This window comes from Streptomyces sp. NPDC049541 (assembly GCF_044465725.1).
Classification (GTDB): Bacteria; Actinomycetota; Actinomycetes; order Streptomycetales; family Streptomycetaceae; genus Streptomyces.
This window is the reverse complement of record NZ_JBITLY010000005.1, coordinates 590705-647031: the sequence shown is the minus strand read 5'-3', so window position 1 is coordinate 647031 and position 56327 is coordinate 590705. Positions and strand designations below refer to the sequence as shown.

51 protein-coding genes, 2 tRNA genes, 1 pseudogene and 1 riboswitch (2 of these 55 running past the window's edge) are annotated in these 56327 nt (G+C 70.2%); of the genes and pseudogenes, 28 read left to right on the top strand and 26 right to left on the bottom strand.

The features are described 5' to 3' along the window. Positions 1-1167, bottom strand: partial view of a family 2B encapsulin nanocompartment shell protein gene (locus ACIBW9_RS22305; RefSeq protein WP_398957526.1) — the 5' portion only. Its footprint begins 240 nt before the window's first position; only the first 1167 of its 1407 coding nucleotides appear in the window; the start codon lies at positions 1165-1167; the stop codon falls past the left edge of the window. A 293-nt stretch (positions 1168-1460) separates the two neighbouring features. On the opposite strand from ACIBW9_RS22305, the gene ACIBW9_RS22300 reads away from it, so the two are divergent. Both ACIBW9_RS22300 and ACIBW9_RS22295 read left to right on the top strand, forming a co-directional pair. After that, a complete protein-coding gene (locus tag ACIBW9_RS22300; protein ID WP_398957524.1) occupies positions 1461-2051 on the top strand; it encodes an N-acetylmuramoyl-L-alanine amidase in 591 nt (196 codons plus the stop codon). A 121-nt stretch (positions 2052-2172) separates the two neighbouring features. Next, a complete protein-coding gene (locus ACIBW9_RS22295) occupies positions 2173-3105 on the top strand; it encodes a 1-aminocyclopropane-1-carboxylate deaminase/D-cysteine desulfhydrase (protein ID WP_398957522.1) in 933 nt (310 codons plus the stop codon). On the opposite strand, the gene ACIBW9_RS22290 is transcribed toward ACIBW9_RS22295, so the two are convergent. Next, positions 3078-4682 carry a Na+/H+ antiporter gene (locus ACIBW9_RS22290; protein ID WP_398957520.1) on the bottom strand — a complete coding sequence of 535 codons (1605 nt, stop codon included), beginning with the start codon at positions 4680-4682 and terminating at the stop codon, positions 3078-3080. The genes ACIBW9_RS22295 and ACIBW9_RS22290 overlap by 28 nt on opposite strands. Before the next feature lie 62 nt (positions 4683-4744). Between ACIBW9_RS22290 and ACIBW9_RS22285 the strand changes: the two genes are divergently transcribed. The 3 genes from ACIBW9_RS22285 (at position 4745) to ACIBW9_RS22275 (ending at position 6821) form a co-directional block, all read left to right on the top strand. Beyond that, positions 4745-5005, top strand: coding sequence for a UBP-type zinc finger domain-containing protein (locus tag ACIBW9_RS22285; RefSeq protein WP_344405347.1), 261 nt, complete (start codon positions 4745-4747; stop codon positions 5003-5005). A gap of 269 nt (positions 5006-5274) precedes the next feature. Continuing rightward, positions 5275-5688 carry an anti-sigma regulatory factor gene (locus ACIBW9_RS22280; protein ID WP_004925829.1) on the top strand — a complete coding sequence of 138 codons (414 nt, stop codon included), beginning with the start codon at positions 5275-5277 and terminating at the stop codon, positions 5686-5688. Next, positions 5685-6821: an RNA polymerase sigma factor SigF gene (locus ACIBW9_RS22275; RefSeq protein ID WP_398957518.1), complete on the top strand. Its 1137-nt coding sequence runs from the start codon at positions 5685-5687 to the stop codon at positions 6819-6821. The genes ACIBW9_RS22280 and ACIBW9_RS22275 overlap by 4 nt, the downstream gene beginning before the upstream one ends. Before the next feature lie 75 nt (positions 6822-6896). Here ACIBW9_RS22275 and ACIBW9_RS22270 read toward each other — a convergent pair whose 3' ends face one another. Next, on the bottom strand, positions 6897-7346 hold the full coding sequence (locus tag ACIBW9_RS22270) for a hypothetical protein (RefSeq protein WP_398957516.1): 450 nt from the start codon (positions 7344-7346) through the stop codon (positions 6897-6899). Between the two features lie 169 nt (positions 7347-7515). Here ACIBW9_RS22270 and ACIBW9_RS22265 point away from each other — a divergent pair, with 169 nt between their 5' ends. After that, positions 7516-8484 (top strand): diacylglycerol/lipid kinase family protein, encoded by a 969-nt coding sequence (locus ACIBW9_RS22265; RefSeq protein WP_398957515.1) that lies wholly within the window; start codon positions 7516-7518, stop codon positions 8482-8484. Positions 8485-8803: 319 nt separating this feature from the next. Further along, complete coding sequence (locus tag ACIBW9_RS22260) at positions 8804-9061, top strand: WhiB family transcriptional regulator (protein WP_016639615.1); 258 nt, start codon at positions 8804-8806, stop codon at positions 9059-9061. Positions 9062-9267: 206 nt separating this feature from the next. Here the strand turns inward: ACIBW9_RS22260 and ACIBW9_RS22255 are convergent, their stop codons facing one another. Both ACIBW9_RS22255 and ACIBW9_RS22250 read right to left on the bottom strand, forming a co-directional pair. Continuing rightward, positions 9268-10734 (bottom strand): sensor histidine kinase, encoded by a 1467-nt coding sequence (locus ACIBW9_RS22255; RefSeq protein WP_398957661.1) that lies wholly within the window; start codon positions 10732-10734, stop codon positions 9268-9270. A gap of 387 nt (positions 10735-11121) precedes the next feature. Continuing rightward, the gene (locus tag ACIBW9_RS22250; RefSeq protein ID WP_398957513.1) at positions 11122-11754 is read right to left on the bottom strand and encodes a TetR/AcrR family transcriptional regulator; all 633 of its coding nucleotides are present in this window, start codon (positions 11752-11754) and stop codon (positions 11122-11124) included. Positions 11755-11851: 97 nt separating this feature from the next. Here ACIBW9_RS22250 and ACIBW9_RS22245 point away from each other — a divergent pair, with 97 nt between their 5' ends. Continuing rightward, positions 11852-12604: an SDR family oxidoreductase gene (locus tag ACIBW9_RS22245; protein ID WP_398957511.1), complete on the top strand. Its 753-nt coding sequence runs from the start codon at positions 11852-11854 to the stop codon at positions 12602-12604. Positions 12605-12643: 39 nt separating this feature from the next. Here the strand turns inward: ACIBW9_RS22245 and ACIBW9_RS22240 are convergent, their stop codons facing one another. Beyond that, positions 12644-13714, bottom strand: a complete 1071-nt coding sequence (locus ACIBW9_RS22240) for an SIS domain-containing protein (RefSeq protein WP_398957509.1) — start codon at positions 13712-13714, stop codon at positions 12644-12646. Positions 13715-13950: 236 nt separating this feature from the next. Here ACIBW9_RS22240 and nagB point away from each other — a divergent pair, with 236 nt between their 5' ends. Next, positions 13951-14736 (top strand): glucosamine-6-phosphate deaminase, encoded by a 786-nt coding sequence (gene nagB, locus ACIBW9_RS22235; protein ID WP_398957507.1) that lies wholly within the window; start codon positions 13951-13953, stop codon positions 14734-14736. Positions 14737-14884: 148 nt separating this feature from the next. Here nagB and ACIBW9_RS22230 read toward each other — a convergent pair whose 3' ends face one another. From ACIBW9_RS22230 to ACIBW9_RS22215, 4 genes are all read right to left on the bottom strand, one after another. Beyond that, complete coding sequence (locus ACIBW9_RS22230; protein WP_398957505.1) at positions 14885-16372, bottom strand: glycoside hydrolase family 3 protein; 1488 nt, start codon at positions 16370-16372, stop codon at positions 14885-14887. Between the two features lie 9 nt (positions 16373-16381). Continuing rightward, positions 16382-17245: a carbohydrate ABC transporter permease gene (locus tag ACIBW9_RS22225; RefSeq protein ID WP_398957503.1), complete on the bottom strand. Its 864-nt coding sequence runs from the start codon at positions 17243-17245 to the stop codon at positions 16382-16384. Then, entirely contained in the window at positions 17242-18231 is a 990-nt protein-coding gene (locus ACIBW9_RS22220; protein ID WP_398957501.1) for a carbohydrate ABC transporter permease, read from the bottom strand. The genes ACIBW9_RS22225 and ACIBW9_RS22220 overlap by 4 nt, the downstream gene beginning before the upstream one ends. A gap of 72 nt (positions 18232-18303) precedes the next feature. Next, positions 18304-19587: an extracellular solute-binding protein gene (locus tag ACIBW9_RS22215; RefSeq protein WP_398957499.1), complete on the bottom strand. Its 1284-nt coding sequence runs from the start codon at positions 19585-19587 to the stop codon at positions 18304-18306. 309 nt (positions 19588-19896) lie between these two features. On the opposite strand from ACIBW9_RS22215, the gene ACIBW9_RS22210 reads away from it, so the two are divergent. The 5 genes from ACIBW9_RS22210 to mctP all read left to right on the top strand — a co-directional run bounded on the left by ACIBW9_RS22210 (position 19897) and on the right by mctP (position 25080). Continuing rightward, positions 19897-20661 carry a GntR family transcriptional regulator gene (locus ACIBW9_RS22210; protein ID WP_351474538.1) on the top strand — a complete coding sequence of 255 codons (765 nt, stop codon included), beginning with the start codon at positions 19897-19899 and terminating at the stop codon, positions 20659-20661. Between the two features lie 87 nt (positions 20662-20748). Then, on the top strand, positions 20749-22893 hold the full coding sequence (locus ACIBW9_RS22205; protein WP_398957497.1) for a carbon starvation CstA family protein: 2145 nt from the start codon (positions 20749-20751) through the stop codon (positions 22891-22893). After that, positions 22859-23065: a YbdD/YjiX family protein gene (locus tag ACIBW9_RS22200; protein ID WP_398957495.1), complete on the top strand. Its 207-nt coding sequence runs from the start codon at positions 22859-22861 to the stop codon at positions 23063-23065. The genes ACIBW9_RS22205 and ACIBW9_RS22200 overlap by 35 nt, the downstream gene beginning before the upstream one ends. A 138-nt stretch (positions 23066-23203) precedes the next feature. Beyond that, a complete protein-coding gene (locus ACIBW9_RS22195) occupies positions 23204-23455 on the top strand; it encodes a DUF3311 domain-containing protein (RefSeq protein WP_398957493.1) in 252 nt (83 codons plus the stop codon). Then, positions 23452-25080 carry a monocarboxylate uptake permease MctP gene (gene mctP, locus ACIBW9_RS22190; RefSeq protein ID WP_398957491.1) on the top strand — a complete coding sequence of 543 codons (1629 nt, stop codon included), beginning with the start codon at positions 23452-23454 and terminating at the stop codon, positions 25078-25080. The genes ACIBW9_RS22195 and mctP overlap by 4 nt, the downstream gene beginning before the upstream one ends. A gap of 63 nt (positions 25081-25143) precedes the next feature. On the opposite strand, the gene ACIBW9_RS22185 is transcribed toward mctP, so the two are convergent. Next, positions 25144-28755, bottom strand: a complete 3612-nt coding sequence (locus tag ACIBW9_RS22185) for an NACHT domain-containing protein (RefSeq protein ID WP_398957489.1) — start codon at positions 28753-28755, stop codon at positions 25144-25146. Between the two features lie 147 nt (positions 28756-28902). Here ACIBW9_RS22185 and ACIBW9_RS22180 point away from each other — a divergent pair, with 147 nt between their 5' ends. From ACIBW9_RS22180 to ACIBW9_RS22155, 6 genes are all read left to right on the top strand, one after another. Then, entirely contained in the window at positions 28903-29409 is a 507-nt protein-coding gene (locus ACIBW9_RS22180) for a GNAT family N-acetyltransferase (RefSeq protein ID WP_398957487.1), read from the top strand. 87 nt (positions 29410-29496) lie between these two features. Beyond that, a riboswitch (cobalamin riboswitch) is annotated at positions 29497-29579 on the top strand. Positions 29580-29724: 145 nt separating this feature from the next. Continuing rightward, on the top strand, positions 29725-32079 hold the full coding sequence (locus ACIBW9_RS22175; RefSeq protein ID WP_398957485.1) for a ribonucleoside-diphosphate reductase subunit alpha: 2355 nt from the start codon (positions 29725-29727) through the stop codon (positions 32077-32079). Then, positions 32079-33146 carry a ribonucleotide-diphosphate reductase subunit beta gene (locus ACIBW9_RS22170; RefSeq protein ID WP_398957483.1) on the top strand — a complete coding sequence of 356 codons (1068 nt, stop codon included), beginning with the start codon at positions 32079-32081 and terminating at the stop codon, positions 33144-33146. Before ACIBW9_RS22175 ends, ACIBW9_RS22170 begins: the two co-directional genes overlap by 1 nt. 27 nt (positions 33147-33173) lie before the next feature. After that, positions 33174-33794: a nucleotidyltransferase family protein gene (locus tag ACIBW9_RS22165; protein ID WP_398957481.1), complete on the top strand. Its 621-nt coding sequence runs from the start codon at positions 33174-33176 to the stop codon at positions 33792-33794. A gap of 231 nt (positions 33795-34025) precedes the next feature. Continuing rightward, positions 34026-36071, top strand: coding sequence for a putative Ig domain-containing protein (locus ACIBW9_RS22160; protein ID WP_398957480.1), 2046 nt, complete (start codon positions 34026-34028; stop codon positions 36069-36071). 110 nt (positions 36072-36181) lie between these two features. Continuing rightward, positions 36182-36655 carry a hypothetical protein gene (locus tag ACIBW9_RS22155; protein ID WP_398957478.1) on the top strand — a complete coding sequence of 158 codons (474 nt, stop codon included), beginning with the start codon at positions 36182-36184 and terminating at the stop codon, positions 36653-36655. On the opposite strand, the gene ACIBW9_RS22150 is transcribed toward ACIBW9_RS22155, so the two are convergent. Beyond that, entirely contained in the window at positions 36622-36846 is a 225-nt protein-coding gene (locus ACIBW9_RS22150; RefSeq protein WP_398957476.1) for a hypothetical protein, read from the bottom strand. The two genes, ACIBW9_RS22155 and ACIBW9_RS22150, sit on opposite strands and share 34 nt — an antisense overlap. A gap of 93 nt (positions 36847-36939) precedes the next feature. Here ACIBW9_RS22150 and ACIBW9_RS22145 point away from each other — a divergent pair, with 93 nt between their 5' ends. Continuing rightward, the gene (locus tag ACIBW9_RS22145; RefSeq protein WP_398957474.1) at positions 36940-37905 is read left to right on the top strand and encodes a GlxA family transcriptional regulator; all 966 of its coding nucleotides are present in this window, start codon (positions 36940-36942) and stop codon (positions 37903-37905) included. A 14-nt stretch (positions 37906-37919) separates the two neighbouring features. On the opposite strand, the gene def is transcribed toward ACIBW9_RS22145, so the two are convergent. From def to ACIBW9_RS22105, 8 genes are all read right to left on the bottom strand, one after another. Then, complete coding sequence (def, locus tag ACIBW9_RS22140) at positions 37920-38570, bottom strand: peptide deformylase (protein WP_398957472.1); 651 nt, start codon at positions 38568-38570, stop codon at positions 37920-37922. A 144-nt stretch (positions 38571-38714) separates the two neighbouring features. Next, complete coding sequence (locus ACIBW9_RS22135; RefSeq protein ID WP_115906028.1) at positions 38715-39695, bottom strand: hypothetical protein; 981 nt, start codon at positions 39693-39695, stop codon at positions 38715-38717. Between the two features lie 107 nt (positions 39696-39802). Next, positions 39803-41044 carry an HD-GYP domain-containing protein gene (locus ACIBW9_RS22130; RefSeq protein ID WP_398957469.1) on the bottom strand — a complete coding sequence of 414 codons (1242 nt, stop codon included), beginning with the start codon at positions 41042-41044 and terminating at the stop codon, positions 39803-39805. A 309-nt stretch (positions 41045-41353) separates the two neighbouring features. Next, the gene (locus ACIBW9_RS22125) at positions 41354-42664 is read right to left on the bottom strand and encodes an HD-GYP domain-containing protein (RefSeq protein ID WP_398957467.1); all 1311 of its coding nucleotides are present in this window, start codon (positions 42662-42664) and stop codon (positions 41354-41356) included. 141 nt (positions 42665-42805) lie between these two features. Then, positions 42806-43108, bottom strand: coding sequence for a mycothiol system anti-sigma-R factor (rsrA, locus tag ACIBW9_RS22120; RefSeq protein WP_398957465.1), 303 nt, complete (start codon positions 43106-43108; stop codon positions 42806-42808). Further along, entirely contained in the window at positions 43105-43788 is a 684-nt protein-coding gene (gene sigR / locus ACIBW9_RS22115; RefSeq protein WP_398957463.1) for an RNA polymerase sigma factor SigR, read from the bottom strand. The genes rsrA and sigR overlap by 4 nt, the downstream gene beginning before the upstream one ends. 256 nt (positions 43789-44044) lie before the next feature. Continuing rightward, on the bottom strand, positions 44045-44689 hold the full coding sequence (locus ACIBW9_RS22110) for an alpha/beta family hydrolase (RefSeq protein ID WP_398957461.1): 645 nt from the start codon (positions 44687-44689) through the stop codon (positions 44045-44047). 1 nt (position 44690) lies between these two features. Beyond that, a complete protein-coding gene (locus ACIBW9_RS22105; protein ID WP_398957459.1) occupies positions 44691-45506 on the bottom strand; it encodes an SOS response-associated peptidase in 816 nt (271 codons plus the stop codon). Between the two features lie 50 nt (positions 45507-45556). Between ACIBW9_RS22105 and ACIBW9_RS22100 the strand changes: the two genes are divergently transcribed. From ACIBW9_RS22100 to ACIBW9_RS22085, 4 genes are all read left to right on the top strand, one after another. Further along, positions 45557-46279 (top strand): M50 family metallopeptidase, encoded by a 723-nt coding sequence (locus ACIBW9_RS22100; RefSeq protein WP_398957456.1) that lies wholly within the window; start codon positions 45557-45559, stop codon positions 46277-46279. 109 nt (positions 46280-46388) lie between these two features. Continuing rightward, positions 46389-47705: a 3-phosphoshikimate 1-carboxyvinyltransferase gene (gene aroA, locus ACIBW9_RS22095; protein ID WP_398957454.1), complete on the top strand. Its 1317-nt coding sequence runs from the start codon at positions 46389-46391 to the stop codon at positions 47703-47705. Between the two features lie 19 nt (positions 47706-47724). Beyond that, entirely contained in the window at positions 47725-48735 is a 1011-nt protein-coding gene (gene rsgA / locus ACIBW9_RS22090) for a ribosome small subunit-dependent GTPase A (protein ID WP_398957451.1), read from the top strand. A 76-nt stretch (positions 48736-48811) separates the two neighbouring features. Continuing rightward, complete coding sequence (locus ACIBW9_RS22085) at positions 48812-49135, top strand: multidrug efflux SMR transporter (protein ID WP_344405388.1); 324 nt, start codon at positions 48812-48814, stop codon at positions 49133-49135. A gap of 5 nt (positions 49136-49140) precedes the next feature. Here ACIBW9_RS22085 and ACIBW9_RS22080 read toward each other — a convergent pair. Further along, positions 49141-49368: pseudogene (locus ACIBW9_RS22080) on the bottom strand (transposase); the annotation flags it as partial. Positions 49369-49546: 178 nt separating this feature from the next. Then, positions 49547-50155 (bottom strand): TetR/AcrR family transcriptional regulator, encoded by a 609-nt coding sequence (locus ACIBW9_RS22075; RefSeq protein ID WP_398957448.1) that lies wholly within the window; start codon positions 50153-50155, stop codon positions 49547-49549. 189 nt (positions 50156-50344) lie between these two features. Here ACIBW9_RS22075 and hisN point away from each other — a divergent pair, with 189 nt between their 5' ends. From hisN to ACIBW9_RS22060, 3 genes are all read left to right on the top strand, one after another. Then, complete coding sequence (hisN, locus tag ACIBW9_RS22070; RefSeq protein WP_398957446.1) at positions 50345-51145, top strand: histidinol-phosphatase; 801 nt, start codon at positions 50345-50347, stop codon at positions 51143-51145. Positions 51146-51303: 158 nt separating this feature from the next. Beyond that, complete coding sequence (locus tag ACIBW9_RS22065; RefSeq protein ID WP_344405390.1) at positions 51304-51696, top strand: CBS domain-containing protein; 393 nt, start codon at positions 51304-51306, stop codon at positions 51694-51696. A 104-nt stretch (positions 51697-51800) separates the two neighbouring features. Continuing rightward, on the top strand, positions 51801-52217 hold the full coding sequence (locus tag ACIBW9_RS22060) for a Fur family transcriptional regulator (protein ID WP_115906041.1): 417 nt from the start codon (positions 51801-51803) through the stop codon (positions 52215-52217). Positions 52218-52311: 94 nt separating this feature from the next. Here the strand turns inward: ACIBW9_RS22060 and ACIBW9_RS22055 are convergent. The 4 genes from ACIBW9_RS22055 to ACIBW9_RS22040 form a co-directional block, all read right to left on the bottom strand. Beyond that, positions 52312-52385: transfer RNA gene (locus ACIBW9_RS22055), tRNA-Met, on the bottom strand. 156 nt (positions 52386-52541) lie between these two features. Beyond that, entirely contained in the window at positions 52542-54353 is a 1812-nt protein-coding gene (locus tag ACIBW9_RS22050; RefSeq protein WP_398957443.1) for a sel1 repeat family protein, read from the bottom strand. A gap of 204 nt (positions 54354-54557) precedes the next feature. Beyond that, positions 54558-54631, bottom strand: a tRNA-Met gene (locus ACIBW9_RS22045). Between the two features lie 41 nt (positions 54632-54672). Continuing rightward, positions 54673-56327: the 3' portion of a UPF0182 family protein gene (locus ACIBW9_RS22040; protein WP_398957659.1), read on the bottom strand. It continues 1282 nt past the right edge of the window; 1655 of the gene's 2937 nt are visible here — the last part of the coding sequence; the start codon falls outside the window, past its right edge; the stop codon is at positions 54673-54675.

Genomic DNA, 56327 nt, shown 5'->3' with positions numbered 1-56327 from the left:
GACCGGGATCTTGTTGCACGGGTAGATCGGCACACCGCGCCAGGTCGGGATGCGGTTGCCGGCCACCTCGATCGTCTCCGGGACGAGGCCACGCTTGTTGAGCTCACGGCCGATCGCGGAGATCGCGCGCGGGTGGGCGAGCAGCAGCTTGGTGCCGCGCCGCCGGCTGAGCAGCTCGTCCAGGTCGTCGGGGCTGGGCACGCCGTCGTGCGGCTGGAGCCGCTGGTCGTACTCGCAGTTGTGCAGCAGTCCGAACTCGCGGTTGTTGACCAGCTCGTGCTCCTGGCGCTCCTTCAACGCCTCCACGGTGAGCCTGAGTTGCTGCTCGGTCTGGTTCATGGGCTGGTTGTAGAGGTCGGCCACGCGCGAGTGGATGCGCAGCACGGTCTGGGCGATGCTCAGTTCGTACTCGCGGGGCCTGGCCTCGTAGTCCACGAAGGTGTGTGGGATGTCCGGCTCACCGCTGTGGCCGGCGGCGAGTTCGACGGCCTTCTCGCCGTACTTGTTGGTGCGCTGCTCCGGGATCGAGCGCAGCTGCTGGAGGTGTTCGCGCAGGGAGTCGCTGCGCTCCGCGACCAGTTCGACGTCCTGGCGGGTCAGGGTCAGCACCGTGCACGCGGTGTCCGCGCGGGCCGTGTACTCCCAGATGGCGTCCGGGTCGAGCAGCGCCGCGTCACCGAAGTAGGCGCCGTCGGCGAGCACCCCGAGGACCGCGTCGTCGCCGTACGGGCCCGTGCCGACCTTCTCGACCCTGCCGTGCGCCAGCAGATGGACCTCGTCGGTCCGGCTGCCGAACGAGGCGATCACACTGCCCGGCGCGAACTCCTGCTGCCGGCAGCGCTGGGCGAGCTCCGCGAGCACCTCCTCGTCCTCGTACGACCGCAGCGCGGGAAGTTCGCCCAGCTCCGCGGGGATGACCTCGACCCGGTCGCCGGTCTTCACGAACGTGATGCGGCCGTCCCCCACTGCATAGGTCAGTCGCCGGTTGACCCGGTACGTACCACCCTGGACGTTCACCCACGGCAGTGTTCGCAGCAGCCAGCGTGAGCTGATCTCCTGCATCTGGGGTGCCGACTTGGTCGTCGTGGCCAGGTTCCGCGCGGCGGCAGTGCCGAGGCTCTGCTGCGGCTTGCCCTGCTCCGAACGGACCTCTTCGCCTACCGACATATGAGAATTGCCCTCCCGCTCAACAGCGCGCGCCGATGTGCGCGGCTGCATCGATCTCCGCGGGCAAGCCTTCCATCACGGAACGCATCTGTGCTATTACCCGAAAGAGCGGGAATGGATCACGGCTGGCTGGGCACAAATGGGGTTCCTGTCGAACGGCGAGCGCCTGTGGAATGGCCGAATCCACTCCCTCACCCCGAACACGATGTGTGACGGTGTGGTTACTTTCGGTACAAGCTCCTTCACAGACGGTCGCGTCGGGTGGCCGTCGGCACGGTACGAAGGAGGCGGTCATGGCCTCACCCATGTCCGCGGGCAGTTTCCTCGACGGCCTCAGGGCGGAGGGCCTCACCGTCGTCGAGGTGGGCGACTGGGTACATCACAACCGCAACCACAAGGGACCGTGGGGTCCGGTGTACGGCGTGATGATCCACCACACCGTCACCAGCGGCAGCGCACACACCGTCGAGATCTGCCGGGACGGCTACGCCGGCCTGCCCGGCCCTCTCTGCCACGGCGTCATCACGAAGGACGGCACGGTCCACCTGGTCGGCTACGGACGCGCCAACCACGCCGGTCTCGGTGACGACGACGTGCTGCGTGCGGTGATCGCCGAGAAGGCGCTCCCGCCGGACAACGAGGCGAACACCGACGGCAACCGTCACTTCTACGGCTTCGAGTGCGAGAACCTCGGCGACGGCGAGGACCCCTGGCCCGAGGCCCAGTTGGACGCCATCGAGAAGGCCGCGGCGGCGGTGTGCCGGCACCACGGCTGGACGGAACGGTCGGTGATCGGCCACTTGGAGTGGCAGCCGGGGAAGGTGGATCCGCGGGGGTTCACCATGGCCTGGCTGAGAGGGCGCATCCACGAACGGCTGAAGTGAGGGCACTGGCAGTGGCGCGGACCGCTGGGGGCCTGCGCCCCCAGACCCCCGCTTCGGGCTGGAAGGCCTCGCCCTCGAACGCCGGACGGACCGAGTGGTGCCGACCGGCGACAATGGGGCCGTGAGCAGCCCCGACGACCTCGACCTCGCAGCACTGCACCCCCAGCTGCCCTCACCCCTGCAGGAGATCGAGGACAACCGTTTCGCTCAGCGCGGCCTCCGCCTCCTCCTCAAGCGAGACGACCTCATCCACCCGGAGCTCATCGGCAACAAGTGGCGCAAGCTGGTGCCCAATCTCGCCGCCGCGGCCGGCCGTACCGTCGTCACCTTCGGCGGCGCGTACTCCAACCATCTGCGCGCGACGGCAGCCGCGGGCCGGCTCCTCGGGCTGCCGACCGTGGGGGTGGTCCGCGGCCAGGAGCTGGCCGACCTGCCCCTCAACCCCTCCCTGGCCCGGTGCGCGGCCGACGGTATGCGGCTGCACTTCGTCGACAGGTCGACGTACCGACGCAAGACCGAAGACGATGTCCTCGCGCGCGTGCTGCGCACGGTCGGCGCGCAGGACGCGTATGTCGTCCCGGAGGGCGGCAGCAATGCCGAAGCCGTGCGCGGCTGCCGGGCCCTGGGCGAGGAGCTGCGCGGGCGGGTCGATGTCGTCGGCATCGCGTGCGGTACCGGCGGAACGCTGGCCGGGCTGGCCGCGGGCCTGGCACACGGTCAGCGCGCGCTCGGCGTTCCCGTCCTCAAGGGCGGCTTCCTCTCCGCCGACATACAGGAACTCCAGGAGCGCGCTTTCGGCGGCCGGTGCGGCGCATGGGCCCTCGACGACCGCTTCCACTTCGGCGGCTACGCGCGCGTGCCCGGCGAACTCGACGCCTTCGCCGAGGACTTCGAGGAGCGTCACGGGGTGCCGGTCGAGCGTCTGTATGTCGCCAAGTTGCTGTATGGACTTGTCACCCTGGCAGGCGAGGGCGCGTTCGCGCGCGGGACGACCGTCGCGGCCGTCGTCACCGGGCGGCCCTTTGTTCAGGAGCCTTCCACCGTCTCCCGGTAGGCCGCCGCCTCCTCCAGGTCCAGCCTGCGCAGCAGTGTGCGGAGCATCTCGTCGTCGATGTAGCGGCCGTCCCGCAGTCTCACGAACATCGCGCGCTCGGCGCCGATCATCTCCCGGGACAGCCGGCGGTAGGTGTCGTCGACGGATTCACCGGTGACCGGATTGGTCTGGCCGAGGCGTTCCCAGACGGCGTTGCGGCGGCGCTCCAGGACCTGCCGGAGACGGTCGGCGAGGGGTGGCGGCAGCGTGTTGCGCTCGTCGGTGAGGAGTTCGTCCAGGCGCTGCTCGGCGACCCGGGAGGCCTGCGCCTGGGCGTTGGCCTCGGCGAGGGTCTCGGCCTGTGCGTCCCGGCCGGGGAACCGCAGCAGACGGATCACGGGGGCCAGGGTCAGTCCCTGCACCACCAGGGTCCCGATGACCGTCGTGAAGGTCAGGAAGAGGATGAGGTTGCGCTGCGGGAACGGGCCGCCGCCGTGCACGGTGAGCGGGATCGAGAAGGCGATGGCGAGGGAGACGACGCCGCGCATCGCCGCCCAGGACGTGACGATCGGCCCTCTCCAGGTGGGGTTGTCCTCGCGTTCCCTGATCCGCGCGGACAGCATGCGCGGCACGAACGTCCCCGGATACACCCACACGAACCGGGTCACCACGACCACCAGGAAGACGGCGACCGCGTACCAGGCGGCGTCCACGCCCTTGTACTCGCCGAGGCCCTTGAGGACCACGGGCAGCTGCAGGCCGATGAGTGCGAACACCGCAGACTCCAGGACGAACGCGACCACCTTCCACACCGCCTCCTCCTGGAGACGGGTGGCGAAGTCGACCTCCCACGCGCGGTGTCCGAGGTAGAGGGCGACGACCACGACCGCGAGGACACCGGAGGCGTGCACCTGCTCGGCTACGGCGTAGGCGACGAACGGGATCAGCAGGGACATGGTGTTCTGCAGCAGCGCCTCCTTGACGTGCGTGCGCAGCCAGTGGATCGGGAGCATCAGCACCAGCCCGACCACCACGCCGCCGACCGCCGCCAGCAGGAACTCGCCGATCCCGCCGATCCAGGAGGCGCCCTCGCCGACGGCGGCCGCGACGGCCACCCGGTAGGCGGTGATCGCGGTCGCGTCGTTCAGCAGGGACTCGCCCTGAAGGATCGTGGTGATCCGGGAGGGCAGCCCCACCCGGCGGGCGACCGCCGCCGCGGCGACCGCGTCCGTCGGCGCCACCACCGCACCCAGCACCAGCGCCGCGGGCAGGGGCAGTCCGGGCACGACGAGATAGGCGACCCACCCGACGACGAAGGTCGCGAAGAGCACATAGCCGACCGACAGCAGCGCCACCGGCCGCATCGTCGCCCGCAGATCGAGGTACGAGCTCTCGACGGCCTCCTTGTGCAGCAGCGGGGGGAGCACCAGCGGCAGCACGATGTCCGGGTCGAGGGTGTAGTCGGGCACCCCGGGGACGTACGAGACGGCGAGCCCGACCGCGACGAGCAGCAGCGGGGCCGGCACGGGGGTGCGCCGGGCCGCCGCGGCGATCGCGGCGCTCCCCGCCACCAGCAACAGCAGTGGCATCACGTCCATCGTTCTCGCCCGCCCTCGTTTTTCCGCGCGGTCATCCGCACGCCCGTCGTAATCTGGCAATCATGAAACAGTGCACGCACGCCGACGCGCTGCCGGATCCGGAACCCGGTCCGGTGACCGAGACATGCCCGGAGTGTCTGGCAGCGGGCACACATCCGGTACAGCTGCGGCTGTGCCTCACCTGCGGCCACGTCGGCTGCTGCGACTCCTCGCCCGGCCGGCATGCGACGGAGCACCACAAGGACTCCGGCCACCCGATCATGCGCACATTCGAGCCCGGCGAGAACTGGCGTTGGTGCTTCGTCGACCACGTTCTCGTGTGACCCTGGACAGCCGGGGGACGACCCGGAATCCGGACGGTTCGACCGTCTGACGTCTGGGTACGTCAACCCGGCGCGCGTTCTTCCCAATTGGAGCCGCAGACCCCTAGACACGGAGCGTGTCCACAGTTTTACTGTGAGTGACGGCAAGGGGTTGGGGTCCCGGGGACGGGAAACTTGAGAGCGCGATAGCGTCACCGCTGAACACACATCGCGTTATCCCGGGGGGCGACCCTCGGCCCCGAGAAGCTTGTACCACCTTGGAGGTGAGGGTGTCCCAGATCGCAGGCGAGCCCGCGACCCAGGACTTCGTGGAAGTCCGGCTGCCGGCCGCGGGTGCCTACCTGTCGGTGCTGCGTACGGCGACTGCCGGCCTCGCGGCCCGTTTGGACTTCACCCTCGACGAGATCGAGGACCTTCGCATCGCGGTGGACGAGGCCTGCGCGATCCTGCTCCAGCAGGCCGTGCCCGGCTCGGTGCTGAGCTGCGTCTTCCGGCTCGTCGACGACTCGCTCGAGGTCACCGTCTCGGCTCCGACCACGGACGGCCACGCCCCCTCACGGGACACCTTCGCCTGGACCGTCCTGTCCGCACTCGCGGGCAAGGTCTCCTCCGCCGTGGACGAGGACAAAACCGTTTCGATCAGCCTCTACAAACAGCGCGGCGCGGGACCCGGGCCGGCGTGAGGACAGGGGACGGGCCGGTGCGTGACGAAGAGCGCGGCACACGAGAGCTGCCGGCCGAGGGCGCAGACGGGTCCCGACGCATCGGGGACCTCGTCGGCGGCGCCGACGGCATCGACGGCATCCCCGAACAGGCCCGGCCGCATCCGGAGGACGACGCCGACAGCGCAGCGGCGGCCGGCTTCCCGGACGACGGGCGGCGGGATCGGGAAGGTGCCGTGCAGAGCACGCCTCTGGACGGACGGAACGGGGTCACCCCGGTCCGAGCGGAGGCGAGGGCTCGGAGAAGGGCGACGGGCGGGACGATGAGCGAGCACGAGCGAAACGCCGAGGGCGACGGGCAGTCCGCGCCGAGCGTGCAGCAGGCCACGCAGCACGACGCACAGGACCGCAGCGGGGCGCGCGCGATGTTCATCGAGCTGCGCAGCCTGAAGGACGGCAGCCCGGAGTACGCGGAGCTGCGCAACAAGCTGGTCCGTATGCACCTGCCGCTCGTCGAGCATCTCGCGCGCCGCTTCCGCAACCGCGGCGAGCCACTGGACGACCTCACCCAGGTCGCCACCATCGGCCTGATCAAGTCCGTCGACCGCTTCGACCCGGAGCGCGGCGTCGAGTTCTCGACCTACGCCACCCCGACGGTCGTCGGCGAGATCAAGCGCCACTTCCGTGACAAGGGCTGGGCGGTGCGCGTGCCGCGTCGCCTGCAGGAGCTGCGCCTCGCGCTCACCACGGCGACCGCGGAGCTCTCCCAGCAGCACGGCCGCTCCCCCACGGTCCATGAGCTCGCCGAGAAGCTGGCGATCTCGGAGGAGGAGGTCCTGGAGGGCCTGGAGTCCGCCAACGCGTACTCCACTCTGTCCCTGGACGTCCCGGACACGGACGACGAGTCCCCGGCGGTGGCCGACACCCTGGGCGCCGAGGACGAGGCCCTGGAGGGCGTCGAGTACCGCGAGTCGCTCAAGCCGCTCCTCGAGGACCTGCCGCCCCGGGAGAAGCGGATCCTGCTGCTGCGTTTCTTCGGCAACATGACCCAGTCGCAGATCGCGCAGGAGGTCGGCATCTCGCAGATGCACGTGTCCCGCCTGCTGGCCCGCACCCTGGCCCAGCTGCGGGAGAAGCTCCTGGTGGAGGAGTAGGACACCGTCGCCCCACGGCGACACCGTCGCCCCACGGCGACACCGTCGCCCCACGGCGACCGCGGCGCCGTACGACTACTGCTTGCCGTCCTGCGCACGGCCCGGACCCTTGATCCCGAGGGCCTGGGTCGTCGCCGGATTGACCAGCAGCACCAGCGCGACGACGGACACGACGGCGAGCGCGATGCCCGCCGGGATCGCCACGCCGTCGGCCTGGAGCAGGGTGCAGGCCAGCAGCAGCGCCATGATCTGGGTGATCACCGTCGGGCCCCGGCTCCAGCTCTTCTGCTTGAGCAGGCCGCGCGCGCCCAGCAGCGGCAGCAGGGCGAGGACGACCAGTGTGATGCCGCCCATGACGGCGGACCGAGGGTCGGCCGGGGTACCCGCGAGGCCCGCCACGAGCATCCAGACGCCCACGACGGCCAGCGCGAGCCCCTCCAGCGCGGCGAGCCCCGCGGCATACGTCAGGCGGCGCGGGCGGGGGACGGTGTTTTCCTCGGTGGCGGGGGTCTGCTCACTGGTCACCCCTGAAGGGTAGCCCTGGGGATGTGCGCCACCACTGGCGAGCCCGGGGGACGCGGACCGCCAGGGCGAGGTTGCGACACGACCCCGTGGTGAGCCTCACGCACTCACCTCTTACCTGATCCCTACCTCGAACTGTGCCCGGTACTTCCCAGTAGGTACGCTGCAACCCATGCGTGCACTTCTCGTGGCCAATCCGGCAGCAACCACCACAAGCGCACGTACGCGCGATGTCCTGATCCATGCCCTGGCGAGCGAGATGAAGCTCGAGACGGTCACCACGGAGTACCGCGGGCACGCGCGCGACCTCGGCCGGCAGGCGGCGGAGAGCGACGACATCGACCTGGTCGTGGCCCTCGGCGGCGACGGCACGGTCAACGAGGTGGTCAACGGCCTGCTGCACGCGGGGCCCGCCCCGGAGGGCCTCCCCCGGCTCGCGGTGGTCCCCGGCGGCTCCACGAATGTCTTCGCCCGCGCCCTGGGCCTGCCCAACGACGCCGTCGAGGCGACCGGCGCGCTGCTGGACGCCCTGCGCGAGGGCAGCGAACGCACGGTCGGCATGGGCCTCGCCGAGGGCACGCCGGGCACCGAGGACGAGGCGGTGCCCTCCCGCTGGTTCACCTTCTGCGCGGGGCTCGGCTTCGACGCGGGCGTGGTGGGGCGGGTCGAGCAGCAGCGCGAGCAGGGGCGGAAATCCACCCACGCCCTGTATCTGCGGCAGGTCGCACGTCAGTTCCTGCAGGAACCCAACCGGCGGCACGGCTCGATCACTCTGGAGCGGCCCGGCGAGGAGCCGGTGACCGATCTGGTGCTGTCGATAATCTGCAACACGTCACCGTGGACGTATCTGGGCAATCGTCCGGTGTACGCGGCGCCTAAGGCCTCGTTCGATACCGGGCTCGACCTGCTGAGTCTCAGCCGTATGTCCACCGTCTCGGCTGCCCGGTATGCCACGCAGTTGCTCACTTCGTCCCCCGAGCGCGGCCCTCATGGCAAGCACGTGGTGTCCCTGCACGACCTGGACCGGTTCACCTTGCATTCGAAGGTGCCCCTGCCCCTCCAGATGGACGGCGACCACCTCGGGCTGCGTACGAGCGTGACGTTCACAGGCGTACGCCGTGCACTGCGTGTGATTGTGTGAGCAGAAAGGGCTGAAGTCCTTTCACTCGAACGTTTAGGCCAGGATCCACCCCATGGAAGTACGGCTGTGACCTAGTCGACACCGAGGAATCAAAAAAAACTTTCCGGAAGGGGTTGTATCCGCCGCTGAGGTTTGCGAGTCTCTACGTGGCGATCGGGACGGCCCGCAACACCGGCCTCCACAGATCACCGGAACCCCTCTTCAATTCACAGGACCTCGCCAGGGAACCTGGCGCTCGGCCCTTCACTTGTTGAGGGATTCGTGAAAGCGTTCACATTCACAAGCAACCTGCATGTAATACCAAGGAGAGGTAGCAGCCATGGACTGGCGTCACAACGCCGTTTGCCGCGAGGAAGACCCCGAGCTCTTCTTCCCCATCGGCAACACCGGTCCTGCGCTGCTGCAGATCGAGGAAGCCAAGGCCGTCTGCCGCCGCTGCCCCGTCATGGAGCAGTGCCTGCAGTGGGCGCTCGAGTCCGGCCAGGACTCCGGCGTCTGGGGTGGTCTCAGCGAGGACGAGCGTCGCGCCATGAAGCGCCGTGCCGCCCGCAACCGGGCCCGTCAGGCCTCCGCCTGACAACCCGCCCCGCAACAGCCTGAGCTTGGCGGCGCGTACAGCGAGTACGCATCTCCCGCCCCCGAGCCGCAGCGCGCAGTACCCCCGATGCGCAGCACAAGCTGGCAACGAGCATTTCAGCCCCGGACCTGGAACGGTCCGGGGCTTCTTGCTGTGGACGCTCCCGTCGTACGGGTCTGTCGTACGGCCGTACTCGGGTACCGGCGCTACTTGTTCGCCCGCACCGGCACGTCCAGGATCACCCGGGTCCCCCGCTCCGGCGCCGGGACCATGTCGAACGTGCCGCCCAACTCCCCCTCCACCAGGGTCCGCACGATCTGCAGCCCCAGGTTGCCGTCGGTGTGCGGGTCGAAGCCCGCGGGCAGGCCGACGCCGTCGTCCTGGACGGTGACCAGGAGGCGGGCCTCCTTTGTCGTCCCGCCGCGGACCGCGGAGACCTCGACCGTGCCGGTGTCGCCCTCGCGGAAGCCGTGTTCGAGCGCGTTCTGCAGGATCTCCGTCAGGACCATGGAGAGCGGGGTGGCCACCTCGGCGTCCAGGATGCCGAAGCGACCGCTGCGCCGGCCGGTGACCTTGCCCGGGGAGATCTCGGCCACCATGGCCAGCACCCGGTCGGCGATCTCGTCGAACTCCACGCGCTCGTCCAGGTTCTGGGAGAGCGTCTCATGCACGATCGCGATCGATCCGACGCGGCGGACGGCCTCTTCGAGGGCCTCCCGGCCGCGGTCGGACTCGATGCGCCGGGCCTGCAGGCGCAGCAGCGCGGCGACCGTCTGGAGGTTGTTCTTCACCCGGTGGTGGATCTCCCGGATGGTCGCGTCCTTGGTGATCAACTCGCGCTCGCGGCGGCGCAGTTCGGTGACGTCACGGAGCAGGACCAGCGAACCGATGCGGGTGCCCTTGGGCTTGAGCGGGATCGCGCGGAACTGGATGACCCCGTCCCTGGCCTCGATCTCGAACTCGCGGGGCGCCCAGCCGCTGGCCACCTTGGACAGCGCCTCGTCCACCGGGCCGCGGGTCGGGGCGAGTTCGGCGGTGGTCCTGCCGAGGTGCTGGCCGACGAGATCGGAGGCGAGGCCCATGCGGTGGTACGCCGACAGGGCGTTCGGGGAGGCGTACTGGACGAGGCCGTCCGCGTCGAGGCGGATCAGTCCGTCGCCGACGCGCGGCGCGGCGTCCATGTCCATCTGCTGGTTCGCGAAAGGGAAGGAGCCGGCCGCGATCATCTGCGCCAGGTCCGAGGCGCTCTGCAGATACGTCAGCTCGAGGCGGCTCGGGGTGCGCACGGTCAGGAGGTTGGTGTTGCGGGCGATGACGCCGAGGACACGCCCCTCCCGTCGTACGGGGATCGACTCGACCCGGACGGGGACCTCCTCGCGCCACTCGGGGTCGCCCTCGCGCACGATCCGGCCCTCGTCCAGCGCCGCGTCCAGCATGGGGCGGCGGCCGCGCGGGACGAGGTGGCCGACCATGTCGTCCTGGTAGGAGGTGGGGCCGGTGTTGGGGCGCATCTGGGCGACGGAGACATAGCGCGTGCCGTCGCGGGTGGGGACCCACAGGACGAGGTCGGCGAAGGAGAGGTCGGACAGCAGCTGCCACTCCGAGACCAGCAGATGGAGCCACTCGAGGTCGGAGTCGTCGAGGGCGGTGTGCTGGCGGACCAGTTCGTTCATGGAGGGCACGTGTGTGAGCGTACCTGGGGGTATGTGCTGGTCCTAAATACGACCGGAGGGCCGCACCGGCCCCGAGAACACCCGCGGGCCGCGGCGCCTGGGAGGGACCCTCAACCCTCCCGGCACCGCAGCCCGGAGCAATATCGGCCGCGGGGTGTGCGGTCCCGGATGGCCGAAGGATGAGGAGCCGGGGCAGTCAGGGCAGAGAGCTCCGGATCCTCCGTCCGCCTTCCTGTGCGGGGAAGACGGAAGTCTCATCAGTTCAATTGTGGACTAGACCACTAGCCGTGTCCATGCGTTGGAGCCTGTTCGTTGTTGTTATTTCCCGGACGGTCTCCAACGGGGCGGACGCCCTGGCGTCCACCACGCAGCCTAACCCGTGTGGGTTCATGTGCGGGGCCAGATGGACATGGCAATTTCCGCGAGCGCCTCCAACTCCTCACGACTCGCACCGTCGCGCGCCTGCTGGGACATGCCCTGGATGATCGCGCCCGTGTGGCGGGCGAGGGCGGCGGCATCGGTGCCGGGCGGCAGTTCCCCCGATGCGATGTCGGCCTTCATACGACTCTCGAAGGCGGCGATGTTGGCGTTGCGCCGCTCGCGCAGGGATGCCTCGACCTCGGGGCTCGTGCAGTTCGTGGCCGCGTGGATGACGAGGCAGCCGTGCGGTCGGCCGGGTGCCGTGTACTCGGCGGCGGCCTCCCGCAGCATCCGCTCCACGGCGGCGCGGGCGGTGGGCTCCTCGGCGAGGGCGCGGTCGGCGAAGGAGCCGTAGCGGGCGCCGTAGACGGTCACGACCTCGTCGAACAGCGCGCGCTTGTCCCCGAAGGCCGCGTACAGGCTCGGCGCGCCGATGCCCATGACGCGGGTCAGGTCGGAGACGGAGGTCGCCTCGTATCCGTGCTCCCAGAAAGCCATGACCGCCTTCTCCAGCGCGGTTTCCCGGTCGAAGGAACGGGGGCGGCCACGGGGCTTGGGTGCGGTCTGCGCGTTCGTCTTCGTGTCCTCGCTGCCCACCATGGAGTGAATTGTATAGGGGGCGCTAGAAAAATGTCCGCGGGCTGCTGTACGGTCTTTCTGTAGCGACCGCTAGATATTGCGCGAAGGGGGCGCCGGCATGGGCGTGCTTGCAGGCAGGACGGCACTCGTCACGGGGGCGAGCAGGGGGATCGGGCGCGGAATCGCCGAGCGGCTGGGGCGCGAGGGCGCACGGGTCGCGGTCCACTACGGGAGGAACGGGGCGGCTGCGAAGGAGACGGTGGCCGCGATCGAGGAGGCCGGCGGCTCGGCGTTCGCGATCGGCGTGGAGCTGGGACGGCCGGGGGACGTGGACGCCCTGTGGGAGGAGTTCGACCGGCACGCGGACGGGCTGGACATCCTCGTGAACAACGCCGGGATCGGGAAGTCGCGGTCGATCGAGGAGATAGCCGAGGAGGAGTACGACAAGCTTTTCGCGGTGAACGTGAAGGCGCCGTTCTTCCTCGTCCAACAGGGCGCGACGCGGCTGCGGGACGGAGGCCGCATCGTCAACATCTCGTCCGGGCTGGCCAGGAGCGCCGCCATGCCGGACAACATGGCCTACTCGATGACCAAGGGCGCGCTGGACGTTCTCTCCCGCGACCTGTCCAAGGTGCTGGGCCCCCGGGGCATCACCGTGAACTCGGTGGCACCGGGACTCATCGACACGGACAACACGTACGAGGTCCTGCACGGCAGCCCGGGCGCGTGGGAGTGGGGAGCCGGGCTCTCGGCGCTGGGTCGGGTGGGCGAGGCCGCCGATGTGGCCGAGGTGGTGGCGCTCCTGGTGTCGGACGCCGGCCGGTGGGTGACGGGGAGCTGGGTGGATGCGACAGGGGGTTCGCTGACGTAAGGGCTCCTACGAAGGGCGCAGCGGCCGCCGCAGACAGGCTCAGTGGGTCTCGGTCACCTTGGCCAGCGCGCGCGGTGCGTCCGGGTCCTGGCCGCGGGCGATGGTGATCTCGTGGGCCAGGAGCTGGAGCGGGATGATCTCCAGGATCGGCTGGACCTCCTCCGCAACGCCCTCGGTAGGCAGGACGAACCCGGCGGAGGCCTGCTCGACCTGGTCCCCGGGTCCGACGACGAACAGGTCGGCACCGCGGCCGCGCAGCCGGTCGAGGACGGGCTGCAGGGCCTCGCCGCCCTTGCCGTCGGTGACGACCGCGATGACCGGGGAGACGTTGTCGACCATGGCGAGAGGGCCGTGCAGCAGGTCGGCGCCGGAGTAGGAGAGGGCGGGGATGTAGCTGGTCTCCATGAGCTTGAGGGCGGCCTCCTTGGCCGTGGGGTAGCCGTAGCCGCGGGAGGTGATGACCATGCGTTCGGCGAAGCGGTAGCGGGCGGCGAGGGCGCGGACCTCGTCCTGCCGGGCCAGCAACTGCTCGGCGAGGTCCGGCAGCACCTTCGCGGGGGCGCCGTCGCCGCCGCGCAGGCCTTCGACGAAGAGATAGAGAGCGAGGAGGGAGGCCGTATAGGTCTTGGTCGCCGGGAGGGCCTTCTCCGGCCCGGCCATGATGTCCACGTGGTACTCGGAGACACCGGCCAGCGGTGAGCCGGGGTTGTTGGTCACGGCGAGGGTGATCGCGCCGGCCTCACGGGCGGCGCGGGTGGAGGCCACCAGGTCCGGGGAGCCGCCGGACTGGCTGACGGTGACGACGAGGACGTCGGTGAGGTCCGGGCGGGCGCCGTACGCGGTGGTGGTGGACATCGAGGTCAGGCCGCAGGGCAGGCCGAGGCGGATCTCCAGGAGGTACTTGGCGTAGAGGGCGGCGTTGTCGGAGGTGCCGCGGGCGGTCAGCAGGACGAAGCGGGGGTTGCGGGCCGCGATGTCCTGGGCCACCTGCCGGATGCCGGGGGCGCCCTCCTCCAGGAGGCGGCGCAGCACGGCGGGCTGCTCGGCCATCTCACGGGCCATGATCCGGCCCGGGACGTCGGTCCGGGGGTCCGGTGTCGCGGCGGTCATGGTGGGCTCCTTGCGGGTCGGTTGCGGAGTGCGGGGAAGTGCTGCGCGGGGCGGCGCCGCACCCATTCCACTCCCCCGCGGCGAATGGCGCCTGTCCTCCGTATGGAAAGACGATGACCCCACTCCACCTGGGCCACAAGGGGCAGCTCTGTTAGATTGGTCTAAACCACATAGCCCTTTTCGGGTGCCGGTTGAGCCCCCCTCTTCGGACCGTTTCTTCAGATCGGCAGGCCAGCGTGGAAGTTGTCATAGTTCCGGACGCCAAGTCGGGCGGCGAGCTCATCGCCGAGGCCATGGCGCAGCTCCTGAGGCGCAAGCCGGCGGCGCTGCTCGGCGTGGCCACCGGCTCCACCCCGCTGCCCGTCTACCAGGCGCTCGCGGCCAAGGTGCACGCCGGTGCCGTGGACGCCTCGCGGGCGCGGATCGCTCAGCTCGACGAGTATGTGGGGCTGCGGGCCGAGCATCCGGAGTCGTACCGTTCGGTGCTGGCGCGTGAGGTGCTGGAGCCGCTCGGGATCGGGATGGACGCGTTCATGGGGCCCGACGGGACGGCCGAGGACGTGCAGTTGGCGTGCGCCGCGTACGACAGGGCCTTGGCCGAGGCCGGCGGGGTGGATCTGCAGTTGCTCGGGATCGGGACCGACGGGCACATCGGGTTCAACGAGCCGTGCTCCTCGTTGGCCTCGCGGACCCGGATCAAGACGCTGACCGAGCAGACCCGGGTGGACAACGCGCGGTTCTTCGACGGGGACATCGGGCAGGTGCCGCATCACGTGATCACTCAGGGGATCGGGACGATCCTGGAGGCGCGGCATCTGGTGCTGCTGGCCACCGGGGAGGGGAAGGCCGACGCGGTCGCCGCCACGGTGGAGGGGCCGGTGGCCGCGGTGTGTCCTGCTTCGGCGCTGCAGTTGCATCCGCATGCGACGGTTGTCGTCGATGAGGAAGCGGCTTCCAAGCTGAAGTTTGCGGACTACTTCCGGTACACGTTTGCCAACAAGCCGGAGTGGCAGGGGATTTAGGCGGTTTCGTCTGCCGGGAGCTGTGATCTTCGGGTTGGTGCGTTGCTCGCCCACGCGGCGGAGCCGCATATCGATACAGCCCCGCGCCCCTCAGTACGTGCAGGCGCCGGTCCCTCGAAAGGGACCGGCGCCTGTTGTGCCATCGGGGCTATGCCCCCGCAATGACCTCCGCCGCCGCCCGGCCGCACACCCGGGCCGCCCCGTGCGTGGCGATGTGCAGGGCGCCTCGGGGAGTGGCCTGCGGGAGGCCCATCTCCACCACGATGGTGTCGGGGCGGGCCGACAGGAGGGTGTCCAGGGCGGAAGCCATCCAGGGGTGGCGGTGTTCGTCCCGGACCACGGCCACGATGCGGCGGGGGCCCGCCGCGGCCAGGGCGGTGCCGCCCGCGTCCTCGCCGGCGAAGCTGCCGGTCTCGGTGCCGGGCAGGAGGCGGAAGAGTTCCGCCGCGACGCCCCAGGGGGTCTCGTCGCCGACCGCGATGTTGGCGACGGGGGTGAGGGCGGCGACGTAGGGCGGTTCGGTCAGCGGGGTGAAGGGCTCCGCCGCGGTCGTCCTCAGGGCACGCCGGGCCGCGCGGATGCCCACTTCGCTGTCGGGGGTGCGTTCCGCGTCCGCTGCCGCCGCGGTCGCGGTCCAGCGGGCCAGCGCCCGGACCCGTTCCGCCGCTTCCGCCAGGCGTTCCTCGGGGAGTTCGCCGGCCCGGACCGCGGAGACCAGGGCGTCACGCAGGCGCCGTACCGTCTCGTCGTCGGCGAGGCCACCGCCCACGCAGATCGCGTCGGCGCCGGCGGCCACGGCGAGGACGCTGCCGCGCTCGATGCCGTACGTACCGGCGATGGCCTGCATCTCCATGCCGTCGGTGACGATGAGGCCGTCGTAGCCGAGTTCGCCGCGGAGCAGCTGGGTGAGCGCGCGCGGGGAGAGGGTCGCCGGCCGGTCCGGGTCCAGTGCGGGAATCAGGATGTGCGCGCTCATCACGGCCCGGGTGCCGGCCGCGATCGCCGCGCGGAACGGAGCCAGCTCGCGGGACTGGAGCACCGAGGTGTCCACGTCGATGCGCGGGAGCGCGTGGTGGGAGTCGACGGCCGTGTCGCCGTGGCCCGGGAAGTGCTTGGTGCAGGCGGCGACTCCGGCGGACTGCAGGCCGGTGACATAGGCGGCGGTGTGCCGGGCGACCAGGTCGGTGTCGGCGCCGAAGGAGCGGACGCCGATCACGGGGTTGGAGGGGTTGGAGTTCACATCGGCCGACGGGGCCCAGTTGAGGTTGACCCCGCAGGCGGCGAGGCGGCGGCCGAGTTCGGCGGCCACGTCCCGGGTCAGCTCGACGTCGTCGACCGCGCCCAGCGCGTTGTTGCCGGGGAAGGAGGAGCCGGTGCGGACCTCCAGGCGGGTGACGTCGCCGCCCTCCTCGTCGATGGCGACGAGGACGTCGTCTCGTTCGGCGCGCAACTGGGCGGTGAGGGCCGCGAGTTGTTCGGATGAGGCGATGTTGCGGCCGAAGAGGCCGACCGACGCGAGGCCTTCGCCCAGGCGGCGCAGCAGCCAGTCGGGCGCGGTGGTGCCGGTGAAGCCCGGCTGCAGGACCGTCAGGGCGTCGCGCGTGAGAGTGTCGGTACCGCTGGCGAATGTCGTCATCGGGTGGCGTTATCCCTTCACTGCGCCGGCGGTCAGGCCCGCGGCCATCTTGCGCTGGACGAGGAGGAACAGGGCGACGATCGGCACGGCCATCATCGTGGCCCCGGCCATCATCGGCGCGTATTCGGTGCCGTGCTTGGTGGTGAAGTTGCCGAGCCAGACGGTCGCGGTCTGGTGTTGCTGGCTGAGCAGCATCAGGGCGTAGAGGTATTCGTTCCAGGCCTGGATGAAGCCGTAGACCGAGGTCGCGACCATGCCGGGGGCCAGCAGCGGGAAGACGACCCGGATGAAGGCGCCCGTGCGGCTGCAGCCGTCGACCATCGCCGCCTCTTCCAGTTCCTTCGGGATGTTGACGATGAAGCCGCGCAGCGTCCACACCGTGAAGGGAAGGATGAAGGTCAGATAGGTGATGATCAGGCCCGAGAGCTTGTCGTACTGCTCCAGGTCGTTGAGGAGCAGAAAGATCGGAATGATCATGGCGACCAGCGGGACCATCTGGACCGCGAGGATGCCGACGATCACGATCTTGCGGCCGCGGAAGGCGAACCGGGAGATGGCGAGCGCCGCCAGCATGCCGACGACGATGCCGATCGCCACGACCGAGAGGGAGACGATCAGGCTGCGGCCGACCGGGCCCCAGAAGTCCGCGATGGCCAGCGCCCGGCGGAAGTTGTCGAGGGTGAAGCCGGTCGGGAACAGGCTCGGGTCGGGGTCGATGGTGTCCTTGGCCGGCTTGATGGCCGTGTTGAGCATCCAGTAGACGGGGAAGCCGGCGGTGAGGAAGACCAGGAGACCGAGGAGGTTCCAGCCGGCCTTCGTCTTCCGGGGCCGGCCCTCCGTGGTCGCGGGCCGCCCGGTGGTGATCGCGCTCATTCGACCTCTCCGATCTTCAGCATCTGGCGCATGTACACGGCGACCACGCCGAGCAGCAGCACCACGGTGATCAGGGCGATCGCGGAGCCCTGCGCATAGTCGTTGACCACGAAGGCACGGTCGTACGAGTAGGTGGTCAGCAGCTGGAACTCCTGCTCGGGATGGCCGTTGCGCATCACGAAGACCTGCGGGAAGACGCCCATGTCCCAGATGACCGACAGGGTCGTGAGCATCACGATGATCGGCTTGAGGATGGGCAGGGTGACGTACCGGAAGACGCCCCAGGCGCCCGCGCCGTCCAGGCGGGCCGCCTCCTCCAGTTCGGCGGGGACCTGGGTGAGGCCGGCGCTGAGGGTGATGACGACGAAGGGGACGGCCCCCCAGACCACCAGCAGCATGATCACGGCGAGGCCCTGGGGCCCGCTGGCGAACCAGTTGTGGCCGATGAGATCCACGCCGGGCAGCTTGCTGAGCAGGGCGTTGAGGATGCCGTAGTCGGCGTCGAACAGCCACTTGAAGACGGTGGTGGCGACGATGATCGGCATGCCCCAGCTCGCCACCAGCACGATGTTGACCAGCGTCTTCACCCAGCCGGAGACCCGCTGCAGGAGCAGGGCGATCAGCATGCCCAGCACCATCGTGAAGACGACCGAGCCGCCCGCGAAGAGGATCGTGCGGAGCACCACCTGCCAGAACTCGCCGTCGCCCAGCACTCCGGTGAAGTTGCTGAACCCGACCCAGTCGGCGGGCTGGAAGCCCCACAGCTGGGACTGCCCGAACTTCTGGAAGGACAGGGTGACCAGGCGGACCAGCGGATAGCCGAGGACCAGCGCCAGGATCAGCAGACAGGGGGCGAGCAGCAGCCACGGGGTGGCCGCGCCGCCCGAAGTCCGGGCTCTGCGTGGTTCCCTGGCGACCGGCGGCGGTGGCGGCGCCTGCCGCGGCGGCGGCACCTTGGCAGGGGTGGTCGTGTCTGCGGCACTCATCGCGCGCTCCTCAGCGGTCCCTCAGGTCGTACGGAGAGCGGGGTTCCGCCCGGGCGGAACCCCGCTTGCAGGTCACTTGGTGTTGATGACCTTGTCGATCGCGGCGTCCGCGTCCTTGGCGGCGGCCTCGACCGACTTCTTGCCGGTGCCGATGTCCTGCAGCATGGTCTGCAGGACCTGCGCCTTCTCGACCTGGCCCCAGCCGGGTGCCATCGGGACGAACCAGTTGGACTCGGCGGCGGTGGCCGGGACCGCCGTCGCGGGGTCGCTCTTCAGCGTCGCGAGGTCGGTCTTGTTGTTGGGCAGGTTGCCCTTGGCCATCAGGCCCTTCTGTCCGGCGGGGCCGGTGAACGCGTCGATCCACTCGGCGGCGAGCGCCTGTGCCTTGGACTTGACGGGGACGGCGAGGTCGGAGCCGCCGAGGAAGACCGGGAGGTTCTTGCCGGACGGACCCGGCATCACGAAGTTCTCGAGGTTGTTCTTGAGCTTGCCGGTCTTGTCGTTCTTCGGGTCGGCGGCGGTCGCGCCCTCCCAGGCGGCGCCGAAGATCATGCCGGACTTGCCCTGGCCGTAGACGATGTAACGGTCGGACTCGTCCTTGGTCTTGTCACCGTGCATGTACTTGTCGATGACGTTCTTGAACTCGGTGAGGCCCTTGACCGACTCGGGCGAGGAGAGGTTGGCCTTCCACTGACCGCCCTCCTCCTTGGCGATGGAGCCGCCGGCGTCGTAGACGAAGGACATGGCCGCGTACCAGTCACGGGTGGGCTGGTACCAGGCGGAGAACTTGTCCCCCTCCTTCCGCTGCACCTTGTCGAGGTCGGCGGTGAGCTCGGCGTACGTCTTCGGCGTGGACTTGACGCCCGCCGAGGCGAAGACGTCCTTGCGCCAGTTGCCGACCCGGCCGCCCGCGTAGTACGGCACGCCGTAGGTCTTGCCGCCGTACGTCACCGAGGCCTTGAGGCCGTCCAGCCAGGCGGCGGAGTTGCTGAACTTCGAGGGGTCCAGGGGGGCGAAGGCGCCCTTGACCATGTAGCCCAGCATCTCGGTGTTGCCCATCTCGACCACGTCGGGGGCCTTGTCGGTGGCGAGGACCGCGTCGAGCTTGGTGTTCTTGTCCGGCCAGCCGTAGTACTCGTGGTTGATCTTGATGCCGGGGTGCTTCTTCTGGACGGCCGCGTCGGCGGCCTTCACCAGGTTCGGCCAGTTGTTCTGGGCGTCGACGGTGAGCCAGACAGTCAGCTCCTTGGCGTCCGCGCCGCTGTTGGAAGAACCCTTGCCGTCACTGCTGCCACACGCCGCGATGGAGACCATCATGCCCGCGATACCGATCGCGGCTATGAGCTTGCGCTTCACGCCACCCTCCTCAGGGATGCCCACACCTCCCCGCTCATGCGCCGGGACCTGAACCAATGGTGTAGACCAGTACCGGGAGCTTGGACCAGACCACGCAGCCTGTCAAGGGTGCTCGAAACGGCTCTGACCAGCCGTTATGCGAGCTACATATGCAAGAACCTTTAAGTAAGAAGGCAGCGAAATCAGCGGTGCCGGAGTACTCTCGTCCGCTAGACCACCTGACCCTCCGTGGACTAGACCAAATGAGCTGGCGACGGTATACAGAAGGGATCACGAAGTGACCCGCATCCGGAGCCGGGAAGGCAGAGCATGAGCAGCGACGTCAGCAGTGCGGAGACCGACGGCGGGGCAGGTGTCCGTACCGCACGCGTGCCCAAGTACTACCGCCTGAAGAAACATCTGCTGGACATGACGGAGACGCAGTCCCCCGGCACTCCGGTACCGCCCGAGCGCACCCTCGCCGCCGAGTTCGACACCTCGCGCACGACGGTGCGGCAGGCGCTGCAGGAACTGGTCGTCGAGGGCCGCCTCGAACGCATCCAGGGCAAGGGCACCTTCGTCGCCAAGCCGAAGGTGTCCCAGGCGCTCCAACTCACCTCGTACACCGAGGACATGCGCGCCCAGGGCCTGGAACCCACCTCGCAGCTCCTGGACATCGGCTACATCACCGCCGACGACCGCCTCGCCGAGCTCCTCGACATCACGGCCGGCGGCCGGGTGCTCCGTATCGAGCGCCTGCGCATGGCCAACGCCGAGCCGATGGCCATCGAGACGACCCATCTCTCCGCCAAGCGCTTCCCGGCGCTGCGCCGCTCGCTGGTCAAGTACACGTCCCTCTACACGGCCTTGGCCGAGGTCTACGACGTCCATCTCGCCGAGGCGGAGGAGACCATCGAGACCTCACTGGCCACCCCGCGCGAGGCGGGCCTGCTGGGCACGGACGTGGGCCTGCCGATGCTGATGCTCTCCCGCCACTCCTACGACAAGACGGGCGAGCCGGTGGAGTGGGTGCGGTCGGTGTACCGGGGGGACCGCTACAAGTTCGTCGCGCGGCTGAAGCGCCCTCAGGACTGAGTTCCCGCAGTACTGCTCGCGGTGTAGCGCGCTCGCGGCTCCTGTTCTACGGTCCTCCCGACTCCGTCTGGACGGGAGGACCGCCTCGTGCGTACCGCGAACGTCCGCTCCATCGTCATCTGGACCCTCGTCGCCCTGGTCGGAGCGGCGGGCTGGTCCGTGCTCGCGCTCTCCCGGGGTGAGAGCGTCTCGGCCGCGTGGATGGTCGCGGCCGCCCTCGGCACCTACGCGATCGCCTACCGCTTCTACGCGAAGTTCATCGCGCACAGGGTGCTCAAGGTCGACGGCACCCGGGCCACCCCGGCCGAACGCCTCGACAACGGCATCGACTTCCACCCCACCGACCGCCGCGTCCTCCTCGGCCACCACTTCGCGGCGATCGCGGGTGCCGGCCCCCTGGTCGGGCCGGTCCTTGCCGCGCAGATGGGCTATCTGCCCGGCACGATCTGGATCATCGCCGGCGTGGTCTTCGCGGGCGCGGTCCAGGACATGGTGGTGCTGTTCTTCTCCACGCGCAGGGACGGGCGTTCGCTCGGCCAGATGGCCCGCGAGGAGATCGGCCCCTTCGGTGGTGCGGCCGCACTGATCGCCGCCTTCGCCATCATGATCATCCTGCTCGGGGTGCTGGCCCTGGTCATCGTCAACGCCCTCGCGGCCTCGCCGTGGGGCACCTTCTCCATCGCGATGACCATCCCGATCGCCCTGCTGATGGGCTTCTGTCTGCGGGTGCTCCGTCCCGGCCGGGTCGCCGAGGTCTCCCTGATCGGCGTGGCGCTGCTACTGCTCGCGCTGGTCGCGGGGCGCTGGGTCGCCGAGTCCTCGTGGGCCGGCACCTTCACCCTCGCGCCCTCGACCCTGGTCGTCTGGCTGGTGGCGTACGGCTTCATCGCCTCGATCCTGCCGGTGTGGATGCTGCTCGCGCCGCGCGACTATCTGTCCACCTTCATGAAGATCGGCACGATCGCGCTGCTCGCGCTGGGTGTGGTCGTCGCGCTGCCGACGCTGAAGATGGACGCGGTGACCGACTTCGCCTCGCGCGGCGACGGTCCGGTCTTCGCCGGGTCCCTGTTCCCCTTCGTCTTCATCACCATCGCCTGCGGGGCCCTGTCGGGCTTCCACTCCCTCATCTCCTCCGGTACGACGCCGAAGATGATCCAGAAGGAGACGCAGATCCGGATGATCGGCTACGGCTCCATGCTGATGGAGTCGTCGGTCGCGATCATGGCGCTGGTCGCGGCGAGCATCATCGACCCGGGGCTGTACTTCGCGATGAACGCCCCGTCCGGCGCGATCGGCACCACCGTGCAGAACGCCTCGCAGGTGGTGACCGGTTGGGGCTATCACATCTCCCCGGCCGACCTCGCCCAGGCCGCGAAGAACGTCGAGGAGTCGACCCTGCTCTCCCGTACCGGCGGCGCACCCACCCTCGCCATCGGTGTCTCGGAGATCTTCTCCAAGGTCACCGGCGGGAGTCTGCGGGCCTTCTGGTACCACTTCGCGATCATGTTCGAGGCGCTGTTCATCCTGACCGCCCTGGACGCGGGTACGCGGGTGGGCCGGTTCATGCTGCAGGACATGCTGGGAAACGTCGTCCGGCCGTTCAGGAACGTGAGCTGGAAGCCGGGCCTGGTCATCACCAGCGCGGCCGTGTGCGCGCTGTGGGGGTACTTCCTGTGGGTGGGCGTGCACGAGCCCCTCGGCGGCATCAACCAGCTGTTCCCGATCTTCGGCATCTCCAACCAGCTGCTCGCCGCGGTCGCCCTGGCCGTCTGCACGACCCTGCTGGTGAAGTCGGGGCGCCTCAGGTGGGCCTGGATCACCGGCATTCCGCTGGCCTGGGACGCGACGGTGACGTTGACGGCCAGCTACCAGAAGGTGTTCTCCAGCGACCCCAAGGTGGGCTTCTTCAAGCAGCGGTCCGTGTTCCAGGACGCGATCGACGCCGGGAAGGTGCTGCCGCCCGCCAAGAACATGGACGACATGCACACCGTGGTCACCAACTCCACCGTGGACGGCGTCCTTTCGGCGGTCCTGGCCGTTCTGATCGTCGTGGTGATCGCGGACGCCCTGCGGGTCTGCGTCCGGCACATCCGTCGGCCGGCGCTCTCCTCGCTGAGCGAGTCGCCGTACGTCGAGTCGAGGATCACCGCCCCGGCGGGGCTGATCCCGACCCGCCAGGAGAAGGAGGAGGAGCGCCGTGCGGTCGTCGGTACTGCTGCGCCGGGCGATTAGGGGGGTGCGCTGGTATCTGCGGGAGCTGACGGACGAGTCGGCGTACGACCGTTATGTCGCGTATCTGCGCAAGACCCGTCCGGGTGCGCAGGTGCCGTCCCGGCGCGAGTTCGAACGGATGCGGACGGACCGTCAGGAGGCGGACCCACGGAAGGGTTTCCGCTGCTGCTGACAGCGGTGTCGCACCGATGCCGGGACCTTCACGGAATCGACATACCGATATGCGGACGAGGTCTTCCGCACGCGTGACACCGTGACCTAGATTGCCTGCGCGTTACACAGGTGATCAGTGAGGGGACGGAGTCGTGCTATGTCTGAAACGCCAGAAGTGAGACCCCCGGTGGTGACACCGCTCCGCGTGGTCATCGCCCTCTGTCTCGTGGCGCCCTTCGTGGCGATGCTCTGGGTCGGTTCCTACGCCAAGACGGACCCGGAGCTCGGCGGCATCCCGTTCTTCTACTGGTACCAGATGCTGTGGGTGCTGATCTCCACGGCGCTGACCATGACGGCGTACAAGCTGTGGCAGCGTGACCAGCGTGCCCGCCGGGGAGGCAGCAAGTGAAGACCGGCGTGAACGGCGTCGCACTCGGCGTCTTCATCTTCTTCTTCCTGGCCGTCACGGTCATGGGCTTCCTGGCCGCACGCTGGCGCAAGGCCGAGAACGAGCAGAGCCTCGACGAATGGGGCCTGGGCGGACGGTCGTTCGGCACCTGGATCACCTGGTTCCTGCTCGGCGGCGACCTGTACACGGCGTACACCTTCGTCGCGGTACCCGCGGCGATCTACGCGGCGGGCGCGGCCGGCTTCTTCGCGGTGCCCTACACGATCCTGGTGTACCCCCTGATCTTCACGTTCCTGCCCCGCCTGTGGTCGGTCTCGCACCGGCACGGATACGTGACCACCTCGGACTTCGTGCGCGGCCGCTTCGGCTCGAAGGGGCTGTCGCTGGCGGTGGCCCTGACCGGCATCCTGGCGACGATGCCGTACATCGCACTGCAGCTGGTGGGCATCCAGGCGGTCCTCGACGTCATGGGGATCGGCGGCAGCGCGGGCTCCAACTGGTTCGTGAAGGACCTGCCGCTGCTGATCGCCTTCGGTGTGCTCGCGGCGTACACGTACTCCTCGGGTCTGCGCGCGCCCGCGCTGATCGCGTTCGTCAAGGACGCGCTGATCTACATCGTCATCGCCGTCGCGATCATCTACATCCCGATCAAGCTGGGCGGTTTCGACCACATCTTCGCCAAGGCGGGCGAGGCCTTCAGCGCGACCAACCCGGCGACGGGCAAGCCGCGCGGGGCGCTGGTCCCGGCCGAGGCGAACCAGTGGACGTACGCCACGCTGGCGCTGGGCTCCGCGCTCGCGCTGTTCATGTACCCGCACTCGATCACCGCGACGCTGTCCTCGAAGAGCCGTGAGGTGATCCGCCGCAACACCACGATCCTGCCGCTGTACTCGCTGATGCTGGGCCTGCTCGCGCTGCTCGGCTTCATGGCGATCGCGGCCGGCGTCAAGGTCACCAACGGTCAGCTGGCCATTCCGCAGCTGTTCGAGGACATGTTCCCGAGCTGGTTCGCGGGCGTGGCCTTCGCCGCGATCGGCATCGGCGCGCTCGTCCCCGCGGCGATCATGTCCATCGCGGCCGCGAACCTCTTCACCCGCAACATCTACAAGGACTTCATCAAGCCGAACGCCACGGCCGAGCAGGAGACCAAGGTCTCCAAGCTGGTCTCGCTGCTGGTGAAGGTGGGTGCCCTGGTCTTCGTCCTGACGATGGACAAGACGGTCGCCATCAACTTCCAGCTGCTGGGCGGCATCTGGATCCTGCAGACCTTCCCGGCCCTGGTCGGCGGCCTGTTCACCCGCTGGTTCCACCGCTGGGCGCTGCTCGCGGGCTGGGCTGTCGGCATGGTCTACGGCACCCTCGCCGCGTACGGCGTCGCCTCGCCCACGCAGAAGCACTTCGGCGGCTCCAACGCGGCGATCCCCGGCATCGGCCAGATCGGCTACATCGGCCTCACGGCGTTCGTCCTGAACGTGCTGGTGACGGTGGTCCTGACCTTCGTCCTGAAGGCCCTGAAGGCTCCGGAGGGGGTCGACGAGACGAAGCCGGGCGACTACACGGCGGACGCGGGCGACCCGGGCGTCCAGGTGGAACTGCCGCCGGCGACGGCGGGCGCGTCCCACTAGCGGTTACGGCGCTCAGCGGCCGTCGGAGACATCCGGCGGCCCGCTGTCGTACTGTCACGGCGGTCAGCCCCTGGTGCGCTTGGCCATCTCGCCCCAGAAACGGTCCAGTTCCCGTACCCGCATGCCCACCCAGTGCGGAGTCTTCCGGCGCAGGCCCCTGGGGAGGAGGCGGCGCACCCGCCCCGGCAGCAGGGCCTGCTGCTGGCGGCAGAACGGCTCGCGGATCTCGCCCCGGGGGACACAGCCCCGGGGCGGGTAGGGGCAGAGCTGGAACTTGCAGTCGGGCAGACAGGTGCTGCCGGGGGTGGGCGGCGTCGAGGTACCGCATGTCATGCCGGGCTGCAGCGGCTCGCGGTTCGTCCGGATGCACGGCGGGAGCGGCATCCCGGGCTGCTCGGCGCGGGCCAGGCGCTCCTCGACCTCGTCCGGGTGCCCGTCCCGTTCGATGAGGTTGAGCATGACCAGGACGTCCGCGACGAGGCGCTGGGCGCGCGGGTCGAGGGTGCTCCACCCGGCCGAGGGCGGGATCCACAGGTTGTGCTTGCGGTAGCCCCCGGAGTTCGTGGTGCGGGAGCCGATGGTGTCGGCGATGCCTTTCTCGTCGATCCAGAGGAAGCGCTCGGGCTGCCCGGTCTCCAGCGCCAGGGCCACCAGGTCGCCCGCCTCGGCGACGAACGGGTGCAGGCACCGTCGGGGCGGGGCGCCGTCCGCGCCCGGCCGGCCGGGCGCCGCGTTCACGGTGCCCGCCATCGACAGCCAGCGCTCCACGGTCTGCACGGCCATCGCCCCGCGGAGCGCCCGGGACGGCTCGTGCGTCTCGCGGTGATTGCCGTCGGGCCCTTCACCGTTGTGGGAATGGGTGCCGACGCTGTCCGGGAGCTCCCACAGGCACAGCGCCTGGAGCAGGATCAGCTGCGCATACCAGCAGCGGGACTGCTGCAGCACGGTCTCCGCCTGCCGGATCAGGTCGGCGCGGCCGCCCGGGTAGGCGTGCGGGTGCCGTTTGCGCCGGTTGGCCGCGTACTTGAAGCCCTGTGCCAGCGCGGCCTCCAGGGCGAGCGGCAGGTCGGGGGCTCCCCCGGTGAACTTCGGGTCCAGATGGCGCAGCCACTTGGTGAGACGTTCCCTGGCCTCGTCACGGTGGGCCTCGTCGACGGAGCCCAGCAGCATGGGGACCATCCACGCCCGCATCACGAACTCCCGGAAGAGGGCGACCCGTTGGTCGCGGTAGCGCTGGTTGATCGCCCGCCGTTCCCGCTGCAGCTGTCTCATGCGCTCGGAGGAGGCGGCCCGTGAGGACGAGCCGGCGGCCCTCGCCCGCCCCATCTTCCGGGTCCACGCCTCGTACGCCCGCCTCTTCTGCGCCTTCATGTCGGCGAGCCTCTCCTCGTACTCCCTCTCGGGGTCGGTGTTCAGGCCGACCCGCTCGCGGATCACGGCGAACGCCGCGTTGCCGCCCGTGCCGAACTCCTGGGCGACGGCGAGGCGTATCGAGTACGACGGCTCCTGGATGCCCATCTGGCAGAGCTCCCAGTACAGCGGCGTGGTGTCGGTCCGGTCGGAGACCTTGCGCAGCGCCGCCCCGAGTTGCTTGAGGAACCTCAGCTTGGCGTCCTCAAGGGTCCGCCGGTCCCCCTTGAAACCGGTCCAGCGGGCGCGGACCGAGCCGACGATGTCGCCGAGCAGTCGCGGGGTGTCCTCCGCGCTCTCGATCTCCAGGGCGGCCGCGTAGAGGTCGAGGGCCTTGGGGTCGTCCGTGCGGCGTTTCGCGGCCGTGCAGAGCCGGTGGGCGAGGGTGCGTCCCCGTACCGGTGACTGCCGGACCAGCTCCTCGAACTCCTTCTTCGCCTCGGCGCGGACGCCGCCGCCCCCGGGCGTGCGCTGCGCCGCCCGCCGACGGGACACCAGCACCAGGGAGATGAGCAGTTCGCGGCTGGGGCCGGGCGGTTGCAGGGCCTCCTCGACCAGTTCCCCCGCGCCCCGCTCGCCCAGCTCGTTCAGCACGCGGTAGCCGAGGTAGGCCTGGATGATGCTGTGCGGGAACCGGACTCTCTTCGCGAAGCCCTCGACCAGTCTGAGCTTGTCCGCGTTGCCCACGAAACGGGCCAGGGCGGAGTTGCACTGGTCCATGTTCCCCTCGCGCAGCCGTCTGCTCCCCTCGTCGCTGAGGCGCCTGCAGAGCGCGTCCCAGATCTGCTGCCGGTGCCATCCGGAGAAGACGTTCCCGTGCTTGCCGTACCGGTCGAAGCCACGCCGGGTCGCCCACAGGTGCTCCGCCCGGACCTTTGCGCGCTGGGCCGGGCCCCCGTGGACGTCCGTGTCGAGCAGTTCCGAGAAACCGACCTCCAGCTTGTCCTGGAGCAGCCCGATGCACGCCAGCGCGGAGACCACTTCCAGGGTGTCGCGCCGTTCCCGGGGAGTCAGCGCGACGTCCTCGCTCAGCCTGCCCTCGCACAGGGCCTCGGCCCAGGTCTCCAGCAGCCACAGCCGGAGCGTTCCGCGGTCCCGGCTGCGGGTGTTCATGTGCCGCGGGTCGTCGTCCGGACGGTCGTGCTCCAGGGATCCGTGGCAGTGCAGTTCACGGGCGATCTGCAGATAGACGGGCGACTCGGTGACCTCCGCCGTCTCCACGATCCAGTCCACCCGGCGCTCGTCGGTCTCCGGTACGTGCGCCTCGACGAAGCGCAGGGCCTCCTCCTCGCTCAGCGGCTCCAGTTCCACGATCGCGGCGGAGGTGCTCTCCAGCGGGCTGTGCGGCCGGGAGGCGATGACGAGCGGCAGCTTCTCCTCGTGGGCGCGCTCGATGGCCCGGCGGATGATGTTGTCCCGGTCCTGCTGGAGATCCTCGTCCAGCAGGGCCTCCTCCAGCCCGTCGGCGATGACGACCGGCTTGTCGTCGGCGAGCAGTTGCTGCCAGACCCGCTCGGTCTTGCTGCGCGCCAGGACGCCCCGGGGCGACTCGTCGGCGAAGCGGCGCCTGGCCATGTGCTCGAAGTTCAGGTCGGCGCCGTCCGCGTCCCGCAGCCGCACCGGCACGGGCACGGCGTGCTGCTGGGCCAGGAGTTCGGTGAGCCGTACGAGGACGGCGGTCTTCCCCACGCCGACACCGCCGACGAGGAGATACGGCCGGCGCGTGTCGCGCTCCCGCAGCCGTTCCGCGATGACCTGGGCGAGGTCCTCACGGCCCACGATCTCGGCGTTGTCCTGCCCGGCGGTGAGCACCAGCCGGTGGGGATCACGGCGCGCCTTGCCGAGGTAACGGCGCTTGGTCCAGCCGTACCAGCAGAACAGGAAGAGGGCGGCGGCGATGGAGGCGGTGAGGACGGGGCCGACGAAGGTGAGGAGGGTGTTGAACCCCGTGTTGTTCTTCCGCCAGTCCTCGAAGGCGGTCGAGTCGCCCTCGATCAGGATGTCCAGGCCCTCCACGCACCATACGAGCACCGTGAGGGCAGCGACCAGCCACACAGCCCTGGTGAGGTTGGTGTAGGAGGCCCATCTGCGCCACTTCCTGGGGCGGGTGGCGCCGCGGCGGGCCTCCAGACGGATCGTCAGGGCGTGCCAGTGGCCGAGCAGGTCCTGCCTGACCCGGCCCCCCGCCCGTCTCAGATCCAGCGTCGCCATCGGCGCGTTGCGCGGTCGCTCCCTGCCGGGCGGGTGACGGACGACCCTCGTCATCGTGCGTTCTCCCTCCGAGATCGGTCTCGGGACGGAGGACCACGCGGGCGCCGCTACCTCCCTCCATGGAATCACTCTCCGCGACCCGCGCAACCCGGCCCGGGAATCCGCGGTCCGTTGTCGTACCCGTCCGCCAGACTCGACTCCATGGACATCGTGATCCGGCAGGCGGAGCCCGGCGAGTACGAGACGCTCGGCGAGATCACCGCCCAGGCCTACCTCGCGGACGGGCTGCTCGACTTCGCGGGCAGCGACTGGTATCTCGGCGAACTGAAGGACGTCGCCGAGCGGGCGGCCCATGCGCAGGTCCTGGTTGCCGTGGAGAACGGCCGGGTCCTCGGGGGCGTGACCTTCGTGCCGTCCGGCGGTCCCCTGTCCGAGGTGGCCGGGCCCTCGGAGAGTGAGATACGGATGCTCGCCGTCGCCCCGGCCGCCCGCGGCCGGGGCATCGGCGAGGCTCTGGTACGCGCCTGCATCGACCGCTCCCGGGCCATGGACGGCCGTACGGGCCTCGTCCTGTCGACCCAGGATTCGATGCGTTCCGCCCACCGGATCTACGAGAGGCTGGGCTTCGTCCGCGTTCCCGAGCGCGACTGGCATCCGCTTCCGGGCGACGACGACCTTCTGCTGCTCACCTATGAGTTGACACTCTGACACGCTCCGAAGTCGCCACGACACAACATATGGGGGTGCTGTCCTCGCCCGACACAAGATGTATGCTCATGCTCGCTGTCGCCGCAGGGGAATCCGGTGTGAATCCGGAACTGTCCCGCAACGGTGTACCCATGCGTGTTCGCGCACATATGGGCGTCAGTCCGAGGACCTGCCGACGGTGTGCCCGGCCCATCCGGCCCGGGTGCTTCGACGTCCGGGCCTCGTGGAGTGGGCCGGTGGACGCGACGCCGTGTGCGCTCGTGACTGCCCCCTGCCCTCCGCAAGACCCCCGTGCCGAGCGAGGGAGAGCCTCACGTGACCATCGCGCCAGCAGACCCGGTTTCAGCCAGCGCCACCGTGGCCGAGGACGGCCTGGGAGCCGCGCTGCTGCGGACCCTGACCGAGCTGACCGCCGACCTCCCCGACGCCGACCCCGGCCGGGTCGCCGCCGCCGCGCTGCGCGGCCGGTCCGCCCGCGCGGACGCGACGGAGCTGCGCGAACTGGCCACGGAGGCGGCCGCCGGCCTCATCTCCGAGGACCCCGCGTACAGCAGGCTGGCAGCCAGGCTGCTGACGATCGGCATCGCCGCCGAGGCCGCCTCGCAGGGCGTCAGGTCCTTCACCGAGTCCGTCGCCGTGGGCCACCGCGAGGGCCTCATCGCCGACCGCACGGCGGAGTTCGTACGGGTCCACGCCGACCGTCTCGACGCGCTCATCGACCCCGAAGCCGACGACCGCTTCGGCTACTTCGGCCTGCGCACGCTCCACAGCCGCTACCTCCTGCGGCACCCGATCACCCGCAAGGTCATCGAGACGCCCCAGCACTTCATGCTGAGGGTGGCGAGCGGCCTGGCCGAGGACGACACCACACGCGCACTCGAGGAAGTCGCGGCCCTCTACCGGCTCATGAGCCGCCTCGACTACCTGCCCTCCTCCCCCACCCTCTTCAACTCCGGCACCCGGCACCCCCAGATGTCGTCCTGCTACCTCCTCGACTCCCCGCTCGACGAGCTGGACTCCATCTACGACCGGTACCACCAGGTCGCCCGCCTCTCGAAGCACGCCGGCGGCATCGGCCTGTCGTACAGCCGCATCCGCGCCCGCGGCTCCCTCATCCGCGGCACCAACGGCCACTCCAACGGCATCGTCCCGTTCCTGAAGACCCTCGACGCCTCGGTCGCCGCCGTGAACCAGGGCGGCCGGCGCAAGGGCGCGGCCGCCGTCTACCTGGAGACCTGGCACTCCGACATCGAGGAGTTCCTGGAGCTGCGCGACAACACCGGTGAGGACGCCCGCCGTACGCACAACCTGAACCTCGCGCACTGGGTCCCGGACGAGTTCATGCGGCGCGTGAACGCCGACGGGCAGTGGTCGCTGTTCTCCCCGGCGGACGTGCCGGAGCTGGTGGACCTGTGGGGCGATGAGTTCGACGCCGCCTACCGCAGGGCGGAGGAGGCGGGGCTCGCGAAGAAGACCATCCCGGCCCGTGACCTCTACGGCCGCATGATGCGCACCCTCGCCCAGACCGGCAACGGCTGGATGACCTTCAAGGACGCCGCCAACCGCACCGCCAACCAGACCGCCGAGCCGGGCCATGTCGTCCACTCCTCCAACCTCTGCACCGAGATCCTGGAGGTCACGAACGACGGCGAGACGGCGGTCTGCAACCTGGGCTCCGTCAACCTCGGTGCGTTCGTGACCGGTGGGGACATCGACTGGGAGCGGCTGGACGAGACGGTCCGCACGGCCGTGACCTTCCTGGACCGCGTGGTCGACATCAACTTCTACCCCACCGAGCAGGCGGGCCGCTCGAACGCCCGCTGGCGCCCCGTGGGCCTGGGCGCGATGGGCCTCCAGGACGTCTTCTTCAAGCTGCGCCTGCCCTTCGACTCACCGGAGGCGAAGGCCCTGTCCACCCGGATCGCCGAGCGCATCATGCTCGCCGCGTACGAGGCCTCGGCCGACCTCGCCGAGCGGAGCGGCCCGCTGCCGGCCTGGGAGCAGACCCGCACGGCCCGCGGCGTCCTGCACCCCGACCACTACGACACCGAACTCACCTGGCCGGAGCGCTGGGCGGCCCTCCGGGAGCGCATCGCGACCGCCGGCCTGCGCAACTCGCTGCTGCTCGCGATCGCCCCCACCGCCACCATCGCGTCGATCGCGGGCGTGTACGAGTGCATCGAGCCGCAGGTCTCCAACCTCTTCAAGCGCGAGACCCTCTCCGGGGAGTTCCTCCAGGTCAACTCCTACCTGGTGAAGGACCTCAAGGAGCTCGGGGTCTGGGACGCCCGCACCCGCGAGGCGCTGCGCGAGGCGAACGGCTCGGTGCAGGACTTCGCCTGGATCCCGGCCGATGTACGCGCCCTGTACCGCACGGCGTGGGAGATCCCGCAGCGCGGGCTCATCGACATGGCCGCCGCCCGCACCCCGTTCCTGGACCAGTCCCAGTCCCTGAACCTGTTCCTGGAGACGCCGACCATCGGCAAGCTCTCCTCGATGTACGCGTACGCCTGGAAGCAGGGCCTGAAGACCACGTACTACCTGCGCTCCCGCCCGGCGACCCGTATCGCCCGAGCCGCCCGGGCGACCGTCCCCGTGCAGCAAGCAGCCGACCCCGACGCGGTCGCCTGCTCCCTGGAAAACCCCGAGTCCTGCGAGGCCTGCCAGTAATGACCGCCCACCCGTCGCCCGACCACCACCCCTCAACGACGGCGCTGCGCGCCGGCACCTCCCGATCCCAGAACCTGCTCGACCCGGGCTTCGAGCTGACCCTGCGCCCCATGCGCTACCCCGACTTCTACGAGCGCTACCGGGACGCCATCAAGAACACCTGGACCGTGGAGGAGGTCGACCTCCACTCGGACGTGGCCGACCTCGCGAAGCTCACGCCCGCCGAGCAGCATCTGATCGGCCGGCTGGTCGCGTTCTTCGCAACGGGTGACTCGATCGTGGCGAACAACCTGGTCCTGACCCTGTACAAGCACATCAACTCCCCCGAGGCACGGCTGTATCTGAGCCGCCAGCTGTTCGAGGAGGCAGTGCACGTCCAGTTCTATCTCACCCTCCTGGACACCTACCTGCCCGACCCGGAGGACCGCGCCGCCGCCTTCGCGGCCGTCGAGAACATCCCCTCCATCCGCGAGAAGGCCCAGTTCTGCTTCACGTGGATGGACTCGGTGGACAGCCTTGACCGCCTGGAGTCCCAGGCCGACCGCCGCCGCTTCCTGCTCAACCTGATCTGCTTCGCCGCCTGCATCGAGGGCCTGTTCTTCTACGGGGCCTTCGCCTACGTCTACTGGTTCCGCAGCCGGGGCCTGCTGCACGGCCTGGCCACCGGCACCAACTGGGTGTTCCGCGACGAGACGATGCACATGAGCTTCGCGTTCGACGTGGTCGACACCGTCCGCAAGGAGGAGCCGGAGCTCTTCGACGACCAGCTCGAGCAGCAGGTGACGGACATGCTGCGGGAAGCCGTCGAGGCCGAGCTGCAGTTCGGGCGCGACCTGTGCGGGGACGGTCTGCCCGGCATGAACACCGAGTCGATGCGCCAGTACCTGGAGTGCGTCGCCGACCAGCGCCTCACCCGCCTCGGCTTCGCCCCGGTGTACGGCTCCGAGAACCCCTTCTCCTTCATGGAGTTGCAGGGCGTCCAGGAACTGACCAACTTCTTCGAGCGCCGCCCTTCGGCGTACCAGGTGGCGGTGGAGGGCACGGTCGACCTCGACGAGGACTTCTGACGGCCCCGGCCGTGATATGCCGGGAGGGTGATCAGCCGTCTCCCTCTCGATGACCAACTCGACTCCCTACGCACGGTGTTGTCCCGCAACAGCGTCCTGACCGAGGTGCTGGAGCGGACCGCGACGATGGCGCTGCCCGGCTGGTACCTCACCGCCGGGTGCCTCTTCCAGACCGTCTGGAACGTCGTCACGGACCGGCCGCCCACCGCCGGCATCAAGGACTACGACGTCTTCTACTTCGACGCCGACGACCTGTCCTGGGAGGCCGAGGACGCCGTGATCAAGGCCGGCCGGGAGATCTTCGCGGATCTCCCGGCCGAGGTCGAGATCCGCAACGAGGCCCGCGTGCACCTCTGGTACGAGGACAGGTTCGGGGTGCCGTGCCCGCCGTACGAGTCGAGCGAGGCGGCGATCGACAGCTTCGCCGCCACGACCTGCTGTCTGGGCGTACGGCCGGCGGCCGGCGGCCGGTGGCGGGTCTACGCACCGCACGGCCTCTCCGACGTCTTCAACCTCGTCGTGCGGCCGAACCCCGTGCTCGCCCCGCGTTCCGTATACGAAGCCAAGGCCGCGCGCTGGCGCGAGCAATGGCCGGAACTGACCGTGCTCGACTGGCCCCACCGGGACTCGTCCATGGAGCGTCCATAGGGCCTTCATCGGACGGCCATGGACCTCCCACGGAGCGGCAAAGTTCTTCCGGCCCATCTGTTCCGGGCTCCTCGCCTCCGGCTACTTTCTGGCCGTCCTGCCATGTACACACAACACCGGCACAGGATGTTCGAAGTGTCATGCCCATGACGGCGCCCGCCGCCGCTACGCGCGTCACAGGCCTGCCACCAGCGTCGAGAACCCCACTCCCACGACGGAGGCAGTACCCCCATGCGTGAGAAGCCCAGACGGAGCCTGCGAAGACTCCTGGCCACCGCCATACCCGCCCTCGCTCTCGGCCTCGCCGGACTCGTGGCCGCACCGGCGCACGCGGCACCCGTGGCCACGCACACCACTCGGGCCGCCCAGAACGCCAAGGCCCTCACCTCCCCCGAGCGGCAGACGTTCCACTCGACCGGCAAGGCCGGCCAGAAGGTGCCGACCCAGCACCTGTGCGCCACCGCCGCCCCCGGTCACGCGTCCTGCTTCGCCCAGCGCCGTACCGACATCAAGCAGCGGCTGGCCTCCGCGGTCGCCGCCGCCGCGCCCTCCGGCCTCTCCCCGGCCAATCTGCACAGCGCCTACAACCTGCCCTCGACGGGCGGCTCCGGCCTGACGGTCGCCGTGGTGGACGCCTACAACGACCCCAACGCCGAGTCGGACCTGGCCACTTACCGCTCGACGTACGGCCTGTCCTCCTGCACCAAGGCCAACGGCTGCTTCAAGCAGGTCAGCCAGACCGGTTCCACCACCTCGCTGCCCACCAACGACACCGGCTGGGCGGGTGAGGAGGCGCTGGACATCGACATGGTCAGCGCGGTCTGCCCGAACTGCAACATCATCCTCGTCGAGGCCAACTCCGCGAACGACACCGACCTCGGCATCGCCGAGAACGAGGCTGTGTCGCTCGGCGCCAAGTTCGTCTCCAACAGCTGGGGCGGCTCCGAGTCCTCCTCCCAGACCAGCGAGGACACCTCGTACTTCAAGCACCCGGGTGTCGCGATCACCGTCTCCGCCGGTGACTCCGCCTACGGCGCCGAGTACCCGGCGACCTCGCAGTACGTGACGGCGGTCGGCGGTACGGCCCTGTCCACGTCCTCCAACTCCCGTGGCTGGACCGAGTCGGTGTGGCACACCAGCTCCACCGAGGGCACCGGCTCCGGCTGCTCCGCGTACGACCCGAAGCCGAGCTGGCAGACCGACAGCGGCTGCAGCAAGCGCATGGAGGCCGACGTCTCCGCGGTCGCCGACCCGGCCACCGGCGTGGCGGTCTACGACACCTACGGCGGTTCCGGCTGGGCGGTCTACGGCGGCACCAGCGCCTCGTCGCCGATCATCGCCGGTGTGTACGCGCTGGCCGGCACCCCCGGTTCCACCGACTACCCGGCGAAGTACCCGTACTCCCACACCAGCAACCTCTACGACGTCACCAGCGGCAACAACGGCTCCTGCTCGACGTCCTACTTCTGCACCGCCGGGACCGGATACGACGGCCCGACCGGCTGGGGCACCCCGAACGGCACCACCGCCTTCACCTCGGGCAGCACCTCCGGCAACACGGTGACCGTCACCAACCCGGGCAGCCAGTCGACGACGACCGGCAGCTCGGTCAGCCTGCAGATCAGCGCGAGCGACAGCGCGGGGGCGACCCTGACCTACAGCGCGAGCGGCCTGCCGACCGGGCTGTCCATCAACAGCTCCAACGGCCTGATCTCCGGTACGGCGTCCACCGCGGGCACCTACCAGGTCACCGTCACCGCCAAGGACTCCACCGGTGCCTCCGGCTCGACCTCCTTCAGCTGGACGGTCGGCTCCAGCGGCGGCACCTGCTCCTCCACACAGCTCCTCGGCAACCCCGGCTTCGAGTCGGGCAACACCACGTGGACCGCGTCCAGCGGAGTCATCACCAACTCCAGCAGTGAGTCGGCGCACGCCGGTTCGTACTACGCCTGGCTGGACGGCTACGGCTCCTCGCACACCGACACGCTGTCCCAGTCGGTGACCGTGCCGAGCGGCTGCAAGGCGACCTTCACCTTCTACCTGCACATCGACACCGCGGAGACCGGCTCCACCGCGTACGACAAGCTGACGGTCAGCGCCGGTTCGACCACCCTGGCGACGTACTCGAACGTCAACGCCGCCTCCGGGTACGTGCAGAAGTCCTTCGACCTGAGCTCCTACGCGGGCTCGACCGTCACCCTGAAGTTCAGCGGTGTCGAGGACTCCTCGCTCCAGACCAGCTTCGTCGTCGACGACACCGCCGTCACGACCAGCTGATCCCGTTCGATCCTGTGTGACCCGGGGCCCCGGCCGCGATCTTCGCGGCCGGGGCCCCGGTGTGGATCCGGACGTCGGGGTGACACGTCACAGAAGTGAGGAGGCCCCCCATGCGCCGAACGATCCGCCACACGACCCTCGCCCTCGTGGCACTCACCCTCGCCCTGGCCGGCTGCGGCACCCAGACCGACAGCGGAAAGAGCGGCGACGGCACCCACGTGTCGTCCTCCCCCACACCCAAGAAGAGCCCGCCACCGAGCCCCTCGGGCGGCTGTACGGCGGCGTCGACGCTCGGTGCCGCCGACAGCGGCCGTACTGTCTGTCTGGCGGTGGGCGACACCGTCCGGATCAGCCTGGACGGAACCGCGAAGCGGCCCTGGAAACCGGTCACCGCGAGCGGCTCGGTGCTGCGGGCCGACAACAGCGGCTTCGTCCTGCAGCCGGGCGACGCGAGCGCCGCCTTCAAGGCCGTGGCGGACGGGAAGACCCGGCTGGAGTCCACGCGGCCGCTGTGCGCCGCCCAGTCCGGCCGGGTCTCGTGCCTGGGGATTCAGGAGTGGTGGGTCACCGTGGTGGTGAAGTAGCGCTGCCGGCGGGCGGGACGCCCGGCGGGGCGGAGGTCCTCGGCCTCCCGGCGGGCCTGCTCGGCCTCGCGGATCTGCCGGTCGATGCGACGGTCGCGCGCGATACCGAGCACGGACGGGAGGACCAGGAGAACGAGGAGGGCGAGAACGGTCAGCATTCCGATCAGTCCTTCGAGGTGTGCCGTATCCATGGACACCACTGTCGCGCCGATAGCTCCTGACAAACAGTGGCAGGACTGCCGTAGAGCCTCGAAAAACTGCCAACGTCGAGGCACACTGGTGGCATGCTGCAGAACGTCGCCGCCGTCGTCCTGGACGGCGTGAACCCCTTCGAACTGGCCGTCGTCTGCGAGGTGTTCGGCACCGACCGCAGCGACGACGGACTGCCCGTCTACGACTTCGCGGTCGCCTCGGCCGAGGGCCCGGTGCTGAGCACACGCGCCGGCTTCTCCATGAACGTGGAGCACGGTCTGGAGCGGCTGGAGGAGGCCGACCTCATCGCCGTGCCGGCCGGCGCCTGCTTCGAGACCCGGGAGTTCCCGCCCGAGCTCCTCGACGCCCTGCGGCGCGCGGCCGGCCGGGGCGCCCGCATCCTCAGCGTCTGCTCCGGAGTCTTCGTGGTCGCCGCGGCCGGGCTGCTCGACGGCCGGCGCTGTGCCGTGCACTGGCACCACGCGGAGGAGCTGGCCCGGGCGTACCCGCGGCTGACGGTCGAGCCCGACGTCCTGTACGTGGACGAGGACCCGGTGATCACCTCGGCGGGCACCGCGGCCGGCATCGACGCCTGTCTGCACATCGTCCGCAAGGAGCAGGGCCCGGAGGTCGCGAACAAGATCGCCCGGCGGATGGTCGTGCCCCCGCACCGGGACGGCGGACAGGCCCAGTACATCGAGCGCCCGCTGCCCCGCTCGCACGGCGACACGGTCGCCGAGGTGCTGGTGTGGATGGAGCGGCACCTCGACGAGGAGGTCACGGTCGAGCAGCTCGCCGACCGCGCCCACATGTCACCGCGCACCTTCGCCCGTCGCTTCCAGCAGGAGACGGGGACGACTCCCTACCGGTGGATCCTGCGGCAACGCGTGCTGCTGGCCCAGCGGTTGCTGGAGGGCACGGACGAGACGGTGGACGCGATCGCGGGCCGGGCGGGATTCGGCAACGCGGCCGCGCTGCGCCACCAGTTCGTCCAGGCGATCGGAACGACCCCGAACGCCTACCGGCGCACCTTCAGGGGCCCGCAGGCGGCCGCCTGACGGTCACCGGGGCCTCAGTCGTTGGCGACGACGGGGTAGCGCGGCTCGTTCTCGGCCATCTGCCTGAGCGCGTCCTTGCGCTCACGCTTGGACAGGCGGTCGATGTACAGGTAGCCGTACAGGTGGTCGGTCTCGTGCTGCAGGCAGCGGGCGAAGTAGCCGGTGCCACGGACCTTGATCGGGTTGCCCTTCTCGTCCTGGCCGGTCACCTCGGCGTAGTCGGGACGGGCCAGCGGTGCGTACGCGGTGGGCACGGACAGGCAGCCCTCGTTGCTGTCGTCCAGGCGGCGCCGCTCGGCGGGCAGGTCCACCAGCTTGGGGTTGCAGACGACACCGACGTGCCGGACGCCCTCGTCGTCGCCGCAGTCGTAGACGAAGACCTTCAGGTCGACGCCGATCTGGTTGGCGGCCAGACCCACGCCCTCGGCGGTGCGCTGCGAGGCGAACATGTCCGCGACCAGCTGCTGCAGTTCCTCGCCGAACTCGGTGACGTCCTTGCACTCCTTGTGCAGCACCGGGTTCCCGACGACGGTGATGGGCCGCGAGGTCCCGGCCGCCCGCCAGGCGTTCTCGCGCTCCTCGGTCTCCTCGGTGTCGATGACGAAGCCCTCGTCGTCGACGGGGAGCACGCCCACGTGCTGCTGATCGGTGTCCTGCTGCGCCATGCCGACGTATGCCTTCCTCAAAAACCGGGGTTCACTGGGGATACAGGGTACGGGGAAGCGCCCCCATGGGGGCGCGGGCAGCTTCGATATGCGGCTCCGCCGCGTGGGCGCGACCAGCCACGACGAAGCCGCACCCGGACGGCGCTAGCAAACCTCTTCGAGATCCCGCCAGTCACGAGAATCCGGGCTGTCGGCAACCCACCCGTCCAAGAGCCCCCTGACCAGGGAAGCCGGCGCAGCCACCCCACATTCCCGCTCAGGCACCCACAGCTGCCCATCCGTCCGATGCCCCAGAGGTCCAGGGTGTCCGGGCTCACTGTGATCATGGGGATCCAGATGTTCCCCATCCCCCTCATCGGACGGCATCCGAGACTCCGAGCACATACGGCACAGGAGCCGCACCGATGACGACCAGTCCTCCGCGGCAAACCCCGCGTCCGCGGCAAGCTGCTCCAACGCATCCCGATCCGCCTCGGTGGCAGCTTCAAGCAGCACCACCCACGTAGGCACAGGCGACGGCGCCCACAGCTCGATCTCGTCGAACACGGGATAGGCATGCCCGGCGGCAGTGGTGCGCTCGCCATGGGGCACCCCGTCGTGCAGCACGACCTCGCCCCACCGCCGGCCGGAGGACGGCAGCGGAATGGACAGGACCTCCATCCGCGCGGGGTCCAGCCGCCGCCCCCACACCACCTCGGCCTCCCCCTCCGGGGACAGCCGTACGGCGGCGCTGCCCAGCTCCATCCCGACGGGCTCGCCGTTCGCCGCGGCAGCCCCCGGCACCCGCAGCCCGTACGCCTGCCAGGACCGCCGGGCCAGCGGCCAGTCCTGCAGGGCGGTGGCCGCGATGCCGACGTTCCACCAGTCGGGGGCGCCGGTCTCCCGGTCGAGCAGGGCGACGGCGCGCAGGCCTGCCGCGCGGGCCTGCTCCCAGTCGTGCCGGAACTTGTGCAGCAGGGCGAGGTTGAACCAGGACTCGGAGAGCCAGGGCTCCAGGTCGGCGGCACGTGTCAACAGTGCGCCCGCGTCCTCGTACCGGCCGTCGCCGATCAGCGTGAACGCGCGGTCGGTGGCCTGCCGCCAGGAGGCGGAGGGCCGGTGCCGTCCCTTGCCGAAGATCCTCACGATTCCCTGCCAGTTCCGTGGAGTGGGCTGGCTAGTGCTGCCCCCGGACACACCCTCTCATTCGCATCCAACCACGTACGGCTGGAAGGGCGCTCATTACCCATGGGTTACCCAGCCGCAGGCAGGGTCAGACAGTCCCGTGCGAGGACCCGGGCCAGCGATTCCACCACTTCGGGCGCATAGTCCCCAGCGGTGGCGAGCCGCAGCTCCTCCAGCGCCGCCAGGGGCCCGCCGGGCCCGGCGTCGCGTGCTTTCTCGTCGTAAGCGTTGACGGCCCGCACGATCCGGGCGGCAAGCGGCTGCTCCCGGTAGGGGTCGGCCTGCCGCTCGACGACCACGGCGACCGCCGAGTCGACCCCGGTCTGGCGTACGACGGCCCCGCCGAGCAGCGCGATGCGGCGCTGCTCGGCCGTGGGCAGGCCGGCCGTGGCGCCCGCCGGCACCGGGTCGACCAGGCTGAGCTGGCCGATGTCGTGCATGAGGGCGGCGTACTCCAGCACGGTCAGTTCGGGCCGGGTGAGCCCGAGGTCGCGTCCGACGGCACGGCTGAGGGCGGCCACCCGGCGGGCGTGCCCGGCGGGGGTGTACCCGGCGATCTCGGTGGCGCGGGCGAGGGAGGTGATGGTCTGCCGGTACGTGGTCCGCACGGCCGCGTACCGCTTGAAGGACAGCTGGGTCAGCAGCAGCGGCAGCGAGAACACGGGCAGCGCCCACAGTCCGACGACGGCGACCGCGAGGGCCATCACCGCGCCCGTGGCGCACACGGCGGAGCCGATGCCGAGGAGGGCGTGCAGCTCGTCCCGCAGCAGCGGGCCGAAGGGCCACCGGGTGCGGGAGTGGGCGAGTGCGGCGGCGAGCACGGCGTCGCACAGTGCGGTGAGCGCGAGGAGGGCGAGGAGCAGCAGGGCGTAGGCGGGGCCGTGCCAATGGCCGAACGCCCCCCGGTTGTACAGGGGTTGGAAGCAGACGGCGGCGAATCCGACGGTGAGCACGCGTCGCGCGAGGTGGTCGAGCACGGGGCCGCGTCCGCGGGCGATGTGCGGCACGCTGCCGATGAGGGCGGCGGCGAGGACGACGGCGACGACCTGGGTGACGCCGTGGTGGGTGGGGTGCCCGGCGTCCTCCCCGAGCAGGGCGTACGACATCGCCCCGGCGGCCCCGAGCGGCGCGGCCTCCCTGACCCGGGCGCCGGTCCAGCGGCTGAGCTCGCCGACGGTGACGAGCACCCCGAAGGCGAGGGCGGTGGGCCGCTCCTCCAGACCGGTGTGGTGGGTGACGGCGAGGGAGACGCCGGCGAGGAGCCCGGCACAGGCATGTATGAGGAGCGTCAACGGCAACCGGGTGCTCATCCGCGGTCCCCGGCCCCGCTGTTGACGACCGCGACGAGCCCCGCAACCACCGGGCACCCGTCCCCGGACCCCCGACCGGCTGAAGACGCCCCCGGCGGGCGAAGGCAGACGGCACCGGCCCTCCACGACCACCGGGCGCTCATCCGAGGGCTCCCGGCCGACTGGAGACGACGACGGCGGGCACGCAGACGACCCCGGCGGGCACGCGCAGGCAAGGCTGCGCCACCACGACCACCAGGCGCCCGTCCCGGGCCCCCGGCCCGCTGGAAACCGCCGCTGCGGGGCTGTGGCACCGCGGTCGCCAGGGGCTCATCCGCGTGCCCCCGGTCGGCTGGAGACGGTTGCGGCTGGTGCGGGAAGCCGGGGCTGCTCGTCCGCGGTGACCGCGGGATGCCAGCCCGAGCGGGCGAGCGCCTGGACCAGGGCCGTGACCATGCGGGGGTCGAACTGTGCGCCCGCGCACCGCTGCAGCTCCTCCAGGGCGGCCGGAACGGGCCGGGCGCGCCGGTAGCAGCGCGTGGACGTCATCGCGTCGAAGGCGTCCGCGACGGCCACCACGCGGGCGGATTCGGGGATCTGGCTTCCGCGCAGTCCGTACGGGTAGCCGCTGCCGTCGAGGCGTTCGTGGTGGTGGAGCACGGCGGCCCGGGCCTCGCCCAGAAAACCGATTCCGCGCACCATTTCATGGCCGTACTCGGGATGCAGCTCGATCACCCGCCGCTCCTCGGGGGTCAGCGGCCCGTTCTTCCTCAACAGCCGTGTGGGGACGCCGAGTTTGCCCACGTCGTGCAGGATCCCGGCGAACCGCAGGACCTCGACGCGCTCGTCGTCCATGCCGAGTTCCCGGGCGATCATCATGGAGGCCTGGCCGACCCGTTCGCTGTGGCCGCGGGTGTACTCGTCCTTGATGTCGACGGCCTGCACCAGTGCCCGGATCGTCGCCTGGTGGGCGGCGCGCTCCCGGTGGTACTGCGTGAACACCCACCAGGACACGCACATCGGCAGCAGCACCAGCAGCGCGGCGACGGGCCCGTACGGGCTGCGCCACAGGACGGCCATCATCAGCCCGGCGAGCCCGTGCACCACCACGGGCGCCAGGGACCGTACGAACAGCCCCCGCCAGGCCCGCCGCGCCGGCACCCGCTCGGCCAGCGTGCGGATCCCGCCGTCGAGGGCGGTCAGCACCAGGCAGAAGGCCAGTACCGCGGCGCCCGCGGGCACGAGTGCGTACGGGAAGTCGGAGGCGACGACCGCGTCCCGCCCGCCCAGCGACCAGTGCACCCGGCCCGCGGCCCACACGCCGAGGACCAGCTGGGCGGCCCGCCAGCACCGCCGCAGCCGACGCGGCCGCTGGTCGACCCGGGACAGCAGTGCCCCCGGCAGCGCCACCAGGGCGGCGGCCGGGGGCGGCAGCAGAAAGGCACCGGCGAGCAGCACCGGGTAGAACGTTCCGGCAAAGCGCCATCGGGCGGCGGCCTGCTCACAGCCCGCGTACAGCAGGGCGAGCAGGGCGAGCGCACGCCAGGAGGTGTGGACGGCGAGCAGCGGAAGCAGGCAGAGCAGTGCGCCGAGGACCGTACAGGCGACGTACGCGCGTGCCCGTGCCGGAACCGCCTCCATCACGCTCCTCCCGGCCGAACCTGCTCCGGGTGAGGAGACTAGGGCGGGCCGGGGGGCGTCCGCGGGCTTATGAACCGCGGATTAGCACGTTCGAGTGACGACAGCCCGTTCCCGGCATTCCGGACGAAGGTCCGGGGGAGTTCAGGACTCCTGCGGGGTCGCGGTGATGTCGTGCTCGGGGACGGCCTGTCCGGAGCGGATCAGGTCGAGCCGCCCGAGCACCTTCGCGCGCAGGTCGCTGGGCACGTCGTCATGGCCGCAGCACCGCTTGACCAGCTTCTTCACGGCCTGCTCCAGGCCGTACTTCTCCAGGCACGGCGAGCACTCCTGGAAGTGCTGCTTGAACTTGTCGCGATCGACGTCCGGCATCTCACTGTCGAGGAACTCGTAGAGATGGTCGAGGACCTCACTGCAGTCCGTCTCGTGCGGCTCTCCGCAGCTCATGAGCCCGAGCCTTTCGCTTCGTCCGACTCTCCGGCGCCGGCCGGGACCAGTCCGCGCTCACGCGCGTAGTCCTCGAGCATGCCGCGCAGTTGACGGCGGCCCCGGTGCAGCCGGGACATCACCGTACCGATGGGTGTCCCCATGATGTCCGCGATCTCCTTGTACGCAAAGCCCTCGACATCGGCGAGGTACACGGCGATGCGGAATTCCTCGGGGATCGCCTGGAGTGCTTCCTTCACGTCCGAGTCGGGCAGGTGGTCGAGCGCCTGCGACTCCGCGGAGCGCAGACCGGTCGACATGTGCGACTCGGCGCGGGCGAGCTGCCAGTCCTCGATCTCCTCGGCCGCGGAGCGCTGGGGTTCGCGCTGCTTCTTGCGGTACGAGTTGATGAAGGTGTTGGTGAGGATCCGGTACAGCCACGCCTTGAGATTGGTGCCTTCGCGGAACTGGTGGAAGGACGCGTACGCCTTGGCGTACGTCTCCTGCACCAGGTCCTCGGCGTCGGCCGGGTTGCGCGTCATGCGCAGGGCGGCCGAGTACATCTGGTCGAGGAATTCGAGCGCGTCCCGCTCGAAGCGCGCGCTGCGCTCCGCGGTCGACTCCGCGCTGACGCCCTGGCCCTCGGGCAGCTCCGCCTGGCCGTTGTCGGTCCCTGCGTCGATCCCAGTGACCGGACCCACCTCCTCAAGATTCCGGGCAGCACCGAAACCGGTGTCGCCAGAATCGGAGGATAGACGACGACCCGTCCCCGCCGCCCCTCGAATAGGGGTGGTCTTGGCCGCAGTCAGCACCGTCCAGTCCAGGTCAGTGCGGCTGCTGCGGCTCGGGCAGATGGTCGAACCCATGCGGCGGACTTCCTCTCCTACGACGATCGGTGCTGGTCTCCAGCACTTCTGTCCGCCTCAACAGTGGCCGCCCGCGCGACATTCCCCGCCGTCACCCGAGTGACGCGGTCCACTGGGTCACACCGTCCGTGATGATCTCCAGCGCCTTCTCCTGGGTGATCTCCGCCCGCTTGGGCACGGCGAACCCGTGATCGCCGGAGGGCACCTCGACCAGTTCGTACGCCCCCTGCGGGAACTCCTCGGGCTTTCCGAAGGGGTCCTTCCCGCCCTGTACGACGAGGGTGGGCACCCCGGAGCCCAGCAGCTCCTCGGCGCGGGACTTCTCCGGCTTGCCCGGCGGATGCAGCGGGAAGCTGAGGGCCAGGACGGCACGGGCGCCGAGCTCGACGGCCGTACGACAGGCGACACGGGCGCCCGCGCTGCGTCCGCCCGAGATCACCGGCAGTCCGGGCCCGGCGAGAGCGGGCCAGATCCCGCGCCAGCCGAGGTCGAGCGTCTTCGGGGCGGGTGCCAGCTTCTTGCCGGCCACCCGCCAGGGCTGCTCGACGAGGGCGACGGTCACTCCGTGTCCGGGCAGGGCCTGGGCGAGGGCCTGGAGGTCCCGGGCCTCGATGCCGCCACCGGCGCCGTGACTGACGGCGAGGACGAGTCGCGGCCGGTCGGCGTGGCGCCAGGTGATGCGGGCCGGACCGGCATCCGTCTGGACGTCCTGTGTCACTTCAGTCAGGTCTGTCACATCAGAAAAGTGTGCCTTCTTCGGGGCCCTCGAGTTCCTTCAGCAGCTCCGGCCCGTTGTTGCGGACGTTGCTGACCGCGGTGGAGACGGGGTAGGCGCGCATCAGCCCGGCGGGCGGCGGCTCCAGCAGCGACCGCAGGTCCTCGGGGTCGGTGCGGGAGGGGTCGAGCCAGGCGTCCCAGCGGTCCGGGGTGAGCATCAGCGGCATCCGGGGGTGGATGTCGGCGAGCGCGTGCGGGCCCTCGGCCGGGGCGACGGCGAGCGGTGTCTTCTCCGCCTCGGTCGTGATCACGGAGCAGGTCACCCACCAGGCCTGCGGGTGGTCGTCCGGCAACGTCTTGTCCCGCCAGAACTCGTACAGCCCGGCCATCGCGAAGACCGACCCGTCGGCGGGCAGCACGAAGTACGGCTGCTTGCGGGGCCGCTTCTTCTTCCCTTCGACCTCCAGGTCCCGCTCGCCCTTGCCGGTGACCCACTCGTAGTAGCCGTCGGCGGGGATGATGCAGCGGCGGGAGGTGAAGGCCCGCTTGTACGACGGCTTCTCGTGGACGGTCTCGGCACGGGCGTTGATCATCCGCGCCGCGCCCTCCGGGGTCTTCGACCAGGACGGCACCAGGCCCCACTTCAGCTTGCGCAGCTGCCGAACCGGCCGCGGGTCGTCGACGTCCTTAAGGGGGCGGTCCAGTACTGCGTACACCTCCTTGGTGGGGGCCACGTTGTAGTCGGGCGCGAGGGTCTCCTCGGGTTCCCACTTCTCGATCTCAAAGATTCCTGCGAGATCCTCGGGCCTACGACTCGCTGCATACCGTCCGCACATACGTGCCACACTGCCAGATTCGACGAGACCTACGGGAGCCACCGCCGACAATGGACAGCACCGCATCCGCCTCGCTCGCCTCCCTCTGGGACCAGGTCTCCGGCAGCCAGCCGGACCCCGACCTCTGGGTGGTGATCGCGACCCTGGTCGCCGCGCTGGCCGTGGTCGTCCCGCACAACGTGTGGCGCATCTCGCGCAACGCCATCACCATCGCCCACGAGGGCGGCCACGGTCTGACCGCCCTGCTCACGGGCCGACAGCTGACGGGCATACGGCTGCACTCCGACACCAGCGGCCTCACCGTCAGCCGCGGCAAGCCGCACGGCCTGGGCATGATCCTCACCGCGGCCGCGGGCTACACCGCTCCCCCGCTCCTGGGCCTCGGCGGCGCGGCCCTGCTCGCCGTCGGCCACATCACCCTGCTGCTGTGGCTGGCCACGGCCCTGCTGATCGCCATGCTGGTGATGATCCGCAACGCGTACGGCGCCCTGACGGTCGTGCTGACGGGAGGCACGTTCCTGCTGGTGTCGTGGCTGGCGGGACCTCAGGTGCAGGCGGCGTTCGCGTACGCGGTGGTGTGGTTCCTGCTGGTCGGAGGGGTCCGCCCGGCGTTCGAACTGCAGGCGAAGCGGAGCCGCGGGGGTGCCGGGGACTCGGACGCGGATCAGCTGTCCCGGTTGACACATGTGCCGGCGGGCTTGTGGCTGTTCCTGTTCCACGCGGTGTCGTTGTGCTCATTGATAGGCGGCGGCCGCTGGCTGCTAGAGGTGTGACCAGCTGCTCTCAGGGGTGCGGGGCTGTGTCGATCAGCGGCTCCGCCGCGGGGCGCGATCAGCCCCACGGCGCCGCACCCGAAGAACCGCCTGCTTATAAAGTGGCCCCATGGCCACAAACCCCGCACACACCGCCCTCTGGCCCGCCCCCCTCGCGAGCGGAGCCGTCGACGCGACGGTCCACGTGCCGGGGTCCAAGTCGGTCACCAACCGCGCCCTGGTGCTCGCGGCTCTCGCCAGCGAACCGGGCTGGCTGCGCCGCCCCCTCCGCTCCCGCGACACCCTCCTGATGGCGGGCGCCCTGCGGGCGATGGGCGTAGGCATCGAGGAGGGCGTGGGCCCCGACGGCACCGGGGAGACCTGGCGGGTGCTCCCGACGGGCCTGCACGGCCCGGCCACCGTCGACGTCGGCAACGCCGGCACCGTGATGCGCTTCCTGCCCCCGGTGGCCGCCCTCGCCGACGGCCCCATCCGCTTCGACGGCGACCCGAGGTCGTACGAGCGCCCCCTGAACGGCGTCATCGACGCCCTGCGGGTGCTGGGTGCCCGGATCGACGACGACGGCCGGGGCGCGCTGCCGCTGACAGTGCACGGCGGGGGCGCCCTGGACGGCGGCCCGGTGGAGATCGACGCCTCGTCGTCCTCCCAGTTCGTGAGCGCCCTGCTGCTCTCAGGACCGCGCTTCAACCAGGGCGTGGAGGTCCGTCACATCGGCAGCTCCCTGCCCTCCCTGCCGCACATCCGTATGACCGTCGACATGCTGCGCGCGGTCGGCGCGCAGGTGGACACCCCGGAGTCGGGCGGCGAGCCCGATGTGTGGCGGGTGACGCCGGGCGCGCTGCTCGGCCGGGACCTGACCATCGAGCCCGACCTGTCCAACGCGCAGCCGTTCCTGGCGGCCGCCCTGGTGACCGGCGGCAAGGTCGTGATCCCCGACTGGCCGTCCCGCACCACGCAGCCCGGCGACAAGCTGCGGGAGATCTTCACCGACATGGGCGGTTCCTGCGAACTGACCGAGTACGGGCTCGAGTTCAGCGGTTCGGGCGCCATCCGCGGTATCGACGTGGACCTCAGCGAGGTCGGCGAGCTGACCCCGGGCATCGCCGCGGTCGCGGCGCTCGCGGACTCCCCCTCCACCCTCCGCGGCGTGGCCCATCTGCGGCTGCACGAGACGGACCGGCTGGCCGCGCTCACCAAGGAGATCAACGAGCTCGGCGGTGACGTCACCGAGACCGCCGACGGCCTCCACATCCGGCCGCGCAAGCTGCACGGCGGGATCTTCCACACGTACGAGGACCACCGTATGGCGACGGCCGGCGCGATCATCGGCCTCGCGGTCGAGGGCGTGCAGATCGAGAACGTGGCGACGACGGCGAAGACCCTGCCGGACTTCCCCGACATGTGGGCCGGGATGCTCGGGGCGTAGAGGACGGCAAGGACCAGTCATGCGCCGCTACGGCAAGCACACCGACGAGGACGACATCCGCAGCCGCCCGAACCGCAAGGGCAACCGGCCGCGCACCAACATCCGGCCCAAGCACGAGGACGCCGCCGAGGGCATGGTCCTCACCGTCGACCGGGGCCGACTGACCTGCCTGGTCGAGGACCGGATCGTGCTGGCGATGAAGGCCCGCGAACTCGGCCGGAAGGCGGCGATCGTCGGCGACCGGGTGGCGCTCGTCGGCGACCTGTCCGGCAGGAAGGACACCCTGGCGCGCATCGTCCGCATCGAGGAGCGCACCTCGGTGCTGCGCCGCACCGCCGATGACGACGACCCGTACGAGCGCGTGGTCGTCGCCAACGCCGACCAGCTCGCCATCGTCACCGCCCTGGCCGACCCGGAACCCCGACCGCGTCTGATCGACCGCTGCCTGGTCGCGGCCTACGACGGCGGCCTGGAACCCCTCCTGGTCATGACCAAGTCGGACCTCGCCCCGCCCGACAAGCTCCTGGAGCTCTACGGCGATCTGGACATCCCCTATGTCGTCATCAGCCGTGAGGAGCTGGAGAACGGTGACGCGGCGGCCCGGGTGCGCGAGCAACTCGACGGCAGGGTCACGGCGTTCGTCGGCCACTCGGGCGTCGGCAAGACGACGCTGGTCAACGCGCTGGTCCCGGAGGACCGGCGGCGGCTGACGGGCCATGTGAACGCGGTGACCGGCCGCGGCCGCCACACCACCACCTCCGCGCTGGCGCTCCCGCTCAGCGGCGACCACGGCTGGGTGATCGACACGCCGGGCGTGCGGTCCTTCGGCCTCGCCCACATCGACCCGTCCCGCGTCATCCACGCCTTCCCCGACCTGGAACCGGGCACGGAGGGCTGCCCGCGCGCCTGCAGTCACGACGAACCGGACTGCGCGCTGGACCAGTGGGTGGCCGAGGGCCACGCGGACCCCGCCCGGCTGTATTCGCTGCGCCGGCTGCTGGCCACGCGGGAACACAAGGAGGGCGACTGACCTCCGCGGTGTTTGTGGGGCCGCCGACCCGGTAAGTGCATAATCGCACCGAGCCGGACATACGGGAGGACAGCACATGGCGTGGCTGCTGGTAGTGGTGGCCGGATTGCTCGAGACGGGTTTCGCCGTGTGCCTCAAGCTCTCCCACGGTTTCACCCGCCTGTGGCCGACGATCGCGTTCTGCGCCTTCGCCCTGGGCAGCTTCGGCCTCCTCACGCTCTCCCTGAGGAAGCTGGACGTCGGCCCCGCCTACGCGGTGTGGACCGGCATCGGCGCGGCGGGCACCGCGATCTACGGCATGATCTTCCTCGGCGACCTGGTGTCGATGCTGAAGCTCGTCTCGATCAGCCTGGTCATCGTGGGCGTGATCGGCCTCCAGCTCTCCGGGTCCGCCCACTAGTAGTGCAAGGCCTGCATAGTGCCGTCCGGCAACCGCTCGGCCATCGGCTGGATCGACTTCCGGCGGCCGTCCAGCATCAGACCTCGCAGATAGCACTCGCCCCACCGCCGTTGATCCCGCCACGGCAGCGAACTGAACACATCGGCCACGAACTGCGATAACTCACCCCGCAGCCGTTCCACTTCCCCAGCCTCATGCCTGGTAGATGCCCGCCACCAGGCGAGATCACCCAACGTAACGAAGCACTACTAGGCGACGTGGACGACTCCTGGCGGCCGCGGACCGCATGTCGGTCCGCGTCAACTGCCCTTCCCCCAGCGTGCGGTCGCCCCCGTGCCACCGCTCGCCCGCCGAAGTCGGCGTCGGGACCGGTCACTTGGGCAACGCGCGCGCGGCTTTCCTGCGCAACCGTCACACCGCCTGCCGGGGCAGGGCCGTGCGGACCAGGTCCGCCACCCCGCCCTCCCCCGGCGGCGCCGCCACGCAGGACAGGGCGAGGCGCACCACCAGCTCGCAGGAGCGCGCCAGCTCCGCCGTGTCCGACTTGACCGCCCCCGGCTTCGACAGCACCGCCACGGCCCGGTCCCGGACGATCGCCACGAAGTCGCCGGGCGACGGCAGCGGGCCGTCCGCCCGGCGCTGCGCGGGCACCGCAGAGGAGGACGGCACCGCGGACAGCGTCGGCGAGGGCAGCCGTTCACTCCAGCAGCCGGTCAGCATGGCCCGTACGAGTGCGTTCTCGCGCGCCGTCGACGCGGTCCATTCGGCGGTCGCGGTGAGCCGGTCCCGGGCGTCGCTGTGGGTCGCGAGCGCACGTTCGACGCCGGCGAGATAGCCGTCCGCCTCCCTTCTCACGAGCGCCCTGGCGAGCCCCTCCTTGCTGCCGAACTCGTTGTAGAGGGTCTGCCGGGACACTCCGGCGGCCGAGGCGACGTCCACCATCCGCACGGCGGACCACGGTCGGCGCGCCAGCGCCGTGTACGCGGCGTCCAGTAGGGATTCCCGCGCTGCAGGCATCATCGCCTCCCTGGGGCGAGCGGCTCTGCGCCCAGATTTGACGCGCACAAGGGCACTGTCAAGGGTTCGCGAGCGCACGCGGGGGCGCCCCTCGGCCACCGTGTGCCCACCCCCGAAGGCGGCCATGTTGCCGCCAAACCGTGAGCATGGCCTGGTGGCCCCATCACGACCTCGCCGGATAGCGTTCGTTCCATGCCGGACTACCTCGACGATCTCCGTTTCGCCCACGTCCTCGCGGACGCCGCCGACGCGGCAACGATGTCCCGCTTCAAGGCGCTCGACCTCAAGGTCGAGACGAAACCGGACATGACCCCGGTGAGCGAAGCGGACAAGGCGGCGGAGGAGCTCATCCGCGGCCAGCTCCAGCGCGCCCGCCCCCGGGACGCGATCCTCGGCGAGGAGTACGGCCTGGAGGGCACGGGCCCCCGCCGCTGGGTGGTGGACCCGATCGACGGCACCAAGAACTACGTACGCGGTGTCCCGGTGTGGGCCACCCTGATCTCCCTGATGGAGGCGGGCGAGACCGGCTTCCAGCCCGTGGTCGGCGTGGTCTCCGCGCCCGCTCTGGGCCGCCGCTGGTGGGCCGCGAAGGGGCATGGCGCCTTCACCGGCCGCAGCCTCTCCTCCGCCTCCCGTCTGCAGGTCTCCCGCGTCGCGAAGCTGTCGGACGCCTCGTTCGCGTACTCCTCCCTGTCCGGCTGGGAGGACCAGGGCCGGCTGGGCGGCTTCCTGGACCTGACCCGCGAGGTGTGGCGCACCCGCGCGTACGGCGACTTCTGGCCGTACATGATGGTCGCCGAGGGCTCGGTCGACATCTGCGCCGAGCCGGAGCTCTCCCTCTGGGACATGGCCGCCAACACGATCATCGTCACCGAGGCCGGCGGCACCTTCACGGGCCTGGACGGCCGTCCGGGCCCGCACAGCAGCAACGCGGCCGCCTCGAACGGCCTGCTGCACGACGAGTTGCTGGGCTACCTCAACGAACGCTACTGAGGCGCTCACACAAAAGCACAGATGAGCGCGTGCGCCCTCAATTGGCCGCACGCGCCCTCTTGTTGACTCCCGCTTTACCTGCGACTCTGAAAGTCCCCCCACTTGTGAACTTGTGAATCCCTGAACTAAGTGGATTCCTTTGGAGGTGGCTGAAGTCCATGCTCGTCCGCGACGCCATGAGCACGGTGGTTCTGACCATCGGCCCCGCCCACACCCTCCGCCAGGCCGCAGCCCTGATGTCCGCCCGCCGTGTCGGCGCGGCCCTGGTCCTCGACCCGGACGCCGGCGGTATCGGCATCCTCACCGAACGCGACATCCTCAACTCCGTCGGCCTCGGCCAGAGCCCCGACATCGAGCGCGCCCACGACCACACCACCAACGACGTCGTCTTCGCCGCCCCGTCCTGGACTCTGGAGGAGGCGGCCCGCGCCATGGCCCACGGCGGCTTCCGCCATCTCATCGTCCTCGACCGGGGCGAGCCGGCCGGCATCGTCTCGGTCCGCGACATCATCCGCTGCTGGGCACCGGCACGGCAGCACGTGCCCGCCTGACCCCGCGGGGGGACCGGAGTCATGCTGGACTGAGTCCAACTCCAGCAGCGATCCAAACTCACACCTGTTCGGAAAATGGTCCCCCTGCTGTTAGGCTGGATCGCATGAGTGACCTTCTGGAACGGCTGCGCGGACGCGGATGGCGGATGACCGCGCAGCGGCGCGTCGTGGCCGAGGTCCTCGACGGCGAGCATGTGCATCTGACCGCCGACGAGGTCCACTCCCGGGCCGTCGCCAAGCTGCCCGAGATCTCCCGCGCGACCGTCTACAACACGCTGGGCGAGCTGGTCTCCCTCGGCGAGGTGCTCGAGGTCTCCACCGACAAGCGCGCCAAGCGGTACGACCCGAACGCGCACCGGCCGCACCACCACCTGGTCTGCGCCCAGTGCGGCGCGATCCGCGACGTCCACCCGAGCGGCAACCCGCTCGCCGACCTCCCCGACACGGAGCGCTTCGGCTTCACCGTCTCGGACGTCGAGGTCACCTACCGCGGCATCTGCCCGAACTGCGCGGCGGCGTAGCCAGCCTCTGCGACACCAGAGCGCGGAAACACCCAGAGCACGGAAACACCGAGGGCCGGAATCCATTCACTGGATTCCGGCCCTCGGCCTTCAGTAGCGGGGACAGGATTTGAACCTGCGACCTCTGGGTTATGAGCCCAGCGAGCTACCGAGCTGCTCCACCCCGCGTCGATGAACGCAACACTACGTGAAGCCCGCGACCAGAGGCAAATCGCTTACGGCCGGGGCAGGATTTTCAGCCTGTCCGGCGTTTCAGGACGAGTCCGTTCAGGCCGAAGGGGGCCTGGGGGCGCAGCCTCCGGGCGGCCGGCCCACCGCGGAGCACTACGCCGACAACTCCTCCAGCAGGGCGTCCCGCAGCCGCGCCGCCCGCTTGGACACTTCCGCCGGCCCAAGCGTCACCGCCCGGTCCGCCCACCGCTGCCCTTCCGCCAGCTCGCCCCGACGCGCGTAGACCAGGGCCAGCCGCAGCGCCGCCCGCCCGTGCCCCGCGTCGGCGGCCCGCGTCCACCACACGGCCGCCTCCGGCTCGCTCCCCTCGCGGGCCAGCAGCAGCCCGAGGTTGAAGGCGCCGTTGCGGGACCCGGCCTCGGCGGCCGCGCGGTACCAGCGCGCCGCCTCCACCACGTCCCCGCGGGCGGCGGCCATCATCCCGACCCGTACCTGCGCCCGCCGGTGCCCCTGGGAGGCCGCGCGCTCGTACCACTCCTCGCACTCGGTCTTCTCGTGCACGGACTCCCCGAGCTCATGCGCCGGCGCAGGCGGGCGCCGGGCGTCCAGGACGGTCGCCAGCCGGTACGCGGCCTCCGCGCTGCCGCCTCCCGCCGCACAGCGCAGATGCCGCTCCGCCGCCCGCTCGTCCCCGTCCCGCAGCCGCGCGATGCCGACCTGCAGCGCCGCTTCGGTGTGCCCGGCGGCCGCGGCACGCTCGTACCAGAGCAGCGCGACGTCGTCCTCGGCCCGCCCCGCGTGCAGGATCCCCAGGTTGAACGCGGCGTCCACGCTCCCGGCCTCCGCGGCCTTGGAGAACCACGGCTCGGCGCCCGTCGTGTCGCCGCCCTGCAGCAGCAGGATCGCCAGGGCGTTCGCCGCCTCGCGGTGCCCGGCGTAGGCGGCCCGGCGGTACCACTGCTCGGCCTGTGCGGTCCGCCCCTGCTCGGCGCAGAGCAGCCCTAGGTTGTAGGCGCCGTTGTCGTCACCGGCGTCCATCGCGGCCCGGTACCAGCGCTCGGCGGTCTGCGTCTCCCCCCGCTGGGCGTGCAGGGCACCGAGGGCGTTGGCGGCGTTGCCGTCCCCGTCCTGGGCGGCCCTGAGCCACCACACGGCAGCGCTCTCGGTGTCGCCTGCGTCCCGCAGCAGGAACCCGAGCGCGCAGGCGGCGCGCGCCTCGCCGTCCTTGGCGGAGGTCAGATACCAGCGCCCGGCCTCCTTGAGCTCACCGCGCTTCTCCAGGATCGCGCCGAGGTGCAGCGCGGCCCGCCGGTGTCCGCGCGCGGCGGCCTGCCGGTAGAACTGCTCGGCCTGGGCCAGCAGTTCGACACCGTTGTCAGCCCCGTCCTCGCCCTGGCGGGCCGCCCTGCGGTCGAGTGCTCGGGCCAGGCGGTAGGCCGCCTCCCGGTGCCCGCGCTCCGCCGCGGCCCGCATCCAGTCCTCGGCTCCGGCGTCCCCGCGGTGCTCCAGCAGGTCGGCGAGCGCGTAGGCGCCCAGGGCGTGCCCCTGTTCGGCGGACTGCCGCAGCCAGTACTCGGCGGCGGGCTCGTCCCCGCGCTCCCGGTGATGACGCCCGAGCGCGTGCGCGGCGGCCGCGGACCCGGCGACGGCGGCGATCCGCCACCAGCCGGCAGCGTCGTCGGCGTATCCGCGCTGGTGGAGAAGGACCCCCAGGTTGTTGGCGGCGGCACGGTCGCCCGCGGCGGTGGCGGCACGCAGATGGGGCTCGGCTCCGTCGAGATCACCACGGCGCAGCAGCATGGCCCCGAGGACGCTCATCGCCTCGACGTCGCCGGCCTCGGCGGCGAGCCGCCGGCGAAGTTCCTCGACGGCCTCCTCAGCCACCTCCCCGGCTTCGCCCGGTTCGGAAGGCTGCACAAATCGCCCTGTCTCGAACAGAGTTGCCTTGTCCCCCATAACGTCCATCGTCGCACCACCTGCAACCCGGGTACACCTGGTATACCGCAGCCAGTGAGGTCACTTCAGCGTTTTGTCGACATGCCCACAGAGAGACAAGTCAAACACAGTTCACCCAACTCCCGGAGGCGGCATGACGATCCCCCTGACCGGCACATGCGTTCGCACATCACGAAGGCCCGGATCCTTGAGGATCCGGGCCTTCGACTGCAGTAGCGGGGACAGGATTTGAACCTGCGACCTCTGGGTTATGAGCCCAGCGAGCTACCGAGCTGCTCCACCCCGCGTCGTTGTGTGGCAACCGTACCACGACGCGGGGTGGACATGATCAGCCGCTGCCGGAGCTGCCGCTGGGGCTCGGACTGCCGCTCGGGCTGGGGCTGCTGCTGCTCTTGTTGCCGCCGCCGCTCGCCTTGCCGGCCTTGGACTGCGCGTCCTCGGCCCGCTTGAGGGCGTCCTGGAGGTCCTTCTGGGCCTCGCCGTACGCCTGCCAGTCGCCCTTCTTGAGGGCTTCCTGGCCGGCGTCGAAGGCCTTCTGGGCGTCGTCCAGCGCCTGTTGGACCGTCGGATTGCTCGACGCCGGCGGTGGGTTCGTCCCCGTGTCCGACGGCGGTGTGGTTGAACTCTCCGCTCCGAAGACCTTGTCGAGGGCCTGGCCCAGGGTGTCCTCGAAGGCGGTGTTGCCTCCGTAGGTCACCAACACCTTGCGCAGCAGGGGGTATTTGAGTCCACCACCGCGTACGTAGACCGGCTCCACGTAGAGCAGTCCTCCGTCGAGCGGCACGGTCAGCAGGTTGCCGTACTCGATGTCGGAGTCGCCGCCCTTGAGGAGCTTGATCGCCGCGGCGATGTTCTGTTCGGAGTTGAACTTGCTCTGTACCTGTTTGGGTCCGTCGACGGTCGTGCTCGTCGGCAGTTTCAGGATTCTGATCTTGCCGTAGTCACTGGTGCTCGCATCGGCGTCGACCGCCATGAACGCACTGAGGTTGTCCCGTCCGTTCGGCGTGAAGGTCGTCGTCAGCGAGAACGCCTGCGAGGACTGGCCGGGCATCTTCATGCTCAGGTAGTACGGCGGCACCGCGTTGCCCGACTTGTTGGTCGGGTCGTCCGGCACCTGCCACACCTCGCTGCCGGTGAGGAAGGTCTGCGCGTCCGTGACGTGGTAGCGGCTGAGCAGCTCGCGCTGGACCTTGAACAGGTCCTGCGGGTAACGGAAGTGGGCCTGCAGCTCGCGCGAGATGTCCTGCTTCGGCTTCACCGTGCCCGGGAACGCCTTCATCCACGTCTTCAGGACGGGGTCCGCGGTGTCCCACTGGTAGAGCTTGACCTCGCCGGTGTACGCGTCGACGGTCGCCTTCACCGAGTTGCGGATGTAGTTGACCTGGTTCTGCTGGGCCACCACCGCGCGGTTGGTGTTGGTCGCGGTCAGCGAGTCGGCGGTGGTGTCACCGAGGGTCGTCCGGGAGGCGTACGGGTACCCGTTCGTCGTCGTGTAGGCGTCGACGATCCACTGGATACGGCCGTCCACCACCGCCGGATAGGCGTCGCCGTCGATGGTCAGCCAGGGCGCCACCGCCTCGACGCGCTCCTTGGGGGTGCGGTTGTACAGGATCCGCGAACCCTTGCCGATCGCCCCGGAGTAGAGGATCTGCGGCTCGTTGAACGCGACCGCGTAGGCGGCCCGGTTGACCGGGTTGGCGAGGTTGACGCCGCTGTTGCCCTTGTAGCTGGTGGTCTTCTCGCCGCTGTCGTCGGAGTAGTCGATCTCCTGCTGGGGACCACCGACGATCGAGTAGGTGGTGGTCTTCTCGCCGTAGTAGATCTGCTGCTTGTACTTCCCGAGGTCACCCGTGGACGGCAGGTCCGACTCGGTGAAGACGGGCTGGCCGTCCTGGACCTCGGTGCCCTTGGCGGCGACCACACCGTAGCCATGGGTGTAGCGGAAGTGGTCGTTGATCCAGTTGTTCTTCGGAATGCCGTTGA

Coding starts and splice junctions, on each gene's coding strand:
- ACIBW9_RS22300 (WP_398957524.1), top strand. CDS start 1,461: ATGGCCTCACCCATGTCCGCGGGCAGTTTCCTCGACGGCCTCAGGGCG.
- ACIBW9_RS22290 (WP_398957520.1), bottom strand. CDS start 4,682: ATGGACGTGATGCCACTGCTGTTGCTGGTGGCGGGGAGCGCCGCGATC.
- ACIBW9_RS22285 (WP_344405347.1), top strand. CDS start 4,745: ATGAAACAGTGCACGCACGCCGACGCGCTGCCGGATCCGGAACCCGGT.
- ACIBW9_RS22265 (WP_398957515.1), top strand. CDS start 7,516: ATGCGTGCACTTCTCGTGGCCAATCCGGCAGCAACCACCACAAGCGCA.
- ACIBW9_RS22260 (WP_016639615.1), top strand. CDS start 8,804: ATGGACTGGCGTCACAACGCCGTTTGCCGCGAGGAAGACCCCGAGCTC.
- ACIBW9_RS22255 (WP_398957661.1), bottom strand. CDS start 10,734: ATGAACGAACTGGTCCGCCAGCACACCGCCCTCGACGACTCCGACCTC.
- ACIBW9_RS22250 (WP_398957513.1), bottom strand. CDS start 11,754: ATGGTGGGCAGCGAGGACACGAAGACGAACGCGCAGACCGCACCCAAG.
- ACIBW9_RS22245 (WP_398957511.1), top strand. CDS start 11,852: ATGGGCGTGCTTGCAGGCAGGACGGCACTCGTCACGGGGGCGAGCAGG.
- ACIBW9_RS22240 (WP_398957509.1), bottom strand. CDS start 13,714: ATGACCGCCGCGACACCGGACCCCCGGACCGACGTCCCGGGCCGGATC.
- ACIBW9_RS22230 (WP_398957505.1), bottom strand. CDS start 16,372: ATGACGACATTCGCCAGCGGTACCGACACTCTCACGCGCGACGCCCTG.
- ACIBW9_RS22225 (WP_398957503.1), bottom strand. CDS start 17,245: ATGAGCGCGATCACCACCGGGCGGCCCGCGACCACGGAGGGCCGGCCC.
- ACIBW9_RS22220 (WP_398957501.1), bottom strand. CDS start 18,231: ATGAGTGCCGCAGACACGACCACCCCTGCCAAGGTGCCGCCGCCGCGG.
- ACIBW9_RS22210 (WP_351474538.1), top strand. CDS start 19,897: ATGAGCAGCGACGTCAGCAGTGCGGAGACCGACGGCGGGGCAGGTGTC.
- ACIBW9_RS22195 (WP_398957493.1), top strand. CDS start 23,204: ATGTCTGAAACGCCAGAAGTGAGACCCCCGGTGGTGACACCGCTCCGC.
- ACIBW9_RS22185 (WP_398957489.1), bottom strand. CDS start 28,755: ATGACGAGGGTCGTCCGTCACCCGCCCGGCAGGGAGCGACCGCGCAAC.
- ACIBW9_RS22180 (WP_398957487.1), top strand. CDS start 28,903: ATGGACATCGTGATCCGGCAGGCGGAGCCCGGCGAGTACGAGACGCTC.
- ACIBW9_RS22170 (WP_398957483.1), top strand. CDS start 32,079: ATGACCGCCCACCCGTCGCCCGACCACCACCCCTCAACGACGGCGCTG.
- ACIBW9_RS22160 (WP_398957480.1), top strand. CDS start 34,026: ATGCGTGAGAAGCCCAGACGGAGCCTGCGAAGACTCCTGGCCACCGCC.
- ACIBW9_RS22155 (WP_398957478.1), top strand. CDS start 36,182: ATGCGCCGAACGATCCGCCACACGACCCTCGCCCTCGTGGCACTCACC.
- ACIBW9_RS22150 (WP_398957476.1), bottom strand. CDS start 36,846: ATGGATACGGCACACCTCGAAGGACTGATCGGAATGCTGACCGTTCTC.
- ACIBW9_RS22145 (WP_398957474.1), top strand. CDS start 36,940: ATGCTGCAGAACGTCGCCGCCGTCGTCCTGGACGGCGTGAACCCCTTC.
- def (WP_398957472.1), bottom strand. CDS start 38,570: ATGGCGCAGCAGGACACCGATCAGCAGCACGTGGGCGTGCTCCCCGTC.
- ACIBW9_RS22130 (WP_398957469.1), bottom strand. CDS start 41,044: ATGAGCACCCGGTTGCCGTTGACGCTCCTCATACATGCCTGTGCCGGG.
- ACIBW9_RS22125 (WP_398957467.1), bottom strand. CDS start 42,664: ATGGAGGCGGTTCCGGCACGGGCACGCGCGTACGTCGCCTGTACGGTC.
- rsrA (WP_398957465.1), bottom strand. CDS start 43,108: ATGAGCTGCGGAGAGCCGCACGAGACGGACTGCAGTGAGGTCCTCGAC.
- ACIBW9_RS22105 (WP_398957459.1), bottom strand. CDS start 45,506: ATGTGCGGACGGTATGCAGCGAGTCGTAGGCCCGAGGATCTCGCAGGA.
- ACIBW9_RS22100 (WP_398957456.1), top strand. CDS start 45,557: ATGGACAGCACCGCATCCGCCTCGCTCGCCTCCCTCTGGGACCAGGTC.
- aroA (WP_398957454.1), top strand. CDS start 46,389: ATGGCCACAAACCCCGCACACACCGCCCTCTGGCCCGCCCCCCTCGCG.
- rsgA (WP_398957451.1), top strand. CDS start 47,725: ATGCGCCGCTACGGCAAGCACACCGACGAGGACGACATCCGCAGCCGC.
- ACIBW9_RS22085 (WP_344405388.1), top strand. CDS start 48,812: ATGGCGTGGCTGCTGGTAGTGGTGGCCGGATTGCTCGAGACGGGTTTC.
- ACIBW9_RS22075 (WP_398957448.1), bottom strand. CDS start 50,155: ATGATGCCTGCAGCGCGGGAATCCCTACTGGACGCCGCGTACACGGCG.
- hisN (WP_398957446.1), top strand. CDS start 50,345: ATGCCGGACTACCTCGACGATCTCCGTTTCGCCCACGTCCTCGCGGAC.
- ACIBW9_RS22065 (WP_344405390.1), top strand. CDS start 51,304: ATGCTCGTCCGCGACGCCATGAGCACGGTGGTTCTGACCATCGGCCCC.
- ACIBW9_RS22060 (WP_115906041.1), top strand. CDS start 51,801: ATGAGTGACCTTCTGGAACGGCTGCGCGGACGCGGATGGCGGATGACC.
- ACIBW9_RS22050 (WP_398957443.1), bottom strand. CDS start 54,353: ATGGACGTTATGGGGGACAAGGCAACTCTGTTCGAGACAGGGCGATTT.